Origin of the sequence: Nonomuraea sp. NPDC005501, assembly GCF_040605905.1 — a bacterium.
Classification (GTDB): Bacteria; Actinomycetota; Actinomycetes; order Streptosporangiales; family Streptosporangiaceae; genus Nonomuraea.
Window position 1 is genome coordinate 56,175 of the sequence record NZ_JBEXDT010000016.1, and the last position, 46,743, is coordinate 102,917.

Sequence of the window (46,743 nt, forward strand, 5' to 3'; positions counted from 1 at the left end):
GCGGGGGTGCGGGAGCTGGCCTGGTTCGGGGCGACGGAGCGGGCGATGGCGCGTCGGCTGGCGGCGCTGCTGCTGGAGTCCGGGTGCGAGGAGATCCTCTCGGTGCGCGTCGCGGCGGGCGAGCACACCGCCCGGCCGGCGCACCGGCCCGGCGAGCGGGTGATCAACCCCGGCGACGCGCTGCTGGTGTCGCTGTGCGGGCGGTGGGAGGGGCACTGCGCCGAGGTGGCGCGGGTCTTCGCCGTCGCCGAGCCGCCGGAGGACTTCGAGGCGATGCACTCGGTGGTGCTCGCCGCGCACGCCGCCGCCCAGCGGTCGGTACGGCCCGGCGTCCCGGCCTCGGAAGTGGCGGCCGCGGTGCGCGAGGTGATCGACGGCAGCGGCTACGGCCGGTTCGCCGCCCCGCAGGCCGGGAGGGGGGTCGGCCGGGGCCACCGGGAGGGGCCGTGGCTGCGGGCGGGCGACGACACGCCGCTGGAGACCGGGATGACGCTGTGCGTGGAGCCGGCGATCTACGTGCCGGAGCTGTTCGGGGCACGGGTGGCGGACGTGGTGGTGTGCGGGCCCGGCGGGGCGTCGCCGCTGCATCCGGGCATGGTCCCGGTGACCCTGTGGGTGCTGGACCGCTGAGGCGGCCCGCAAACCCACCCTGTACCTTTTTATGCAACCATGCCGGATAAATCCTCCTTAAGGTTGTTTGCGTGTTGTTTGAGAAGGGATGGGCGACTTCCCCTCTGCGGTGGCTGATGGACACCCTGGGGCACGCCCAGCTGCAACGGATGACGGGCGAGCCCGGCCTCGTGGCCGCGGTGGACCAGCACGCGGCGGCGCTCCGGGACACGATCGCGCTCGACCGGGAGACGCTCGGCGACTACCTCCTGGGCTTCGCCGACGAGCTGCGGCACCGCGGCTGGACCGTCCGCGAGGAGCTGGACGCGGTCGCCCTGCGGCTGACCGCCATCTGCTGGCTCGCCCGCGAGCTGGACCTGCTGGCCGACGAGTCCCCCGCCTGACCTTCCCGGCGACCCTCGCCCGCCTTACCCGGCGCGTTCGCGCCTCCCCCGGCGCGGTCCGGCCCGCCCCTCCCCCTGCGGCACTCCCGCCGTGACGCGTAGCCGGCAGGCGGGGGCCCGGGCGCGTCACGGGTGCACGCGTCCGGGCCTCCAGAGCCGGCGATCAGGCGTCGCGGCCGGGGTCGGGCCCCATGCCGCCCCTCGGGCCCCCCTCCGTCCACGGACGGTCCTCACTCGGACGTCCCGGCTCGGCGGGCCGGCCCATCGTGCCGGGACGGTCCGCGGCGCCGGGCTCCATGCCGCTCCGCCCGGCCTGACCCGGCCCCATCCCGGTCTGGCCGGTCTGGCCCGGCCCCATCCCGGTCTGGCCGGTCTGGCCCGGCTCCGCCGGCCGGCCCGGCTCCATGGGCTGACCGGGCGGCATGGGCTGGGCGGAAGGACGCGCGCCCATCTCGCCCGCCTGCTCCGAGCGCGGCGGAGCGCCGGCGGTCTCCGGCGTCCTCGCGGCCTCTCGCCCGGGAGCCATCTGCTGGGCGTCCTGGCGCCCCCGCTGGTACGCCTCGGCCTGCGCCCGGGCCTGCGGCGCCTGGCTCTCCATGCGGTCGAGCCAGCGATCCCACCGCTGCTGCATCGGCCGCACCATGCCGCCGCCGATCCCGATCGCGATGATGGCGCCCACGGTCGCGAGCACGGTGATCAGCACCGGCGTGGTGACCGTGGTGGCAACGCCGATCTGGTTCAGGGCGGCGATGATGCCCAGCGCCCAGATGAACACGGAGGCGGCCGTCGCGATCCACCGCCCGTACGAGAGTCCGCCCAGCATGCCGTTCACGAGATCTCGGACGGCGGCGGCGATGGCGCCGGCGACCACCACGATGATGATCGCCACGATCGCCTTGGGCAGCCAGGCCACCACACCGGTCAGCAGCGCGGAGATCGGATTGGGCCCGAACACGCTGAAGGCGATCTGCAGGGTGACCAGGATGATCGCGTAGTAGATGATCTTCCCGACCAGGGTGCTGGCGTCGTAGCGGCTGCGCTCCATCACTCGCCCCATGCCGCTGCGCTCCACCGCGCGGTCGAAGCCCACCCGCTCCAGGATCTTGTCGGCGACCTTCGCCAGCAGCTTGGCGATCAGCCAGCCGATGACCAGTATGACGATGAAGGCGACCAGCCTCGGTACGAACGTGGCGATCTGCCGGAAGACGTCCGTCAGGCCTTGGCCGATGTTGATGTCCACGGGTTTCCTCCTTCGAGGATCCAACGCAATCGCGCTACCCCAGACAGGACATTTCACACACTCTCCGCGACGAAGCGGGTGCCCAACGCCATATCGGACATCAAATCCGCAGGTCAAGGGAGATCCACGACCGTCTCACGGAGTGTAATCGCCAATCGCACAGGGTAATGATCAGGTCATGCTGCGGATCGGCGTCTCGGGCGTGCACGGCTCGGCGGACATGGTCATCTGCGGGTGGCGCGACGGCCGGCCGGGCCGGCTTCGCACCGGCGTCAAGCTGATCTTCGAGGCGGGCGGCGTCGTCCCGCGCCTGCCGGGACTGCGGACCGGCAGCCGGGTGGCCCGCGGGCCGGAGGCCATCGCGCGGGCGCTGTGCGAGGGCGTGGACGTGGTGGTCACCGAGCCCGGCGACCCGGCCGCGGTCGTGGTGGCGGCCGGCATGTGGCACTACGGCTGGACGGCCGAGGACGTGGGGGCACTGGCCGGCGCCACGGTCGCGGGCCTCGCCCTGGCCGCGCAGCGGGCGCCGTGCGTGATGGAGATCCGCCGGGACGGCGGCGCGGCACTGGACGGCGAGGTGAAGGCGGATGCGGTGCTGGCCTGCCTGGCCGCCCGCTTCCACTCGGGCCGCTATCCGACGCCCGTGGTGACGGTCCTGCTGGAGTCGGTCCGGCTCAGCCAGGAGGCGCCGTGCCGGGTCCGCATCGCCCCCTGCGCGGGCGAACCCGTCCATGCCCGCTAGCCTGCCCACGCCTCCCGAAGCGCAGCGCCTACCGTAGGACAGAGCGCCCCGTCCGGCGGGCGCTCCGACCATCGCGCAGGGAGTCAGTGTGAAGATCACAGGAGTTGAGCTGCGGCGGATCGCGATGCCGCTGGTGGCGCCGTTCCGCACGTCGTTCGGCACCGAGACGGCCCGTGACGTGCTGCTGGTCAGGGTCGTCACGCCGGATGCCGAGGGGTGGGGCGAGTGCGTGGCGATGTCGGAGCCGCTCTACTCCTCCGAGTACGTGGACGGCGCGGCCGAGGTGATCCGCCGCTTCCTGCTGCCCGCCCTGCCGCCGTCGCCGGACGTCCACGCCGTGGGCCGCGCCCTGGAGCCGGTCAAGGGGCACCGCATGGCCAAGGCCGCCCTGGAGACGGCCGTGCTGGACGCGCAGCTGCGCGCCTCCGGCGAGTCGTTCGGCCGCTTCCTCGGCGCGGCCCGCGACCGGGTGCCCTGCGGCGTGTCGGTCGGCATCATGGACTCGATCCCGCGCCTGCTGGACGCCGTCGAGGGCTACCTCGGCGAGGGGTACGCGCGGATCAAGCTGAAGATCGAGCCCGGCTGGGACGTGGAGCCGGTCCGGGCGGTGCGCGAGCGCTTCGGCGACGACCTGCTGCTCCAGGTCGACGCCAACGCCGCGTACACGCTGGTGGACGCCCCCCGCCTGGCCCAGCTCGACGCGTTCAACCTGCTGCTGATCGAGCAGCCGCTGGCCAACGACGACCTCGTGCAGCACGCCCGCCTGGCGCGGCGGCTGCGCACGCCGATCTGCCTGGACGAGTCGATCGAGTCGGCCGAGCACGCCGCCGCCGCGATCGAGCTGGGCGCCTGCTCGATCGTGAACATCAAGCCGGGCCGGCTGGGCGGCTACCTGGAGGCCCGGCGCGTCCACGACCTGTGCCGGGCGCACGGCGTCGCGGTGTGGTGCGGCGGCATGCTGGAGACCGGCATCGGCCGGGCCGCGAACGTGGCGCTGGCGGCGCTGCCCGGCTTCACGCTGCCGGGCGACACGTCGGCCTCGCGCCGGTACTACGCGACGGACGTCACCGAGCCGTTCGAGCTGAGCGACGGCCACCTGGACGTGCCCACCGGCCCCGGGCTCGGCGTGGACCCGATCCCGTCGATCCTCGACGAGGTCACCACGTCCACGGAGTGGATCCCGCTGTAGGCGGCCGCCCGGAGGCCCCGGAATAATCCGTTGCCGGGCGGCGCTGAGGCTCGGCACCATGGTCATCATGTTCCGGCACGCCACCTTCGCGACGCCCGCCACCGCGGGCGCTTCGCGGCGTGTCCGCGACGGCCTGGAGCGCTGACCTCTTCCCGTGCGTCCGAGTGACCCGGCGGGGGGAGGTCGACGGCCCCACGGGTCACCACCGGGACTCCAGGCTCCAAGGAAGGCATCATGGCCAAGCAGGCCTACGTGCGGAACAAGCCGCACCTCAACATCGGCACGATGGGACACGTCGACCACGGCAAGACCACGCTGACCGCCGCCATCACGAAGGTGCTGGCCGAGCGCGGGCAGGCCACGTACACGCCGTTCGAGCGGATCGACCGCACCCCGGAGGAGCACTCCAGGGGCATCACGATCAACATCTCGCACGTCGAGTACGAGACCGCCAACCGGCACTACGCCCACGTCGACATGCCGGGCCACGCCGACTACGTGAAGAACATGATCACGGGTGCGGCGCAGCTCGACGGCGCCATCCTCGTCGTGTCGGCGCAGGACGGCATCATGCCGCAGACGCGGGAGCACGTGTTGCTCGCCCGGCGCGTCGGCGTCGACCACCTCGTCGTCGCCGTCAACAAGGCCGACGGGGCCGACCCGGAGCTGACCGAGCTCGTCGAGCTGGAGCTGCAGGAGCTCCTCGAGGGCCACGGCTACCGGGACGTCCCGATGGTGCGGGTGTCCGGGCTGCGGGCGCTGGAGGGCGCCGCCGAGTGGACGGCGTCCATCGAGGCGCTGCTGCGGGCCGTGGACGAGCACGTGCCCGTGCCGGTCCGCTACGTGGACGCGCCGTTCCTCATGCCGGTCGAGAACGTGCTCACCGTCACCGGGCGGGGCACGGTCGTCACCGGCGCCATCGAGCGGGGCACCGTCACCGTGGGCGACACGGTGGAGGTGGTCGGTCTCGGCGACGGCCTCACCGCGGTGGTGACCGGGGTGGAGACGTTCGGCCGGACGATGGAGCGGGGCGAGGCCGGGGACAACGCCGCCGTCCTGCTGCGCGGGGTCCGCCGCGACCAGGTGCGGCGTGGCATGGTCCTGGCCGCGCCCGGCAGCCAGCGGGCGCACCGGTCGTTCACGGCCCGGCTCTACCTCCTCACGGCCGAGGAGGGGGGCCGGCGGCGGCCGGTCGCGCCGGGGTACCGGCCGCAGTTCTACCTGCGGACCACGGACGTGCCCGGCGAGCTGGCGCTCGACGGGCCGGCCGAGCCCGGCCAGACCGTGGAGGCGCGGGTCGAGCTGGGCAAGGCCGTCGCGGTCGAGCCGGGGCTCGGCTTCGCGATCCGTGAGGGCGGCCTGACCGTCGGCGCGGGCACGGTCCTCGCCGTCCCCGACTGAGGCACCGGCCTGGCAGGGGAACGCCCGGAAGCGGAGACGCGGCCGCTTCCGGGCGTTCGTCGTGGGTAGGGGAGGCGCATGGCGACGCTCATGGACAAGCTGCGCGCGTACCTGCGCAGCCCTCAGGGACAGCAGACGATCGAGAAGGCCAAGCGGATGGCGAACGATCCGCGCAACCAGGACAAGGCGCGGCGGTTCCTCGACAAGTTCCGCACCAAGCGCCCCTGATCCGGCCGGCCCTGATCCGGCGCTCCGGGCCGCCCGGACCCCGGGCGGGCCGGAGCCCGCCGGGGCCGGGGTCGTGCGCGGCTCAGGCCGGGTCGAAGCGCAGCCGGAAGGAGGCCGGCTCCGGGCGCAGCTCGTAGGCGGGCAGCGTGCCGGGGCCGCAGCTCGCCGTGCCGATGCCGTGCTGGGCGAGGTCCAGGTTGACGTGAACCCGGTCGCCCGGCACGAGGTCGGGCCGGTGGCGGGCGCGTTCGAGGTCGGCCGTGCTCCACCGCCGGGCCGTGAGCCCGAACACGGGATCTCCCGCCACCCGCACGCCGCGCCCGCCGGAGCCGGTCAGCGTGGCCCAGCGGACCTCCGCCCGGTGACCGTTCTCCTGGGGGCGGACGTACGGGGTCTGCAGCTCCTCGACGGTGGCGGACCAGCGGCCGACCCTGGCCGCCATCCCGGTGTCGGGGTACGCCTCGCCCGGACCCCGTCCGAACCAGGTGACGTCCCCGAGGTCGCCGGGGAGCGCCATGACGACGCCGAGCCTCGGGATCGGGCCGGCCCACTCGCCTTCGGGTTCGACCTCGACGGTGAGCGTGAGGCCGTCGCCGGCGGCCGCCCACCGGTAGGTGACGCGCATGCCGGCGTCGGTGGCGGCGGGCGCCACCCGGGTGCGTACGACGAGCCCGTCCGGCTCCGGCACAGCCACCTCGTCCACGCGGTGGGTGAGCCGGTGCAGGCCGGCCTCCCGCCACGCGGCGGCGAGGCCGCCGTACCGGTCGTTGTCGGTGGGCGCCCGCCACAGCTCCAGGCGGGGCCCGTCGACGTCCAGCCCGAACAGCCGGACGAGCCGCCCGCTGCCGGCGTCGAACCGCCCTCCTCCGACGGCGATCTCCCCGGCGACCGTGACCGGCGAGACGCTCGCGCCCGCCCGAGGTGCCGGATCCCCGGCGGCGTTCCCGGCAGGGGCCAGGCGGGTCTGCCCCCACGCGACCTCGTGCCCGGCCTCGGCCCACGGCTCGTCGGCGGCCAGCACGGCGCGCACGGTCAGCCACCGCTCCCCTGCCCCCTCCGGCAGGTCGGGCAGCTTGACCTCGCCGCCCCCGGCGGGGACGTCGAGCGTGAACCGCGTCAGCGGCTCACCGTCCGCCTCCACCGTGGCGTGGAAGTCCAGGTGCGACAGGTCGCGGAAGCCGTACCCACCGCTCACCCGCACGATCCCGTCGCCGAACGCGAAGCGGACCGGCTCGAAGACCTTCTTGAGGTCCAGCAGCCCGGGCGACGGCGTGCGGTCGGGGAAGACCAGCCCGTCGATGACGAAGTTGCCGTCGTGGACCGGCTCGCCGTAGTCGCCGCCGTAGGCGTACTCCAGCTCAGGGTGGGCGAGCCCGTGGTCGATCCACTCCCAGACGAACCCGCCGGCCAGCCGCGGGTACCGCTCGAACAGCTCCTGGTACTCGGCCAGGCCGCCGGGTCCGAGCCCCATGGCGTGGGCGTACTCGCACTGCATGAACGGCATGCGCCGCCGTCGCGCGTCGAGCTCGGGGTCGGGCAGCGGATCCTCGGTGCCGCGCCCGATGGCCTCGACCTCGGCGTGGCCCGCGTACATCCGGGAGTACACGTCGGCGTTCGCGCACGACCAGTCGCCCTCGTAGTGGATCGGCCGGGACGGGTCGCGCTCGCGCGTCCAGTCGGCCATGACGGCGAGGTTGCGGCCGACGCCCGCCTCGTTGCCGAGCGACCACATGATGACGCTCGGGTGGTTCTTGTCGCGCTCGACCGTGCGGCGCATGCGGTCGAGGTACGCCTCGGCCCAGCGCGGGTCGTCGGTGGGGTTGGCGCGCCAGGCGACCTGGCCGAAGCCGTGGGTCTCCAGGTCGCACTCGTCCACGACCCACAGGCCCAGCTCGTCGCACAGGTCGAGGAAGTCGGGGTGCGGCGGGTAGTGGCTGGTGCGCACGGCGTTGACGTTGTGCCGCTTCATCAGCAGGACGTCCTGCCGCATGGTCTCGTACGGCACGGCGCGCCCGTGCTCGGGGTGGAACTCGTGCCGGTTCACGCCCTTGAGCAGCAGCGGCCGGCCGTTGGCGAGCAGGACGCCGTCCTCGATGGAGATCGTCCGGAATCCCACGCGCAGCCGCACGGTCTCCCCGGGGCAGGCCACGGCGGCGTCGTAGAGGCGCGGCGTCTCGGCAGTCCACGGCTCCACGTCCAGGGTGACCGGGGTGCCGGGCTCCAGGCCGTCGACGCCCAGCTCGGGCACGCTGAGCAGGCCGGGGCCGTCGAAGCTCAGCGTTCCCCGGCCGTCCTCGTACGAGGCTCGGACGAACACGTCGGCGGTGGACCGGGTGAGCGTGACGTCCCGGAAGATGCCGGGAAGCCACCACATGTCCTGGTCCTCCAGGTAGCTGGCGGCCGACCACTGGTGGACGCGGACGGCCAGCACGTTGCGGCCCGGCCGCAGGTACGGGCCGGCGTCGAACTCGGCGGCGAGCCGGCTGCCGGTGGTGAAGCCCAGCTCGTGGCCGTTGAGCCAGACCCGGGCGTACGACTCGACGCCCTCGAACCGGAGCCGCCCGCCGCTCCACCCCTCGGGCAGGTCGAAGGCGCGCCGGTAGTCACCGGTGGGGTTCTCGGTCGGAACGTGGGGCGGGTCGATCGGGAACGGGTAGGAGACGTTGGTGTAGGCAGGGGCGCCGTGGCCGTGCAGCGGCCAGTGCGACGGCACGGGCAGCTCGTCCCACGCGGAGTCGTCGTGGCCGGGGTCGGCGAAGTCCTCCGGCACGGCGGCCGTCGGCGACAGGCGGAAGCGCCACGTGCCGTTGAGGTCGAGGGAGGGGGCGTCGGAACGCAGAGCCGCCCGGGGCGCCAGGCGGCCCGAGCCAGGAGTGAAGTGTGCGAGATCCATCGCCGCCTGAGCCTAGAGGTTCCAGCCTGTTTCGTCAGCGATGAGTTCGGCGTCACGGATGTGGCGCCCCTCCGGATTGACGGCCTGCGGGGAACGCAGCGCAAGCGTTGCTTGGGCTTGAGCGGGGATCCGCCGGTCCGCGGGGCTTGGTTTCGGCCCGGCAGCCCCGCAAGGTGAGACGGAAAGATGCGAACGAACAGGGAGCACACGGTGGGCACGCCCGCCGGCACCCGTACGACCGCGCAGGGCGACACCGGGGCCGCCGGTGAGCTCGCGCGGCTCGTGGCGGCGCTGCGCGCGGCGGGGTGCGGCGAGGTGGCGGCCGACGCGGGTCGGCGCGCCCAGTACGCCGCCGACGCCTCCAACTACCGGCGGGTCCCGATGGCCGTGGTGTTCCCCCGCGAGCGGCGGCACGTCATCGAGGCGGTGGCGGTGTGCCGCCGCCTGGGCGTGCCGATCACGTCGCGCGGCGCCGGCACCAGCACCTCCGGGCAGGCCGTCGGCTCGGGCGTGGTCCTCGACTTCTCCCGGTACCTCAACCGCGTCCTCGCGGTGGACCCCGAGGCGCGCACGGCGACCGTCGAGCCGGGAACCGTCCTGGACGACCTCCAGAAGGCCGCCGCCGCGCACGGACTGGTGTTCGGCGCGGACCCGTCCACGCACAGCCGCTGCACGCTCGGCGGCATGATCGGCAACAACGCCTGCGGCTCGCACTCTCTGGCCTGGGGGCGTACCGCCGACAACCTGGTGGCGCTGGAGGTCCTCACCTACTCCGGGACCGTGATGACGGTCGGCGCGATGACGGAGCAGGAGATCCGGGCGGCCGTCGCGGAGGGCGGCGAGCGCGGCCGGCTGGTCGGCGCGCTGGCGGAGCTGGCCCGCCGCAACCTGGCCACGCTGCGGACCGGGCTCGGCCGCTTCCCCCGGCAGGTGTCGGGCTACGCGCTGGAGCACCTGCTGCCCGAGCACGGGTTCCACCTGGCCAGGGCGCTGGCCGGCAGCGAGGGCACGTGCGCGGTGATCCTGTCGGCGACCGTGCGCCTGGTCGCGCCGCCGCCGGCGCGGGCCCTGGTCGTCCTCGGGTTCGCCGGCGCGGGTGAGGCGGCGGACGCGGTCCCCGCGCTGCTGGCGCACCGGCCGCTGGCCCTGGAGGGGCTGGACCGGGCGCTGACCGGCATCGTGACCCGGCCGGCTACCCGGGCCGAGATCGAGGCGCTGCCCGCGGGCCAGGCGTGGCTGTTCGCGGAGCTGGGCGGCGACCCGGCCGAGCTACCGGAGCGGGCGCGGGCGCTGTGCGAGGCGGCCGGGCGGTCGGCCGGGTCCACCGGCGCGCTGACCGTCACCGACCCCGGGCGGGCGCGGCGGCTGTGGCGGATCCGAGAGGACGGGGCCGGCCTGGCGACCCGGCTGCCCGACGGGTCGGAGGCGTGGCCCGGCTGGGAGGACGCCGCGGTGCCGCCCGCGCGGCTCGGCTCGTACCTGCGCGGTTTCACCGCCCTCATGGACCGGTACGGGCTGCGCGGCGCGGTGTACGGCCACTTCGGCGAGGGCTGCCTGCACGTGCGCATCGACTTCGACTTCGGCACCGAGGCCGGCGTGGCCCGGTTCCGGTCCTTCCTCACGGACGCGGCGCGCCTGGTGGCCGAGCACGGCGGCTCGCTGTCCGGCGAGTACGGCGACGGACAGGCCCGCTCCGAGCTGCTGCCGCTCATGTACGGGCCGGAGGTCATGGCGCTGTTCGAGCGGTTCAAGGACCTGTGGGACCCGGGCGGCGGCCTCAACCCCGGCATGATCGTCCGGGCCCGGCCGGTGGACGGCGACCTGCGGGTGGACCCGCGCCGGCCCTCGGTCCCGCTGGCCACCGTGCTGCCGCTCGGCTCCGACGGCGGCGACCTGGCCAGGGCGGCCCGCCGCTGCGTCGGCGTCGGCAAGTGCCGCACCGCCGATCACCGGGGCGAGGTGATGTGCCCCAGCTACCGCGTCACCCTGGACGAGAAGGACTCCACGCGCGGCCGCGCCCGCCTGCTGTACGAGATGACGCAGGGCCAGGTGATCACCACGGGGTGGCGCTCGCCGGAGGTGCTCGACGCGCTCGACCTGTGCCTGTCGTGCAAGGGGTGCAGCGTGGACTGCCCCGTCGGCGTGGACGTGGCCACCTACAAGTCCGAGTTCCTGCACCACCACTACCGCCGCCGGCCGCGGCCCGCCTCGCACTACTCGATGGGCTGGCTGCCGCTGCTCGCCCGGCCCGCCTCACGGATGCCGCGCCTGGTCAACGCCGTGCTGTCCTCGCCTCTGTCCCCGCTGATCAAGCGGCTCGGCGGGGTCGCGCGCGAGCGGGAGCTGCCCCGCTTCGCCGGCGAGACGTTCCTGACGTGGTTCCGGCGGCGGCCGTCCCCCGCCGGCGAGGCGACGCGTGGGCCGGTCATGCTCTGGGTGGACTCCTTCGACAACCACTTCAGCCCGTCGGTGCTGCGCGCCGGCGTGCGGGTGCTGGAGAGCGCCGGGTACGAGGTCCGCGTGCCGCCGGGCACGCAGTGCTGCGGGCTGACCTGGTTCACGACCGGCCAGCTCGGCACGGCCCGCCGCCTCGGCCGCCGGACCCTGGACGCGCTCGGGCCGGCGCTGGAGGAGGGCGTGCCGGTGGTCGGGCTGGAGCCCAGCTGCACCGCGATGCTGAGGACGGACCTGCCGGAGCTGCTCCACGGGGACGGACGGGCCCGCCTGCTCACCGGGGCCACCGTGGGCCTGGCCGAGCTGCTGGTCCGCTCCGGGTGGGAGCCGCCCGGGGCCGGCGGCCGTTCGATCAGCCAGACCCACTGCCACCAGCACGCGACCAGCGGCTTCGACGCCGACGCGGAGCTGCTGCGGCGCATGGGCGTGGACAACACGGCGCTGAGGTCCGGGTGCTGCGGGCTGGCCGGCAACTTCGGCTTCGAGCGGGGCCACTACGAGGTGTCGGTGGCGGCGGGCGAGCAGGTGCTCCTGCCGGCCGTACGGGCCGCCGCGCCGGACACGGCGGTGCTGGCGGACGGCTTCAGCTGCCGCACCCAGATCGCCCAGGGCACCGGCCGCCGGGCCACCCACCTCGCCGAGCTGATCGCCGAAGCACTCTGACCCCTTCGCCCGCCGCGTCGCTCACGTCCCCACCGCGCACCGGCCCCGTCAGGGCCGCCCCCGGGAGTCCCGGTAACGTCCACGGACATGATGCGTTGCCTGATTCTCGATGACTACCAGGGTGTCGCCCTCACCATGGCCGACTGGTCGGCCGTGGAGGCGCGGAGCCTGCGCGAGCACATCACCGACCACGACGACCTGGTCCGGGCCGCCGAGGACTGCGAGATCGTGATGATCATGAGGGAGCGGACGCCCTTTCCCGCCTCGCTGTTCGCCCGGCTGCCCGAGCTGCGTCTGCTGATCACCTCGGGCATGCGCAACGCGGCCGTCGACCTGGAGGCCGCCTCCGCCCACGGCGTCACGGTGTGCGGCACGGCCAGCAGCCCCACCCCGCCCGCCGAGCTCACCTGGGCCCTGATCCTCGGCCTGGCGCGCCGGCTGGTCCCGGAGGCGACGTCGCTGCGCGAGAACGGCCCCTGGCAGCGGAGCGTCGGGCTGGACCTGCACGGGAGCACCCTCGGGCTGCTCGGCCTGGGCAAGATCGGTCGCCAGGTCGCCCGGGTGGGGCAGGCGTTCGGCATGAACGTGGTCGCGTGGAGCCAGAACCTCACCGCGGAACGGACCGACCCTCTCGGTGTGCGGCTCGCGGCCTCCAAGGACGCGCTGATGGCCGGGTCCGACATCGTCTCGGTCCACCTGGTTCTCGGCGAACGCACCCGCGGCCTGGTGGGCCGCCACGAGCTGGGCCTGATGCGCCCGACGGCCTACCTGGTCAACACCTCGCGCGCGGCCATCGTCGACCAGGAAGCCCTCGTGGAGGCTCTCCGCGCCGGCTCCATCGCCGGCGCCGGGCTGGACGTCTTCGACACCGAGCCGCTGCCGGGCGACCACCCGCTGCGCACCCTGCCCGACGTGCTCGCCACGCCGCACCTCGGCTACGTCACCACAGGCAACTACCGGACGTACTACCGGGAGGCGGTCGAGGACATCCACGCCTTCCTCGCCGGTGAGCCGATACGCCTGCTCAACCCCTGAGCCTGTCCCCCTCACGCCGGCCGGAGCGCGCTCGCGACGCGGCGGCGGCGCCGGACAGGCCGTACACGCGGGCGGCGTTCTCGGCGCCCACCAGGGACGCCACCCGCGCCGCCTGGCCGGCCGACCACTCCCCCTCCGCCACGAACCCGCCCAGCACCAGCGCCGTCGCGCGCCGCCACAGCGTCGCGCCCAGGTGGTGCAGCTCGGCCGGCCCCCAGGCGTCGGAGGAGAACAGCAGCTTGGCGAACGGCGCCACCTCCAGGCTCTCCGCCACCAGCGCGGCGGCGCGGGCGCCGGTGTAGGTGACGCCCAGCCCCACGTCGAGGTGGACGTTCGGGTAGGCGTGGGCGAGGTGGCCGGCGTTGCGGTGGTACGGGTAGCAGTGGAGGAGCATCAGCGGGACCCCGGTCGGCTCGGCCCGCTCGATGAGCCCCCGCAGCAGCAGCGGGTCCGCCCGGCGCAGGTCCACGTCGGGATCGCCGAAGCCGGTGTGGAACTGGAGCGGCAGACCGCGTTCCAGACCCGTCCAGATGAGGTGCCGCAGCAGCACGGGATCCGTGACCCTCCACCTCGCCTCGCCCGGGCCGCTCGCCTCCGCCTCCGCCAGCCAGCGGCCGGCCGCCTCGGTGACCTCGGCCGCCGAGGGCGGGGACGGGTCGAACTCCAGGCCGTGCCGGTAGGCCACGACGGTCTTCAGGCCGCGCGCCGTACGGGACCGCTCCCCCAGGGCCTCGGCGAACCGCCGCGCGAACGCGCCCGCCCCGCAGCCGGACGCGGCCACCCGCTCGGCGACCTGCTCCAGGCGCACGACCTCGTCCACGGGCACGCCGGTGACCTCGGCCATGCCGGCCGGCCCCAGGATCTCCTCGCCCCGGTAGCCCGTCTCCAGCAGGTAGTGGCCGACGCCCGCGGCGCCGAGGAGCCGCCGGTTGACCTCACCGGCGCCCAGCCGGGCCCGGCGCGCCAGGTACTCCTCGGGCGAAGGGTGCGGGTCGAGGCCCAGCACGGGGGCGCAGTGCCGGAGGATGGCGTGTCCGAGCTGCGAGTCGAAGGAGGTCATCCAGCCCGGCACCGGCCGGTCCGACTCGGTGATCAGCTCCTCGAACGCGCGGCGGGACAGGTCGTGCGCGGTGGCGCCGTGGACGTGGTGGTCCACCAGGGGCAGGTCGTCGATGATCTCGGTGAGGTCGGCGGCCATCGGCGCTCCTCCGCTGGTTCGGCACCGCTCCGCTCCCGCCGTACCCGCCGTTCACCCGCCCCATGCCACCGGGCGGCCCGCCTGGGCCGCGGGGCGCTACCTGACCTTGATCGTCGTCGCCATCCCGTGCGCGCGGTGCGCGTCGACCGGGCACCACAGGTGGTACATCCCCTTGCGCAGCGTGACCGACAGCGACGTCCGGCCGCCGGGCGGAATGATCGCGGACGTCGCGGCGACATGAGGCCCCTTGATCGACAGACCGTGCGGGACGTGGCCGGCGTTGCGGATCCTGAACGTGTGGGCGCCGGGCCGGAAGTGGGCCGTCGAGAGCGCCAGGTGGAACTCCGTCTCCGTCACCACGACGGTCGTGCTCGCCCGGGCCCGGGCCTGGGCCTGGGGCGCCGCCGCCCCGATCGTCCCCCCGTACGCCGCCAGCGTCACCGCGGCGACGACGAGTCCCGCCGCCGGGCGCCGCGTGCCTCCACGAAGAAGCGCAACAGACATGATCGCCATCCCTTCATCGCGTGGACCGATGACCGCCATGGCCGCCCCCTGCCTGCCCGGCCGCGCGTCACGCTATCCCCACGCGACGCCCATCACTGCGCACGGATCGGGTCGCCACCGGCGCGTCGCCCGCGTCCTGGTTCACCGCGACCCTGCGGGTAGGTAAGTCCTGCACGCCTCAGCTCGGGGGGAGGTGCGGCGGTGCTGACGGAATTCGATACCGCCATGCTGATTCCGATCGGCGTCCTGCTCGTGGTGATCGCGGTCCTCAAGATTGAGAGCGTCATCACCGCCCGGAACGAGCGCCGCAACCGCAGAGATGCCGGCGACTCCTCCGACGAGGGCGGACCGTGACCCCGTCCGGGACCGGTGAGCCCCGCGAGGGCGCCCGCCGGGTGAGGCGAGCGCCCTCGGGGCGTCAGGCGGCTGCCTTGGCCGAGATCGCGACCGTGGCCTGGCGGGTGACCCCGCTGACCGTGACCGCGACCGTCACCTGTCCCGCGCGCCGCGCCGTCAGCGTGCCCGTCTCCGGGTCGAGCACCGCCACGTGCCACGGCTTGGCCGTCCGGGCGGGGCCGACGTGCAGGTTGGGCGAGCCCGACCAGGCGGCCGACACCGGGTAGGAGGCCGGCACGGCCCGCGTCCCCTGCTTGACCTCTGCCGTGACCCGGCCGGTGCCGCCGGGGGCGAGCGTGGCGGGCACCGTGAGCGTGAGCTCGTCCACGTGCGGCCGCACCTGCGTGCCGATCCAGGCCGGCGCGTCCACGAACCAGTTCCGCTTGACCTGCTCGGCCTCCTTCGGCGTCACCGGGTCCACGCCCCACAGCGACCAGCCGGTGAACCCGCCGTCATCGGCGGAGGTGGCGGGGTTCTTGCCGGAGTTGCCGTTGATGAAGTACGGCACCGCGTCCACCCGCGAGGCGTGGAAGGTGCCGACGTGCGCGCCGATGTAGGCGGCGCCCTTGCCGGTGGTCCGCTGGAAGTCGGCGAGCCACTGCTCGACCAGCGCGGCCTCCTTGCGGTCGCCGAGCTGGCTGCCCTTGCCGGGCGTGGGGTCGCGCGGCGGCACGTGGAACAGCACCGCCACCGACCCGACCGAGGCGTCGCGGGCCGCGGCGTCGAGCTGCGAACGCAGCAGCGCCACCTGCTCGAAGCCGCCGCCGCGCAGGTTGAGGCGCGAGGTGTCGAGCGTGACGAACCGGGTGCCCTTGTGGTCGAACGTCCCGTACGTGTCGCCGAACACGGCCTCGAAGTTGTCGATCTTGCCGCCCATGACCTCGTGGTTGCCCGGCACGTAGTGGTACGGCACGGTGCCGCCCAGCTCCTCGTCCAGGATCCGCTTGGCCAGCGCGAAGTCCTCCGGCGACGCCTCGTCGACGAGGTCGCCGTTGATGATCAGGAAGTCGGGCTCGGCCGCCTTGATCTCGCGCAGCGTGCGGCGGGCGTTGCGGACGATGTCGCTGTCGGGGTCGCGGGCGACGAACTGCGCGTCCGACATGACCGCGAACCGCCACGGCATCGCCGCCACGTCCGGCCTGACCACCGGGTCGGCGACCTTGGCGGCGGCCGGGGCCGACACGGACGGCGGCACCTTGGCGACGAGCCCGTCGATGAGGATCTCGTTGGTGTACTTCGTGTCGGCGCGCGTCTCGGCCACATAGAAGCGCCGCAGGCGCAGCGGGTAGTTGACGCCCGCCGGCACGGCGAACTCGACGTACTTCCAGCCGGTCCACGTCATGTACGGCCCGCGCAGGATCTGCGACTGGCCGAGCGCGTCGTAGAACTCCAGGCTGGGCCACTCCCCCTTGCCGGTGGAGTTGATCCACATCCCGAAGCCCTGCGGCTGCCCCGGCACCACGATCTGCTGCGGCGGGCTGGCGTACGCGGCGCGGGTGGCGGTGGACTGGGTGAAGTCGTAGGACAGCTTGAGGCCGCCCCCGCTCTGCCCGGTCGCGGCCGACAGCGAGCCGGTGGCGCGGGCGGCGGCGAACGTCCAGGACGCGGCGTCGTCGAACCCGGCGACCGGCTTGTCCTCGAAGCCGACGGTGACGGGCACGGCGGCGCTGACCTGGCCCACCTTGGCGGTGATGAGCCCGGAGCCGGTCTCCTTCCTGGCCTTGACCGTGAAGTAGCCCTGGTCGGCCGGGGTCACCTCGAACAGGTCCTTGTCGTACGACAGGGACAGGTCGGCGGGCTCGATGGGCGCGGAGTTGCCGTTGCGGTCGTAGCCGACGACGCCGAACGAGGCGGTGCCCGAGGCGCCGGGCAGGCCGACGCGGTCGGTGGTGAGGCCGAGCCGCTGGAGCGGCTGGAGCACGGTCAGCTCCAGCGTGCCCTTGGCGGCGCCGCGGGAGGCGGTGACGGTGGTCTGGCCGGGCACGAGCGCGTGGAATCTGCCGTCGCGGACGACGCCGTGGACGGCCGGCTCGGAGCGCCACGACGGGGTGCCGGCGGCCGGGCCGTACGTCTCGTCGTAGCCGGCGGCGCTCAGCCGCCTGGTGAGGCCGGGGAAGACGCGGTCGGGCCGGCCGCCCGCGACGGGGCCGGTGCCGGGCACGCGCGACGGGTCCCCGGCGGTCTCCAGCCAGAAGCCCTTCAGCTTGCCGCTGCCCTCGGGCGCGAACAGGGCCAGGCCGTTGGGCACGTGCCGCTCGCCGCCGTCGGACGGGCTGTTCTCGACCTGGACGGCGGCCTGGCCGGGCTCGCGGGCCAGCAGCGTGGAGGAGCCGCCGCCGTCCATGTTGAGGGCGTTGGCGGCGCCCAGCTCGGCCATCATGGCGGCCAGCTCGTTCAGGGTGACGCCGCGGCTGTCGGCCTGGCGGCCGTCCACGGTCAGCAGGTACATCTTGCGGCCGTCGGCGGAGAAGCCGACCGCGGTGCGCGGGTGGGCGGCCGGGTCGGACGAGGTCTGCACGACGCCGTCCTTGATCAGCACGTAGTTGCCGCCGACCGCGGCCTTGAGCGTGCTGCCGTCGGACGCCTTGGGCCGGTACGCGACGTCCACGTGGTCGCCGGCCTTGAGCGCGGCCAGCGCGGCGGCGCCGGCGTCGCGGCCGAGCAGGACGGCGGTGCCCGCCGGGATGGCCCCGGTGCCGGCCGCCTGCCGAACCTCGGTGACGACCCCGTCCACCAGCACCACCTCGGTGACGGCGGAGGCGCCCTCGACGGCGCGGGCCCGCGTGTACGAGCCCCACAGCGGCGTGAACAGGCCGACGCCGTCCTTCTGGATGACCTGGTTGAACTGGGTGAGACCGATCGGCGCGCCGCCCGAGGGAGTGGCGGCGCCCTCGAAGTACGCCTTGAGGACGCGGCCGACGCCGTCGCCGGTGATGGCGACCGCGTTCTCGTGGCCGGCCACGGGCGACTGGATCAGGGTGCCGTCCTGGACGCCGACGCCCTGGGCGGCGCCGGAGGCGTTGATGTCGAAGAAGTCGCCGTTGACGGCGGCGACGGCACGGGCCCGCCCGGCCGGGCCGGACAGCGGCTCGGTCTTGGTGACCTCGCCGGAGTACACGTAGTCGGCCTTGGCGCTGCCCAGGTCGGCGGTGAGGGCGTCGCCGCGCAGCCAGCCGAGCGCGTCGTAGCGGTCGAACGAGGTGAGCGAGACGCCGGGGGCGACGGGCCTGGTCCGCTTGTCGGTCTCCAGCCGCTGGGTGGCGGTGGTGGAGGTGGCCGCGGCGTCGGCGAGCAGCGTGGAGGCGGGGGTGTAGGACGACGCCTTGAGCGCGTCCTCGGCGGGAGCTTGGGGGTCGGCCTGCGCCGGGACCGCGACACCTAAGAGGAGCACGGACGCGGCGGCGGCCACGTAACGGAGGGTCTGCACGACCGAACTCAATCGCTCGTGGCTATAACTTTCAAGACTTGGCAATGAACTAAAAGAAAACTTCAGGAGCGAGGGGGGTGGGTGCTCAGGCCGGGGTGGGGGCCGCTCCGCGGCGCTCCACGTCCTGCGCGTCCTCCGCCGCCGCCGCGTCCGCCGGCTTGGCGGCCTCCGGCGAGCGCAGCCCCGCGTACAGGACCAGCGGCACGGCCAAGGACACGGCCATGGACAGCACCGCCGTGCCGGAGTCGTTGACGAGCATGCCCACCACGCCGCTGACCAGCGCGCCCACCAGGCCGGCCCGCAGCATCGGGGCCCGGGCGAACGCCTGCGGCACCAGGCCCGCGCTCACCTTGGCCGGCCGCAGCAGCGCGAACACCAGGAACGCCAACCCGACGATCACGATCGGCATGAGGTTGGGCGACAGCATGGTGTTGAGCATCGCGCCGAGCTTGCGGCCGATCATCGGCAGGAACGTCCCGTCGATCACCTGGCCGACGAACCGGCCGAGGTGGGTCTGCGCCGCGACGGGCCGCGTGTGGTCCAGGATCGCGATGATCGACACCGCCACGCCGCCCAGCACGCAGAACCCGGCCAGCTTGACCACCGACACCCGCTTGCCGGCCACCAGCATCGCCGTCACCGCGATCCCGGGCACGAACGCGATCACGCCGCCGAAGTCGCTGCCCACGCCGGGCCAGCCGGCCAGCAGCATCGCGATCAGGCCGAGCGTGGAGACCAGCGCCACCGCCACCCTCCTGCGCCCGACGCGCACCAGGTGGTCGGCGGCGACGGCGGTCACCATGAGCACGGCGGTGGCCAGCAGCGCGAACGGGATGTTGGCCAGCCCGTAGTAGCGGCCGCCCACCACGGCGGTGTAGCCCATGAGGCTGTTGAACTGCAGGGTCGTACCGCTCAGCAGGTCGCCGACCAGGGCGGCGGCGGTGACGCCGGCGACCACGGCGGGCGGCCCGAGCGGATGACGCCGCCACGGGCCGGCCAGGGCCGCCGCCACGATCAGGGCGGCCAGGCCCAGCACCCCGCCGACGAGCGCCGCGGCCGGCACACCGGCCCGCACCCACGGCAGCAGGTTCACCAGGTACGTGGAGACGGGGATCGAGGCGACGGCGAGGGCCGCGACGCCCACCGCGTAGGGCCGCCTGCGGCGCGTCAGCAGCAGGTAGGCGACGACGTAGAACGACACCTGAACGACGGCGAACCCGGTGAAGAACAGTCCGGTCGTGGAGCGCACCGTGGTGCCGGTCAGGTCGGCCTCGCGCAGGTGGGCGGCGGCCTCGCCGAGCGGCAGCACGCCGCCGGGCCGCCATGGGACGCCGACGACGGTCGGCGGCGCCTCGATGCCGGCGGCGGCCAGCACGGTGGGCGTGATGTCGGGCAGGATGACGATGTCCTCGCGCCTGGTCGAGGTGGTGCCGAGCAGCGCCCCCGGCTCGGCCCCGGCGCCCTTCCACATCGCGACGCGCAGGTGCGGCACGGTGCCGTGGTCGCCGATGCCGGCCAGGACGACGTCGCTGCCGGCGGGCACCTTGGCGAGCGCCTCGCCGACCTTCGCGTCGGCGGCGCGCACCGCCTCCTCGCGCCGTGCCGGGGTGAGCGCCTCGGGCTCGGCGGGCAGCCTGCCGCCGGAGAGGTACGGGGTGATCAGCTCGTCCACGTCCACGGCCGTCACCCGGCAGCGGGACCAGTCGGCCAGCGCGGCGGGCTCGGGCGCGTACACGTCCACCTTGCCCTCCAGGTCGGCCAGGGCGAGCGCCGCTCCCCCGCCGACCGCCGCCGTGCACTGGCCGGCGGCGTGCACGGCCTGGCCGAGCGTGCCCGCGTACGCGCCGTCGCGCAGGCCGCGCAGCTCCCGGTACCCGGGCACGACCGCGCCCTCGCCGCTGACCTGGGGCTCGGGCGGCAGCCCGCAGCCGTGGCCGACCGCGGAGCGGACGCCGGACGACACGGTCAGCCAGCCGTCGTACGGGCAGGCGACGGTGCCGACGGTCTTGACCGACACCGAGCCGAGCGCGCTCTGACCGGCCAGCCGCCACAGGTTGGGCGTGCGGGCCGGGTCGAGGTCGTCCCAGTGCAGGCCGGGCACGCCCACGAACACGACCCGCCCCTCGCCGGCCGTCCCCGCCGGACCCGTGGAGAGCGCCGCCGTCTGCGGCGTCCGCGCCGTGTCCATGACCTCGGCGACCTCGGCCGCGGCGGGCTGTGCCAACCACAGCGTCGTCGCGGCAGCGAGCAGCAGCGCCCACCTCACCGTCGGTGCCCCCATCCGGATGAGGAGCCCCGCGCGGCTGTGGCAACCCCGGCCGCCGCCCGGTGCTCAAGTCGAGAAGTGTCGGCAACCTAGCACGGGCCCGTCCCCGGGCGCTCTCCTTTTCGATCTCTGTGATCGTGCTGTCGGCCTTGGGTTCTCCTGGTGGCGAGGACGCCGCCGCGGACCGTTCACGCCTCGCCGATGACCCGGCGCCCCCTGTCCCGATGTCTCCGACCAGCTACCTACCCGGCGGGCCCACCCGCAGAACCCGCCCGCCCGAGCCGGACAGCGGCGACAAGCCGTCCACCGGCGCCGGGCGCGAAAAGACATACCCATGCGTTCGGGTCGGCGGCCACGGGCGTCACCCGGCTTGCCCGCGAAGGCGAAGGCGACGACGGGAGCCGGGCCAGTGGACGCGAACGGCGGCCTCGGGGGTCCGGGTGCGTACGACGGGAACATCCCATCACTGGCGCTCACGCGATCTGCGGCGCAGACTGGAAAGACGGCGATCCGTCGAGTTGGAGCACCCGTGGACAATCACCTTGATCTCATGCCGGTCCTGTCCCGAGGGAGACATCGCAACCCGAAGCGCGGTGCCTGCTTCATGGAGCTGGCGTCCTATCTCGCCGGCGAGCGGTGGAGCGACCACCCGGCCTGCACGCACCCGCTGCTGGCCGCGCTCGCCCGCCTGGTCAACGACAACACGAGCGACGACAAGCGGGGTGAGCTCATCGGGCTCGTCCCGTCCATCATCGGCCTGGCCAGCGACGACCTGCGCGTCGACGCCCGGATCGCGATCAGGTGCGCGACGACGGCGCTGCCGGTGGCCGCCGCCGAACGGCAACTGGCGCTGGCGGTGTCCGTGCTGGCGGCCGAGGAGATGCTGTGCCGCCTCGACGGGGTCCCGTCGGGCCGGATGGGCGAGCGCAGCGAATGGGCGATGGCCCAGGTGCCGCGCGCGGCCGAGCAGGCGAGGAACTTCAGCCGGGCGGCGCGCATCACGGAGAAGGGCTTCCGCCGCTACGCCGCGCCCAACGCGGTGCAGCTCTCGGTGGTGGGGATCGTGCAGGCGTGCATCCCCGACCCGGACACGCTGCTGCGGGAGCTGCTGACGGGGGCGATCGCCGACTGCTCGGCGCTCATCCACGGCGTCGCCCTGCCCGCGCCCCGGCACGCCGCCGGACCGGGCGCGGGACGAACTGCCGCGGACCGGGCACGGCCGATCCTGCGCGCCGGCCCCTGAGGTCCGGAGGCCGAATCCGCGAAGGCGGGCGCACGAGCACAGGGATCGCTGCGCCCCCCTTCACGGTCACCCGGTGAGCACGTCCAGGGACGCGACCAGGCCCGATCAGGCGTTCGAGTCGCCTCCCGCTCTCCCGGTAACGCCGCAGGTCAGGCAAGCCTCCCCTTCGTTGCGGCTCCTCCGGAACTATGCCTAAATTTCAGGGAGATATAGGCATTTGGAGGCTTTTTCATGACCGTGGAGCTCGCGCAGCCGTACTCCCCCGAACAGCACCACACCCACCGTGACGTGACCGGCGGGTGGCTGCGGCCGGCCGTGTTCGGCGCCATGGACGGACTCGTCTCCAACTTCGCGTTGATCGCCGGTGTGGTCGGCGCCGCGGGCGCGGGCCGCGGGGCGGTGCTGGCCGGGTTCGCCGGGCTGGTGGCGGGCGCGTGCTCGATGGCCGCCGGCGAGTACACGTCCGTGAAGTCGCAGACCGAGCTGATGCGCGCCGAGATCGCCGTGGAGCGCCGCGAGCTGGCCCGCAACCCGGAGGGCGAGCAGGCCGAGCTGGCCGCGCTCTACCGGGCGCGCGGGCTGGACCCCGAGCTGGCACGCAAGGTCGCGGCGGGGCTGTCGGCCGACCCGGAGCAGGCGCTGCGCGTCCACGTGCGCGAGGAGCTGGGCGTGGACCCCGACGACCTGCCCTCGCCGCGGCTGGCCGCCGCGTCGTCGTTCGGGGCGTTCGCCGTGGGGGCGCTGGTGCCGCTGGCGCCGTTCCTGTTCGGGGCGTCGGGGCTGACGGTGGCGGTGGTGCTGAGCGTGCTGGCGCTGTTCGGGTTCGGCGCGGCGGTGGCGCGCATGACGGCCCGGCCGTGGTGGCTGGGCGGCCTGCGCCAGCTCGCCCTGGGCGTCGGCGCCGCGGCCGTGACCTTCGGCCTGGGCCACCTGCTGGGGGTCACGGTCGCTTAGCGGCGCCCTCGCCGGTCAGCCGCAGTTGGCGAAGCGTCCGCGCTTGGCCGAGGCGATGCCGTAGTCCCTGCGGGTGTCGGTGGTGTAGCCCTCGAAGTCGACGCACTGCTTCTTGCCGTACCCGATGGCGGCCGCGAAGTACTTGTACTTCTTGGCGGTCAGGGTGCCGGGGTCGCGGTAGGCGCCGCCGCCCTGGAGCTTGAGGATGGCCTGGGTGTAGGTGGGGGTGCCGGCGTAGGCCGTCTTGATCACCGTGACGCAGTTGGTCAGGTGGCTGTGGTTCCACATCAGGTAGACGTAGCCCCAGACGGAGTTGCCGTTCTTCAGCGTCCGCTTGTTGTCCGAGACGTGGGTCCAGCCGCCGTACCCGGACTGCTTGGCGCAGGCCGCCTCCGGGGTGTAGCCCGCGGCCAGGGCGGGGGCGGGGTTGATGACGATCGTCCCGGCACCGAGCAGTGCAGCCAGACCGAGAGCCTTCATCGTCTTGCGCATCCGTTCAAACCCTTTCGAGACCGGCCGTGACAGCGGCCGTTACAGCGAGTCGGCATGATCGCCGGCCCGCCGGCCATGCTGCCACAAAGGGCCCCGTGAGGGCATGGGACTTTCGCAGCCCGCCGTCGGCCGCGGCCGTACGCGACCTCCGCGAAATAAGCACGCGCCCGCGGTGGTTGCACAGCGTGCGAGGAACCGGACCGCCGGCCCGCATACCACTGGTCGCCCGCGACGAAAGGCTTGACCCCCATGGCTCTTCCACTCTCGATCCTCGATCTCGCCTACATCGGCGACGGGGAGACGGCGCGCGACAGCCTGAACGCCAGCGTGGACCTGGCCCGGCACGCCGAGGAGTGGGGCTATCGGCGGATCTGGTACGCGGAGCACCACAACATGCCCTCCATCGCGTCCTCGGCGACCAGCGTCCTCATCGCCCACGTGGCCGCGCACACCCGGACGATCCGCCTCGGAGCGGGCGGTGTCATGCTGCCCAACCACGCCCCGCTGACCATCGCCGAGCAGTACGGGACCCTGGAGACCCTGCATCCCGGGCGCATCGATCTCGGCCTCGGCCGGGCGCCCGGCAGCGACCAGCAGACCATGCGGGCCCTGCGCCGCACCCCGATGTCCGCCGACGCCTTCCCGGAGGACGTCCTGGAGCTCCAGGGCTACCTGACGGGCCAGTCCCGCATCCCGGGCGTGGACGCGACGCCCGGGAAGGGCACCGACGTGCCGCTGTACATCCTCGGCTCCTCCCTGTTCGGGGCCACGCTCGCCGCCGCGCTGGGCCTCCCGTACGCCTTCGCCTCCCACTTCGCGCCCACCGCGCTGGAGGAGGCCGTCGCCGTGTACCGGCGCGAGTTCAAGCCGTCCGCGCAGCTGGCGCAGCCGTACGTCATCGCCGGCGTCAACGTCATCGCGGCCGACACCACCGAGGAGGCGCAGGAGCAGTTCCTGGCGGCCAAGCGCATGAGGGTCAGCCGGTTCCTCACCCCCGGCCGCACCCTGACGCCGGAGGAGGCCGACAGCATCCTCCTGTCCCCCGCCGGCCGGCAGATCGCGCAGATGACCACGTACTCGGCCGTCGGGAACCCCGCGGAGGTGGAGGAGTACCTCGCCGGCTTCGCCCGGCTCGCCCAGGCGGACGAGCTGATCGTCGTCTCCGCGGCGCCCGACCGGAAGGCGTGGCTCCGCTCCCTGGAGCTCCTGGCGGACGCCCACGGCCTGCTCCCCGCCTGAGAGTCACCGCTCCTCCCGCCGCACGCCCTCCGCGACGTGCGCAAGGAGCGCTGCGGGTCAATACATCTAGCGGCGGCGCTTCTTGAGGATGGAGCGGAGGGTGAGCAGGAGCACGACGGCGACGATCTGGCCGCCGAGCACGATGCGGTTGACGTCCACCGCGGGCTGCCAGCGCACGTCCCCGTCCTTGATCACGAAGGCGCCCGCGGGCGTGGCGGCGTAGCCGTAGCCGCCGCCGCTGCCCTCCTCCCCGTCCTTCCCTTCCCCTCCCCGGCGGCTGCCGCTGCCGCCACCGCCTCCCCCGAAGACGCGGACGACCGGGACCACGGTGACGTCGCCCTGGCGCAGGGGCTCACCGAAGACCCGTTTCACGTTCGCCGCGTCGCGGGACTTCTCGATCAGCTGCATGATGTCCATCTCGTCATGATCTGCCCTCTACGCGCTGCAGCACCAGCATCTCGCTGCGATAGTCGGTCCCGGACAGTGACCAGGACGGCACGACCAGGCCGTGGTGCATGAGCGCGGCCCCGTGCCGGCGCACCCCCGCCTCGTCCTCGTACAGCGCCTCGGGGTCGAGCCCGGCCAGGCGCAGCCGCCGGGGCGGCCGCTCGTCCAGCGTGTACGGGTTGTAGGCGAACACCACCACCCGCTCCCCCAGCGTGTACTGCACGGCCGACGCGCTGGTGCCCGGCGACCCCGTCAGGCGGTGCAGCTCGCCGTGCTGGACGACGGGGCGCACGGCCTTGTACGCGGCGACGAGCTCCCGCGCCTCGGCCAGCTCCTGCTCGCTCCACCTGGCCAGGTCGCCGCCGATGCCGAGCGTGCCGGCCATGGCGACGTGGAAGCGGTAGCGCAGCGGCACCTCCCGCCCGCTGATCGGGTTGGGGCTGTCGGTGACCCAGCACGACATCGCGCTCGCCGGGTACAGGTAGGAGAAGCCCTCCTGGATGGTCTGGCGGTGGCGGGCGTCGGTGTTGTCGGAGGTCCACACCTGGTCGGTGCGCCGCAGGATGCCGAAGTCGGCCCGGCCGCCGCCGCCCGAGCACGACTCGATCCGCAGGCCGGGGTGGCGGGCGCGCACCTCGTCCATGACGGCGTAGACGCCGCGGGTGTGCTCGATCCACAGCAGGTCGCCGCCCTCGGCCCAGCCGGCCTGGCTGAAGCTGCGGTTCATGTCCCACTTGAGGTAGGCCAGGCCGTACTCGGCGACGAGCCCGTCCAGCCAGCCGAGCGCCCAGGCGCGCACGTCGTCGCGGGCGAAGTTGAGGACGAGCTGGTGGCGCATGGTGTCGCGGCGGCGGCCCGGGTAGTGCAGCGTCCAGCCGGGGTGCTCGCGGTAGAGGTCGCTGTCGGGGTTGACCATCTCGGGCTCCACCCAGAGCCCGGCCTGCATGCCCAGCTCGCGGACGCCGTCGAACAGCTTGCCCAGGCCCTGCGGGAAGCGGTCCGGGTTCGGCCACCAGTCGCCGAGGCCGCGTGTGTCGTCGGTGCGCGTGCCGAACCAGCCGTCGTCCACGACGAACAGCTCGACGCCCAGCTCGGCGGCCCGGCGGGCGAGGGCGAGCTGGCCGTCCTCGCTGACGTCGAAGCCGGTGGCCTCCCACGAGTTGTACAGGACGGGCCGCTCCTCGGCAGGAGTGGGCAGGACGTGCCCGCGCGCGTAGGCGTGCCAGGCGCGGCTGGCCGCGCCGTACCCGCCGGTGGTGTGCAGGCCGAGCACGGACGGCGTGCGCAGCGAGCCGCCCGGCGCGAGCGACCAGGTGAGGCCCTCGTGGCCGAACCCGGCGGTGACGGCGAGGTCGCCCTCGGGGCGGCGCTGCGCGGTGAGCCGCCACGAGCCGCTCCACGCCAGCGCGACGCTCCACACCTCGCCGCCCGTCTCGGACGCGTCACCGATCATGATCCACGGGTTGGCCTTGTGCGAGGTCGTGCCGGTCCTGCTGGTGAACGTGGTCTCGCCGGGCGGCAGCTCGCCCCGGTGGAGCTGGGTCTCGCGGGCCCAGCCGCCGGCCACGCCGGCGTAGCCGAACCCGGCCTGCTCGGGCACCGCCCACGCCCCGGAGTCGAGCCGCTGGAGGTGGACGGGCTCGCCGGAGTCGTTGGCCACCTCGGTCCAGCGCTCGATCACGTCGGTGTCGTCGTGGACGCGCACGCGCAGGCCGACGCACAGCCCGTAGACCTGGTCGCGCAGCACCAGCTCCAGCTCGTCCGGGCCGTGCTGGACGGCCCGGTCGAAGGCCAGCTCGACGGAGCGGACGCCACCCGGGTAGACCGCCTGCAGCGACGGCACGCCCCAGCGGCGCCCCCCGTCGACGGGCAGCAGCTCGGCCGCGTCGGCGGGGTCGAGGAAGCCGGTGGCGATCCACGCCGGGACCGCGTCGGCGACCTCACCCAACGCGGCGCCGGGCAGCCTCGGCCCCCAGTAGTGCTGGACGACGCGGGTGTCGTCGCCGCTCTCGACGCCGAAGACGTAGGCGGTGGCGGGGGTGAGGGCGGCCCAGGTGTGGTCGCGCCCGGGAACCGGGATGACAGGCATGAAAAGGATCCTCCGGTCACCCGGCCCGCCCCGTCAATCCGTCAGGCGCGGCGGCCCCTCAGCTCGCGGTAGCGGCGGACGAGCTGCGCGGTGGACGGGTCGGGCAGGCCGGTGGGCGGCTCCTCGCCGGTGAGGGCGGGCGCGAGGTCGAGCGCCATCTTCTTGCCCAGCTCGACGCCCCACTGGTCGAAGGAGTCGACCCCCCAGACGGTGCCCTCGACGAACACGATGTGCTCGTACAGGGCGACGAGCTGTCCCAGCGTGGACGGGGTGAGCTTCGGCGCGAGGATGGTGGAGGTGGGCCGGTTGCCGGGCATCACCTTGTGCGGCACGATCCCGGCCGCGGTGCCCTCGCCGGCGATCTCCTCGGCGGTCTTGCCGAACGCCAGCGCGGAGGTCTGCGCGAACAGGTTGGCCGAGAGCAGGTCGTGCATGCCCTCGCGGTCCTCGAACGGCTCGGCGAACCCGATGAAGTCGGCCGGGACGAGCCGCGTGCCCTGGTGGAGGAGCTGGTAGAAGGCGTGCTGGCCGTTGGTGCCCGGCTCGCCCCAGAAGATCTCGCCGGTGTCGGTGGAGACCGGCTCGCCGTCGGCGCGCACGGACTTGCCGTTGGACTCCATGGTGAGCTGCTGGAGGTAGGCGGGGAAGCGGTGCAGGCGCTGGCTGTAGGGCAGGACGGCGCGGGTCTCGGCGCCGAAGAAGTCCGTGTACCACACCCCGAGCAGGCCGAGCAGGACCGGCATGTTGGCGTGGAACGGAGCGGTGCGGAAGTGCTCGTCGATCGTGTGGAAGCCGGCCAGCATCTCGCGGAACCGCTCCGGCCCGATGGCGACCATCAGGGACAGGCCGATGGCGCCGTCGTAGGAGTAGCGGCCGCCGACCCAGTCCCAGAAGCCGAACATGTTGTCGGTGTCGATGCCGAACTCGGCGACCTTCGCGGCGTTGGTGGAGACCGCCACGAAGTGCTTGGCCACGGCCTCCTCGCCGAGCGCGCCGACCAGCCACTGGCGGGCGACCTTGGCGTTGGTGAGCGTCTCCAGCGTGGTGAACGTCTTGGAGCTGACCACGAACAGGGTGGTGGCCGGGTCGAGGCCGGCGAGGTTGCCGGTGATGTCGGCCGGGTCGATGTTGGAGACGAAGCGGGCCTCGATGCCGGCGTCGGCGTAGTCGCGCAGCGCCTCGTAGGCCATGGCGGGGCCGAGGTCGGAGCCGCCGATGCCGATGTTGACGACGGTGGTGATGGGCTGCCCGGTCGCGCCGCGCCACTCCTGGGAGCGGACCCGCTCGGCGAAGCCGCTCATCTTGTCGAGCACGGCGTGGACGTCGCCGACCACGTCCTGCCCGTCGACGGTCAGCTCCGCGCCGGCGGGCATGCGCAGCGCCACGTGGAGGACGGCGCGGTCCTCGCTGACGTTGATGTGCTCGCCGGAGAACATGGCGTCGATCCGCTCGCGCAGCCCGGCCCGCTCGGCCAGCGCCACGAGCAGGTCGAGGGTCTCGCCGGTGGCGCGCTGCTTGGCGTAGTCGAGGAACAGGTCGCCGGCGGTCAGCGTCATCCGCTCCGCGCGCCCCGGGTCCTCCGCGAACAGCTCGCGCAGGTGCCTGCCGGCCAGCTCCTCGTGGTGCTTGCCCAGCGCCGCCCACTCCTGGCTGTGGGTGATGTCGCCGCTCACGTGTCCTCCTGCGTCGTTAAGGGTGCCGTCAATCCGATCACACGGTTCACATGGTTCCGTAACCCCGTACCCAGGCGAGCCGATTCCGCGCACGGCGCAGCCCACTCTTTGCCGCGGCCGGAACCGGCGCCGCGGGGAGGCGGGGGGTGGTCAGTGGGAGTCGCGGCCCACCCGGTCTCCGCTCGACCCGGCGAGGAAGTCGAGGTCCACGCCCTGGTGGGCCTGGGTGACGTGGTCCACGTAGAGGCGCTCCCAGCCGCGTACGGGCCGGGCGTGGCCGGTCATGACGGGGTCGCGGGCGGCCAGCTCGCCCTCGGGCAGGTCCACGTCGAGCCGCCTGGCCGCCACGTCGAGCACGACGGGGTCGCCGGTGCGGACCCGGGCCAGCGGCCCGCCGGCGGCGGCCTCGGGCGAGGCGTGCAGGACGACCGTGCCGTAGGCGGTGCCGCTCATGCGGGCGTCACTGATCCGCACCATGTCGCGCACGCCCTTGGCGAGCAGCTTGGCGGGCAGCGGCAGGTTGCCGACCTCGGGCATGCCGGGGTAGCCCTTGGGGCCGCAGCCGCGCAGCACGAGGACGGAGGTCTCGTCCACGTCGAGGTCGGGCGAGTCGAGCCGGGCGCGCAGGTCCTCGACGCTGTCGAAGACGACGGCCCGGCCGCGGTGGCGCAGCAGCTCGGGCGAGGCGGCGGCGGGCTTGATGACGGCCCCGTCGGGGGCCAGGTTGCCGCGCAGCACGGCGATGCCCGCGTCGGCCAGCAGCGGGTCGGCGCGGCGCCGGATGACGGTCTCGTCCCAGATCTCGGCCTCGGCGAGGTACGCGGTGAGCGGCCGGCCGGTGACGGTGATCGCGGCCGGGTCGAGCAGGTCCTCGACCTCCCGGAGCAGGGCGAGCAGCCCGCCGGCGCGGAACAGGTCGTCCATGAGGTGGCGCCCGGCCGGCTGGAGGTCGGCCAGCAGGGGGACGCCGGCGCCGGTGCGGTCGAAGTCGTCGAGGTCGAGCGGCACGCCGAGGCGGCCGGCGATGGCCAGCAGGTGGATCACCGCGTTGGTGGAGCCGCCGATGGCGGCCAGGGTGACGATCGCGTTGAGGAACGAGCCGCGGGTCATCACCTGGCTGGGGCGGCGCTCCTGCCGGACGAGCTCGACGGCCAGCTCCCCCGCGGCGTGCGAGAGCTCCAGCAGCCGGCTGTCGGGGGCCGGGGTGCCGGCGGTGCCGGGCAGGGTCATGCCGAGAGCCTCGGCCATGCAGGCCATCGTGGAGGCGGTGCCCATGGTGTTGCAGTGGCCGCGGCTGCGGATCATGGACGACTCGGAGCGCAGGAACGCCTCGCGCGACAGCGTGCCGGCGCGCACCTCCTCGCTGAGCCGCCACACGTCGGTGCCGCAGCCGAGGGGTACGCCGCGGAAGTGGCCGGTCAGCATGGGGCCGCCGGGGACGACGAGGGCGGGCAGGTCGACCGAGGCGGCGGCCATGAGCAGCGACGGGGTCGTCTTGTCGCACCCGCCGAGCAGGACCACGCCGTCGATCGGGTTGGCGCGCAGCATCTCCTCGGTGGCCATGGCGGCCAGGTTGCGCCACAGCATCGCGGTGGGGCGGACGTTGGTCTCGCCGAGGGAGACGACGGGCAGGTCGAGCGGGACGCCGCCGGCGGCCCACACGCCCTGCCGCACGCTCGCTGCCACCTCGTCGAGGTGGGAGTTGCAGGGGGTGAGGTCGGAGGCGGTGTTGGCGATCGCGATGTGCGGCCGGTCGCCGCCGAAGGCGGAGGAGGGCAGGCCGCGGCGCATCCAGGCCCGGTGGATGTAGGAGTTCCGGTCGTCACCCGAGTACCACTGCGCGCTGCGGAGCCCCATGGCCGCAGCCTATCGCCCGGCCCTGTCGGGCGGCCCTGTCAGGCGGCCCTATCCGGTGGTCTTCATCACCATGTGGACGGTCGTCCCGGCGGGGCCGGTGGCGAAGGCGGCGCCGTCGGTCAGGCGGCGGATCAGCCATATGCCGCGCCCGCCCACCTGGGAGGGGGCGGGCAGGCCGGTGTCCTCCAGGTACGACGCCGGGATGCCGGGACCGAAGTCGCGGATCTCGCACAGCAGCCGTTCGCCGTCGCGCCACAGGCGCAGCCTGCCGCGCCCGCCTGCGTGGGTGACGACGTTGACCAGGCACTCGTTGACCGCCATGACGAAGTCGACGAGGCGGGTGGAGATGAGCCCGTTCTCGCCCGCGACCCGTTGTGTCTCGGCGCGCGTGCCGGTCAGGGTGTCCTGCTCGAAGAACGTGTCGAGCAGCGGAGGCGGGTCCGCCTCACCGCGTTCGGAGTTCACGGGGTCGCCTGCCTGAGGTGGTCGGCCTGCCGGTGGTCGGCCGGTCCGAGGTGGTCGGCCGGTCGGTAGTGGACGGCCGGTCGGAGGTGGACGGCCGGTCGGAGGGTGGTGGCGTGCGTGGACGGGCGCGTGCCGTCAGGACGCGTCGTGCCGCCGGTCGCCCAGCGACATCGCGATGCGCACGGCGGTGCCGTCCGGGCCGGTCGTGATGGTGACGTCATCGGCCAGACGCCGCATGAGCCAGATGCCCCAGCCGCCCGCCGAGGTCATGGGCGGCGGATCCACCTTGTCCAGTGTCCGCTCCGCTATCCCGGCTCCGTGGTCGCGGATCTCGCACACCATGTCGTCGCCGTCTCTCCACAGCCGCAGCACCCCCCTTCCCTCGCCGTAGGCGATCGCGTTGACGACCGCCTCGTTGGTGGCCAACACGAGGTCCACGGCGCGCTCCTCCGCCAGGCCGTTTGCCTGCGCGAAGCGCTCCACCGCGCCGCGTGCCCCCGCTACGTCCGCCTCGGTGAATGCCATGGCGAACGCCTGTGTTCTCGATGACCGGATGTCCATGACGCCTCACTCAGCCGGTTGACTCGTCTCCTGCCACAGGAGAGGCGTTCTAATCAAGGCGGTTGAGCCGTCCGTATGAAGGAACCATCATGGGATGGACGATATCGACGCGTACTGGCGGGCGGCGAACTATCTGTCCGTCGGGCAGATCTATTTGCTGGACAACCCCCTTTTGGCGGAGCCGCTCCGGGCCGAGCACGTGAAGCCGCGCCTGCTGGGCCACTGGGGTACCACGCCCGGACTCAACTTCTGCTTCGCCCATCTCAACAGGATCATCAGGCTCCGCGACCAGGACATGATCTATGTCGCGGGGCCCGGCCACGGCGGGCCGGCGGCGGTGGCGCACGCCTGGCTGGAGGGCTCCTACACGGAGCGCTACCCCGACATCGGTCAGGACGTGAAGGGCATGCGGCGGCTGTTCCGCCAGTTCTCCTTCCCCGGCGGGATCCCCAGCCACGTGGCGCCGGAGACGCCCGGCTCCATCCACGAGGGCGGTGAGCTGGGCTACAGCCTGGCGCACGCCTACGGCGCGGCCTTCGACAACCCGGACCTGGTGGTGGCCTGCGTCATCGGCGACGGGGAGGCGGAGACGGGGCCGCTCGCGGCGAGCTGGCACTCCAACAAGCTGCTCGACCGGCGCAAGGACGGTACGGTCCTGCCGATCCTGCACCTCAACGGCTACAAGATCGCCAACCCGACGGTCCTGGCCCGCATCCCCGAGCAGGAGCTGCTCCAGCTCATGCGCGGCTACGGCTACCGGCCGCACGTGGTGGGCCCGGACCACCAGGAGATGGCCGGCACCCTGGACACGGTGTTCGACGAGATCGCCGCGTACCGGGCGGGCGACGCGGAGCGGATGCCCATGATCGTGCTGCGCACCCCCAAGGGGTGGACCGGCCCGCGCGAGGTGGACGGCCTGCCGGTGGAGGGCACGTGGCGCGCGCACCAGGTGCCGCTGGCCGGCGTGCGGGACAACGCCGAGCATCTGGCCATGCTGGAGACCTGGATGCGCTCCTACCGGCCCGAGGAGCTGTTCACGCCGGAGGGCCGGCCGGTGCCCGAGGTCACCGGGTCCGTGCCCGGCGGGCCGCGCCGGATGAGCGCGAACCCGCACACCAACGGCGGCGAGCTGCTGGCGCCGCTGCGGCTGCCGGACTTCCGCGAGCACGCCGTCGAGGTCAAGTCGCCGGCCGCCTCGATCAACGAGCCGACCCGCGTCTTCGGCGGGCTGCTGCGCGACATCATCGCGGCCAACCCGACGACGTTCCGGCTGATGGGGCCGGACGAGACCGCCTCCAACCGGCTGTCGAACGTCTTCGAGGTCACCGACCGGGCCTGGAACGCCGAGCTGAAGCCCACCGACGAGAACCTGGCGCCCGGCGGGCGGGTCATGGAGATCCTTTCGGAGCACCTGTGCCAGGGCTGGCTGGAGGGCTACCTGCTGACCGGCCGGCACGGGCTGTTCAACTGCTACGAGGCGTTCATCCACATCATCGACGCCATGTTCAACCAGCACGCCAAGTGGCTGGAGTCGTCCAAGAAGATCCCGTGGCGGCGGCCCGTGGCCTCGCTGACGTACCTGCTGTCGTCACACGTGTGGCGGCAGGACCACAACGGCTTCAGCCACCAGGACCCGGGCTTCCTCGACGTGGTGGTCAACAAGAAGCCGGCGGTGGTGCGGGTCTACCTGCCGCCGGACGCGAACACGCTGCTGTCGGTCGGCGACCACTGCCTGCGCTCGCGCGACTACGTCAACGTCATCGTGGCCGGCAAGCAGCCGGTCCTGGACCTGTTCACGATCGACGAGGCGATCGCGCACTGCACCCGCGGCCTCGGCATCCTGCCGTGGGCGAGCACCGACGAGGGCGCCGAGCCGGACGTGGTGCTGGCCTGCGCGGGCGACGTGCCCACCCTGGAGACGCTGGCCGCCGCGGCGATGCTGCGCGAGCACCTGCCGCAGCTGAAGGTGCGCGTGATCAACGTCGTGGATCTCATGCGCCTGCAGCCGCGCAGCGAGCACCCGCACGGCATGCCGGACGCCGAGTACGACGCGCTGTTCACCCCGGGCAAGCCGGTGATCTTCAACTTCCACGGGTACCCGCAGCTCATCCACCGGCTGACCTACCGCCGCAGCGGTCACGACCACCTGCACGTGCGCGGCTACAAGGAGGAGGGCACCACCACGACGCCGTTCGACATGGCGATGCTCAACGACATCGACCGCTTCCACCTCGTCATGGACGTCATCGACCGGGTGCCGGGCCTCGGCACCACGCAGGCGCACCTGCGCCAGCGCATGTCGGACGCCCGGCTGCAGGCCCGCGCGTACACGCGGACGCACGGCGAGGACGCTCCCGAGATCAGCGGGTGGACATGGCCGCACGCATTCTCGTCCTGAACACCGGCTCCTCCTCCATCAAGTACGAGCTCATCGACGTGGAGTCCCGCGAGCGGGCGGCGCGCGGCCTGGTCGAGCGGATCGGCGAGGAGGAGGGGCGGCTCACCCACCACGCGGGCGGCGCGGAGAGCCGGCCGTACGAGTGCGAGCGGCGCTTCCCCGGGCACGCCGAGGGGCTGGCGGCGGTGCTGGAGGCGTTCGACAAGGCCGGGCCGCAGCTCGACCCGGTCGCGGTCGGGCACCGGGTCGTGCACGGCGGGACCCGCTTTCGCGAGGCGGTGCTCGTCGACGACGAGGTGATCGCGGCCATCGAGGAGCTGGCGCCGCTCGCCCCGCTGCACAACCCGGTGAACCTGGCCGGCGTGCGCGTGGCGCGTGAGGCCTTCCCGGGCGTGCCGCAGGTCGCCGTGTTCGACACCGCCTTCCACCAGACGCTGCCGCCGGAGGCGTACACGTACGCGGTGCCGCGGGAGTGGGAGGTGCGGCGGTTCGGCTTCCACGGGACCTCGTGCGCGTACGTGTCGGGGCGGGCCGCGGAGCTGCTGGGCCGTTCCCCGGAGGAGACGAACCTGATCGTGCTGCACCTCGGCAACGGCGCGAGCGCCACCGCGATCGAGGGCGGCCGCAGCGTGGACACCTCCATGGGGCTGACGCCGCTGGAGGGCCTGGTCATGGGCACCCGCTCCGGCGACGTGGACCCGGCGCTGCTCGGCTACCTCAAGCGGGCGCGGGGCCTGGACGTGGAGCCGGCCGAGGAGGCGCTGAGCCGTGCGGGCGGCCTGCTCGCCCTGGCCGGGTCGGGCGACATGCGGGAGGTGCGGCGGCGCGCCGCCGGCGGCGACGCCCGCGCCCGGCTGGCCCTGGACGTCTACACGCGGCGGATCCGCAAATACGTCGGCGCCTACTGCGCGGTGCTCGGCCGGGTGGACGCCGTCGTGTTCACCGGCGGCGTCGGCGAGCACGACGCCGCCACGCGGGCCGAGGCGCTGGCCGGGCTGGACCGGTTCGGCCTGGCCGTGGACGCGGAGCGGAACGCGGCCGACGCCTCCGGGGAGCGGCCCGTGTCGCCGGAGGGGGCGCGGACGGCGGTGCTGGTCGTGCCGACGGACGAGGAGTGGGAGATCGCCCGCCAGACGCTCGCCCTCATCTGACCCCGCCTCCTGATTCGCACAACAGGTCCATATGCCGCCAAATGGTACGGTTTGCGGGTCATCAGCGGATCGGGCGAGCGGGGAGACGGTGGAGGTCGAGCAGACTGCGCTGCCGGGCATCGGGCTACGGCACGAGTTCACGACGCAGAGCGGCAGACGGGTGGCGGTGATCTCCCACCGGACCGGACGCCGTGACCTGGTCATCTACGACAAGGGCGACCCCGACCGCGCCTGCGAGACGGTCAAGCTGAACGACGAGGAGGCCGAGGCGCTGGTCGAGCTCCTCGGCGCGCCCCGCATCGTGCAGCGGCTCAACCAGCTCCACCAGCAGGTCGAGGGCCTGGTCAGCCTCCAGCTGCCCATCCCGCCCGGCTCGCCGTACACCGGGCGGCCCATGGGCGACGCGCGCGTGCGGACCCGCACCAACGCCTCCATCGTCGCGGTGGTGCGCGGGCCCCAGGTCTTCACCAGTCCCGGACCGGACTTCGTCTTCGCCGAGAACGACATCGTCGTCGTCGTGGGCGGCGCGGACAGCACCGCCGAGGTGGCCGACATCCTGGCGCACGGGTAGGGCCCTGGGTGCACGACACTGCAATTCTGCTGGTCGAAGTCGGTGCGGTCATTCTGGGCCTCGGCGTGCTCGGCGCCCTCGCCCTACGGGCCGGAATCTCCCCGATCCCCCTCTATCTGATCGCCGGGCTGGCCTTCGGCACCGGCGGCGTGCTGCCCCTGGCCACGAGCGAGGAGTTCATCTCCGCCGGAGCCGAGCTGGGCGTCGTCCTGCTGCTGCTCACGCTCGGCCTGGAGTACAACGCCGGCGAGCTGGTCACCAGCCTCAAGAGTAACGCCCGGGCCGGGCTCGTCGACCTGGTCGCCAACGCCGCTCCCGGCGCGATCTGCGCGCTGCTGCTCGGCTGGGGGCCGGTGGCGGCGGTCGCGATGGCCGGCGTCACCTACGCCACCTCCTCCGGCATCACCGCCAAGGTCCTGTCCGACCTGGGCTGGATCGGTAACCGGGAGACGCCGACGGTGCTGTCGCTGCTGGTGTTCGAGGACCTGACGATGGCCCTCTACCTGCCGGTGCTGACGGCCCTGCTGGCCGGGCTGAGCCTGGTGAGCGGCGCCGTCACCGTGGCCGTCGCGCTGGCCACGGTCAGCGTGGTGCTGCTGGTCGCACTGCGCTACGGCCGCTTCATCGAGGCGTTCGTCTCCAGCCCCAACTCCGAGGTGCTGCTGCTCAAGGTCGTCGGGCTCGCGCTGCTCGTGGCCGGGCTGGCCCAGCAGCTCCAGGTGTCGGCGGCCGTCGGCGCGTTCCTCGTGGGCATCGCCCTGTCCGGGCAGCTCGCCCACGACGCGCGGGCGCTGCTGGAGCCGCTGCGCGACCTGTTCGCCGCGGTGTTCTTCGTCTTCTTCGGCCTCCAGACCGACCCGGCGAAGATCCTGCCCGTGGCGGGCCTGGCGGCGCTGCTGGCCGTGATCAGCATGGCCACCAAGCTGCTGACGGGCATGTACGCGGCCCGCCGGGCCGGCATCGCCCGCGCCGGCCAGGCCCGCGCCGGCATCGCGCTCATCCCCCGGGGCGAGTTCAACATCGTGATCGCCGGGCTCGCCGTGGCGGCCGGAGTCCACCCGGACCTCGGCCCGCTGGCCGCGGCGTACGTCCTGATCCTGGCGGCCTTCGGGCCGCTGGCGGCCAAGCTCGTGCAGCCGCTGATCGACTCCCTGACCCGCCGGGCCGCCGGCGAGACGGGCTGACACACCTCACCGCGAGAAGTGTCGGGGGCGGTCGCTAGCCTGCCGGCCATGGCCGAACGCGCGGACGGGCACCGCCCCCCTCCCACCGACACGACGATCGACTCCGCCGACTGGGACGGGCGCGAGCTGCACCGCGAGGTCCACCGGCGGGTCCTGTTCTCCGGCGTGGACATGACCGAGGCGACCGACCGCGGATCGGTGTTCGAGGAGTGCGTCTTCCGCGACGTCCGCTTCAACGTGTCGCTGCACGAGGACGCCCTGTTCGCGGGCTGCGCGTTCGTCCGCTGCTCCTTCTTCGACGCCACGTTCCGGGACTGCAAGCTGACCGGCGGCAGGTTTGACGGCTGCTCGTACGGACTGCTCAAGGTCGAGGGCGGGGACTGGTCCTTCGCCGGGCTGCCCGGCGCCGACCTGCGGGGCAGCGCCTTCCAGGACGTACGGCTGCGGGAGGCCGACCTGACCGGCGCCCGGCTGGAGGGCGCCTCGCTGCTGCGCTGCGACCTGTCGGGGGCCTGGCTGCGGGGCGCCGACCTGACCCGCTGCGACCTGCGCGGCAGCGACCTCGACGGCCTCGACCCGCTCACGGTCGAGCTCGACAAGGCGATCATCGACGCCCACCAGGCGACGGTGGTCGCCGCCGCGCTCGGCCTCGACGTGCGCTGACGGCCCCACCGACCTTGTGGACCGGGTGCCGCCCCGGCTTCGCCCCGGAGCGGCACCTTCTGAAAGGCTGGTGCCGGTACGCCGGTGAGATGTGGGAGGCAGACGTGGGCGACGAGTTCGACGTGATCGTGATCGGCGGCGGTCCCGCCGGGGAGAACGTGGCGGCGCGGGCCGTGCGGGGCGGGCTCACCGCCGCTGTCGTGGAGAACCGCCTGCTGGGCGGCGAATGCTCCTACTGGGCGTGCATCCCCAGCAAGGCGCTGCTGCGCCCCGTGGAGCTGGCGGCCGAGGTGGCCCGCGTGCCCGGCCTGACGCTCGGCCCCATCGACGCCGGCAAGGTGCTGGCCCGGCGCGACGAGGCGGTGGCGCACTACGACGACTCCGGCCAGGTGGACTGGCTGAACGGGGTGCCGGCCACGATGGTGCGCGGCACGGGCCGGCTCGACGGTCCGCGCCGGGTCCGCGTCACCGAGCCCGACGGCTCCGAGCGCACGCTGACCGCGCGGCACGCGGTGGTGCTCGCCACGGGCAGCACCCCGGCCGTTCCGCCGGTGCCCGGTCTGCGCGAGGCCGCCCCCTGGACCAGCCACGAGGTGACCGCGGCCGCCTCCGTGCCCGAGCGGCTGGCCGTCATCGGGGGCGGCGTGGTCGCCTGCGAGATGGCGCAGGCCATGCACGGCCTCGGCGCGCGGCAGACGACGGTCCTCGTGCGCGGCGACCGGCTGCTGCCCCGGATGGAGCCGTTCGCCGGCGAGCTGCTGGCGGCCTCGTTCGCCGACGCGGGGATCGACGTGCGCTTCCACACCGACGCCGTCGCGGTGGAGCGGCCCGAGCCGGGCGGCAAGGTCACCGTCCGCCTGCCCGACGGGCCGCCGGTGGAGGCCGACGAGCTGCTCGTGGCGACCGGCCGGAAGCCCGCCACGTCCGAGGTCGGCCTGGAGACCGTCGGGCTGACGCCGGGCCGCTACGTCGAGGTCGACGACAGCATGCGCGCCACCGGCGCCGACGGCGGCTGGCTGTACGCGGTCGGCGACGTCAACGGGCGGGCCCTGCTCACCCACATGGGCAAGTACCAGGCGCGGGTGTGCGGCGACGTCATCGCGGCGCGGGCCAAGGGCGAGCCCGACGACCTGCCGGCGCTGCGCGACACGGCCGACGGTCAGGGCGCGCCGCAGGTGGTCTTCACCGACCCGCAGCTCTGCTCGGTGGGCCGCACCGAGCAGGCCGCGCGGGAGGCGGGGTTCCGGGTCCGGGCCGTGGAGTACGACATGGGCGCGGTGTCGGGCGCCTACCTGCTCGGCGACGGCTACCGGGGGCGCGCCAAGGCCGTCGTGGACGAGGACCGGCGGGTGCTGCTCGGGGTGACGTTCGCCGGTCCGGGGGCGGCCGAGCTGCTGCACGGCGCGACGATCGCGGTCACGGGCGAGGTGCCGCTGGAGCGGCTGTGGCACGCCGTCCCGTCGTTCCCGACGGTCAGTGAGATCTGGCTGCGCCTGCTGGAGACGTACGGCCTCTGACCGGGGCGCCGCGGCAGGTGCGGGCGGCTGTGTGCGTGCCGGGGACGGCAGGCATGGACCGGTCCGGCGCGGGAAGATGATCGTCGTGAGCTTCGCACCCCTCGACGCCACCGTCCTGGAGAGCCGGGTACGCCACCGGCTCTCGGAGGCGGGGTTCACCGTGGAGCGTCCCGAGGCCGACGGCGACGGCGGCCTCCGCGTCTGGCACGATCCGGGCCGGGGCGTGGTCGTCTCGTGGGAGCCGGACGCCGCGCCCGGCGAGGAGCACGCGGCCCGCTACCGCCTGATCCGGGGCGCGGTACGGCTCGCGTTACGCACGCTGCTCGCCGACGACGGCTGCCACGTGCGCGAGGACGGAACCCAGATGGTCGTCACCTTCCGCCCCTGATCGTCCGCTCCGCGGTGGGAAGCCGGTGCTGACCGGCTGGGCGCCGCTCGGCGGAGCGGCCTGCGGCCGGCTCGTGTCGCCGGACCGGGCCGTGGACCGGGCCGTGGACCGGGCCGTGGACCGGGCCGTGGACCGGGCCGCCGGGCGGCGGACCCGCCGGAGGCGGTAGGTTGATCCACGGTGTGCCGGGAAGGCTGGTCGGCGGTCCTGTCGTCGTGCCCCCGGGAGTGCCGTTCATGCGTGCCAGCGATCTAGTCGCCGACTTCCCCACCGTGGGTCTCGACACCCCGGTGGCCGACGCCGCCCGCCTGCTGGCCGAGCAGGACCTGCCGGGTCTGATCGTGGTGGACGAGCGCGGGCTGCCGGCCGGCATCCTGCCGGGCACCCAGGTGCTGCGCCTGGCCGTGCCGGGCTACTGCCTGGAGGATCCCGCGCTGGCGCGCGTCGTCGACGAGGCGCACGCCGACACGTTCATGCGCTCCATCGCGGGGCGTACGGTGCGCGAGGCGCTGCCGCCCCGGCCACGCGAGCTGCCCGTGGCCGATCCCGACGCCACGGTGCTGGAGCTGGCCGCGCTCATGGCGCGCACGCACAGTCCGCTCGTGGCCGTGGTGGACGGGAGCGGGCTGCGCGGGGCCGTGACGCTCCAGGCGCTGGTGGACCGGCTGGTCGAGCAGTGACGCTGACGGCCTGGCTGGCGGTCGCCGTCTTCCTCGGCGCGTACACGCTGATCGCCACGGAGAAGGTGCACCGGGTCGCCGCGGCGCTGGGCGGCGCCGGGATCATGCTGGTGATCCACGCCACCGCCGCCGGGCCCGCGTTCTTCTCCGAGAGCACCGGGATCGACTGGAACGTCGTGTTCCTGCTGCTCGGCATGATGATCATCGTGGGGGTGCTGAAGCGCACCGGCGTCTTCGAGTACCTGGCGATCTGGGCGGCCAAGCGCGCCCGCGGGCGGCCGTACCGGCTCATGGTGCTGCTTGTGGTGATCACCGCGTCGGCGTCGGCGCTGCTCGACAACGTCACGACCGTGCTGCTCGTGGCGCCCGTGACGTTCCTGGTGTGCGAGCGGCTGGCGCTGCCGGTCGCGCCGTTCCTCATCGCCGAGGCCATCGCCTCCAACATCGGCGGCACGGCCACGCTCGTCGGCGACCCGCCGAACATCATCATCGCCAGCCGGGCCGGTCTCACCTTCAACGACTTCCTCGTCCACCTGGCGCCGCTGGTCGTGGTGCTGGTGGCGGCGTTCGCGCTGCTGTGCCGGGTGCTGTTCCGCCGCGCGTTCCGCTACGACCCGGCGCGGGCGGCGGAGATCATGGCGCTGAACGAGCGGGAGGCCATCGCCGACCGGCGCCTGCTGTGGCAGAGCCTCGTCGTGCTGGTGCTGGTCATGGCGGCGTTCGTGCTGCACCCGGTGCTGCACTACGAGCCGTCGATCGTGGCCCTGCTCGGCGCCGGGGTGCTGGTCGCCCTCACCGAGGTCACCACCGAGGAGGCCCTGGCCGAGGTGGAGTGGCCGACGCTGGTGTTCTTCGCCGGACTGTTCGTGATGGTGGGCGCGCTCGTCCACACCGGCGTCATCGGTGAGGTCGCGCGAGCCGCCGCCGGAGCGGCCGAGGGACGGCCGGCGGCCACCACCATGGCGCTGCTGTGGGGGTCGGCCGGGCTGTCGGCGATCGTGGACAACATCCCGTACGTGGCCACCATGAGCCCCATCGTGGAGCAGCTCGTGCAGGCGAGCGGCGACCATCAGGGGCAGGTGCTGTGGTGGGCGCTGGCGCTCGGCGCCGACCTGGGCGGCAACGCCACGGCCGTCGGCGCGGCGGCCAACGTCGTGGTGATCGGCATCGCCGCCCGCAACGGCACGCCGATCAGCTTCTGGGGCTTCACCCGGTACGGTCTGGTCGTCATGGTCGTCACGGTCGCGCTGGCGACGCCGTACCTGTGGCTGCGCTACCTTCTCTGACCCCCACCTCCCACACTGAGGAGCTACTCCCCCGTGGCTGACAAGACGCTCGACCCGGTCGTGGTCATCGGGCTCGGCCGGTTCGGCACGTCGCTGGCGCTGGAGCTGGCGCGGCACGGCACCGAGGTGCTCGCCATCGACCGGCGGCCCAAGGTCGTGCAGGCGCTCGCCGGGCAGATCACGCAGATCGCCACGGCCGACGCCACCGACATGGAGGCGCTGCGGCAGCTCGGCGTGCCCGACTTCTACCGGGCGGTCGTCGCCATCGGCGGCGACCTGGAGGCCAGCATCCTGACCGCCTCGCTGCTCGTGGAGCTGGAGATCGACGACATCTGGGCCAAGGCCGTCAGCAAGCAGCACGGCCGCATCCTCAGCCGCATCGGCGCCCACCACGTCGTCCTGCCCGAGCACGACATGGGCGAGCGCGTCGCGCACCTGGTGAGCGGCCGCATGCTGGACTACATGCAGGTGGACGAGGGCTTCGCGCTGGCCAAGACCCTGCCGCCGAAGGAGTACGTGGGCGTGCCCCTGGGCCGCTCCCATCTGCGCCGCAAGTACGGCATCACGATCGTCGCGGTCAAGAGCCCCGGCGAGGAGTTCACGTACGCCACGGCGGAGACGGAGCTGACGTACAACGACGTGATCATCGTCTCGGGCCGGACGGAGGCCGTGGAGCGTTTCGCCGAGCTGTGAGTCGCCATCGCCCGGCGCCCGATATATCCGTAAAAATCATGTAGGAGAAGGGTTGGGTGGTGGACGAGCGGGCATGGCAGGCAATTCCTGCACGTCAACCACGAGGAGGAGCCCTAGTGCTCACCCTGACAGAAAACGCAGCCCAGGCCATCCGCGACCTCACGGCCTCCGCGCCGGAGCCCTCGCAGAGCGGCGTCCGCATCGCGTCGCAGGGGCAGGACACGGGTACGCTCACCCTTTCGCTGGCCCACCAGCCCGAGCCCACGGACGCGGTCGTCGAGACCGAGGGGGCCCGCGTCTACCTCGACCCGGTGGCCGCCACCGTCCTCGACGACAAGGCCCTGGACGCGGGGGCCGACGACAAGGGAGCCGTCTCGTTCCTCGTCACCGACCAGCCCACCTGACATCCCACGCGGCGGCCCCGGCCTGACGGGGGACCCGCGGGCCGCCCCCCGGCCCGGCACGGCGTGTCGTGCCGGGCCGGCGGCGTGCCCGCCGCTTCTCAGACGGCGCCGGACAGGAGCTTGTGCGCGTACCGGAGCTGCTCCTCGCGCTGGAAGCCCTGGCCGCCCTCGTGCCTGTTCCACGGCCAGACCGTGATCTCCTTCGGGCCCTGCCAGTGGTTGTAGGCGGCGAAGACCGTGGACGGCGGGCAGACGTCGTCCATGAGCGCCACCGAGTACAGCGCCGGGGCCTGCCCGCGGGCCGCGAAGTGCAGGCCGTCGAAGTAGGCCAGCGTGCGGAAGACCTGCGCCTCGTCGCCGCGGCGGCTGGCGAGGAAGCGCACGATCTCCTGGTACGGGTCGCGGTCGGTGATCTCGACGGCCCGGCGGAAGTGGGTCAGGAACGGCACGTCGATGAGCGCCCCCGCGACCGACGGGTACAGGGCGGCCGTGGCCTGCGCGATGCCGCCTCCCTGGCTGCCACCCGAGACGATGATCCGGCTCTCGTCCACCGCCGGGTGCCCGGCCGCGGCGTCCACGGCGCGCACCGCGTCGGTGAAGACCCGCCGGTAGTAGTACTCCTCCGGGTCGAGGATGCCCTTGGTCATCATGCCGGGCGCGTGCGGATGCGTGCCGCCGTGGGGATCGCCGGTGGCACCCGGGTGCCCCGTGCTGGCGCCGCCGTGGCCGCGGGTCTCCATGACGAACACCGCGTACCCCGCCGCGGGCCACATCAGGTGGTCGTGCGGGAAGCCGCGCCCGCCGGAGTATCCGATGTAGTGCATCACGCACGGCAGGGGCCCCTCCGCGTCCCGGGGGGCGAGGAACCAGCCGCTGATCCGGTGGCCGCCCCAGCCCGCGAACGACACGTCGTACACGTCCACCGAGGCGAGCGGCAGGTCGTACGGCGTGAACTCGGGGGCGAGGTCGAAGCGCCGGGCCTCCTCCAGTGTGCGCGTCCAGAAGTCCGCGAAGTCGGCTGGCTCGTCGCGCTCGGGGCGGTACGAGCGGAGCTGGTCAAGCGGCAGGTCGAACAGGGCCACGAAGATCTCCCAACCTGTGGAACCCGGGGAACGGTTGAGGACATTTCACCGCATGAATGCAGGTAAGCGCTATCCCGGGGTGCCGCGAGCCCGTCCCGGGGTAGAGGCGGACGAATGAACGATCACCTGGTGAAGATCGCGCACCCCCGCCTCCAGCCCGGCCTCGCCATGGAGGCCCCGGCCGACCCGAGCGACTTCCTGCTGCTGTTCACGGACGAGACCGAGTCGCGGGCCCGGCTCGTCCGCGACGACACGGGGCGGCCGGTGCTGCGGGTCGGGGCGCGGATGCGGCTGGACGGGACGGTCGTGGACGAGCAGGTCTGGACGGTGCGGGAGCTGGTGCGCCGGCCGGGCCTGACGCTCATCCGGCTGGGCGAGGCCCTGACCGCCTGACGCTCATCCGGCCGGGCGAGCCCCTGGCCGCCTGACGGTCGCTCGCGCCGGGGTCACTCGACGACGAGCTCGACCGGGATGTTGCCGCGGGTGGCGTTGGAGTAGGGGCAGACCTGGTGGGCGGCCTCCACCAGGGCGCGTCCCTCCTCGTCCTGCAGGTGGTCGGGCAGCTCGACGCGCAGCGCGACCGAGAGCGCGTAGCCACCGGCGTCGTTCGGTCCGATGCCGACCTCGGCGGTGACGGACGCCTCCGACACGTCGGCCTTGGCGCGCCTGGCGACGACGCCGAGGGCGCTGGCGAAGCAGGCGGCGTAGCCGGCGGCGAAGAGCTGCTCGGGGTTGGTGCCGGCGCCGGTGCCGCCCATCTCCTTCGGCGGGGCCAGGGCCACGTCGAGCCTCCCGTCGGAGGTGACGGCACGGCCCTCGCGGCCGGTGGCGGTGGCGATGGCGGTGTAGAGGACGCTCATGGATTCGCTCCTTATGGTTGGACGCAACTCGATTGTGCACAACTTAATTGGCAACAGTCAAATCGGGTATCATGGTCGTATGGATGCCCTGCGGCTCGACGACCAGGTGTGCTTCGCCGTGCACGCCGCCTCCCGCGCCCTCGACGCGGTCTACCGGCGTGAGCTGGCGGCGCTCGGGCTGACGTACCCGCAGTACCTCGTGATGCTGGTGCTGTGGGAGCGGCGGCAGGCGTCCGTCAAGGACCTCGGAGTGGCGCTGCGGCTCGACTCGGGCACGCTGTCGCCGCTGGTCAAGCGCCTGGAGGCAGCCGGGCTCGTACGCCGGGAGCGCGACGCCGGGGACGAGCGGTCGGTGCTGGTCCGGCTGACCCCGGAGGGGGCGCTGCTGCGGGCGCGGGCCGAGCCGCTGCCCCGGCGGATCGGGGAGGCGTCGGGCATGCGGCCGGAGGAGCTGGCCGACCTGCACCGGACGCTGGACCGGCTGACCCGCTCCCTCACCGAAGCCGCCGCCCGCCCCTGACCCGGCCCGTCCCCGCCAAGCCGCCCGTCCCGCCAAGCCGTCCGTCCCCGCCGAGCCGGGAGCTGGGATCAGCGGGCGGCGGGCCCGGCCGAGGGGACGTCGCAGCGGCCGGCCTTGACGCCGGCGACCTTCCACCCGGCGTCCGGGAACGGCGACATGAAATGCGTGAGCAGGTCCACCACGTAGTCCGGCACCTGGCCGCCCGGGTCGAGCAGCGACACCATCTGCGGCCCGTCCGCGCCCCGCAGCCTGATGGAGCCGCTCGCCCCTCCCTCCGCGAACCCCGGCCGGGCGTCCACGGTCAGGCAGGCCAGCCGCACCCCGGCGGCGCTGATCGCCTGCCGGGCGCCGATGCGCCGCATCCGCTGGTCGTAGCGGCGCAGCGCGAGGGAGGTCGCGCGGCCCATCCGCACCGAGTCGTGGAACACGTCGGCGCCGACCCTGCGGCTCAGCCGCACGTCCAGACGTACGTCGGGCCGCAGGTCCACGCCCTTGGCACCGAGGTCCAGCCGGTCGTACCGGCCCTCGAACCCCGGCGCGAGGTAGCCCAGCGCGGCGGGCGCCCGCAGCCCGAACGGGATCCGGCCCGGCCGCACCCGCAGCCACGACACGCGCCGCACCGCGAGCGAGACGTCCGCGACGGTGCTGCGGCCCAGTGCGAAGTCGCCGCCCACCTGGTACGACAGGAAGCCGGTCGTGTACGGGACGTCCTTGCTCACGGCGACCCGCTGGCGGGCGACCGGGTCCACGGTGAGCCCGGCCCGAACGGCGACCCGGCCGGTGGGCACGGGCCTGGACACCAGGTCCACGCCCTGGCCGCCGGGGCCGGGCCGGATGGTGGTGTCCGCGGCCAGGTCGGTGACGGAGAGCGCCACGCCGCCGAGCCGCCCGGACGGGTCGGCGAGCCGGCCCTCCACGGCCAGCCGGCCGTCGAGCGCGTTCACCCCTTCACCGGCCCGGCCGCGCGTACCCGGGCCGGCCGCGTTCCCCGGTCCCGGCACGGCCTTGTACGTGACGGCCGGGACGCGCAGCGCTCCACCGGAGGCGTCGGCGTCCAGCCCGAAGACGGCCGGGACGTCGCTGAGGCTGAGCTCGCCGCTGCCCGCCCCCGGCACCGTGACCGCGGCGCTGAGCCGGCGGACGGGCGAGGAGCCGGTGACGCGGATACGCGTGCGCGCCCCGTACGTGCCCTGGACGGCCAGCGTCGCGGGCACCGGGTCGACCGCCACCTGCCCGCGCACCCCGCCGGCCTCGGCGTGCAGGGTGAGCGACCCGAGGGTGGCCGCCGGCCGGACGCTGTACGCGGCCCGTACGACCCCGCCGCCGCCCACCTCGAACGGCCCGACCGCCATGCTGGTGACGGTACGCGGCAGCCCCGCGAGCGTGGCCCGCACCTTGACCGGGACGGGGGCGAGGACGGTGCTGGCGAGGTACACCTCCAGGCTCCCGCCCCCGGGCCGGAACCCGTCGAACGTGACCGCCCTCCTGGCCGGGTCCACGGTGACGCGGTCCGGCAGCCCGGTCAGGTCCACGTACGCCTGGACCCCGAAGCAGCCGCGCCCGGCGACGCAGAACGGCCCGTCCGCGCAGCCCGGCGACCCGGGCGGGCAGCCGCCGTCCACCAGCGAGACGCCGCCGGCCACGGCGGGGGCGGCGGCCATGCCGCGCAGGGCGGCC

General features: G+C 73.8%; 41 protein-coding genes and 1 pseudogene (1 of these 42 cut by a window edge). 26 read left to right on the forward strand and 16 right to left on the reverse strand.

What is annotated here, in order from left to right; translation table 11 throughout:
* Positions 1–630 carry the 3' portion of a M24 family metallopeptidase gene (locus ABZS51_RS11670; protein ID WP_355438869.1) on the forward strand. Its footprint begins 414 nt before the window's first position, so only the last 630 of its 1,044 coding nucleotides appear in the window; its start codon lies off the left edge, out of view; the stop codon is at positions 628–630.
* Between the two features lie 71 nt (positions 631–701).
* Positions 702–1,013, forward strand: a complete 312-nt coding sequence (locus tag ABZS51_RS11675; RefSeq protein ID WP_355438871.1) for a DUF6401 family natural product biosynthesis protein — start codon at positions 702–704, stop codon at positions 1,011–1,013.
* A 601-nt stretch (positions 1,014–1,614) separates the two neighbouring features.
* On the opposite strand, the pseudogene ABZS51_RS11680 reads toward ABZS51_RS11675, so the two are convergent.
* Positions 1,615–2,247: pseudogene (locus ABZS51_RS11680) on the reverse strand (hypothetical protein); the annotation flags it as partial.
* Positions 2,248–2,431: 184 nt separating this feature from the next.
* Here ABZS51_RS11680 and ABZS51_RS11685 point away from each other — a divergent pair.
* The 4 genes from ABZS51_RS11685 to ABZS51_RS11700 all read left to right on the forward strand — a co-directional run bounded on the left by ABZS51_RS11685 (position 2,432) and on the right by ABZS51_RS11700 (position 5,813).
* Complete coding sequence (locus ABZS51_RS11685; protein ID WP_355438873.1) at positions 2,432–2,995, forward strand: acyclic terpene utilization AtuA family protein; 564 nt, start codon at positions 2,432–2,434, stop codon at positions 2,993–2,995.
* Positions 2,996–3,083: 88 nt separating this feature from the next.
* A complete protein-coding gene (gene menC / locus ABZS51_RS11690; RefSeq protein WP_355438875.1) occupies positions 3,084–4,184 on the forward strand; it encodes an o-succinylbenzoate synthase in 1,101 nt (366 codons plus the stop codon).
* 234 nt (positions 4,185–4,418) lie between these two features.
* Positions 4,419–5,585, forward strand: a complete 1,167-nt coding sequence (tuf, locus tag ABZS51_RS11695) for an elongation factor Tu (protein ID WP_355438877.1) — start codon at positions 4,419–4,421, stop codon at positions 5,583–5,585.
* A 78-nt stretch (positions 5,586–5,663) separates the two neighbouring features.
* Positions 5,664–5,813 carry a hypothetical protein gene (locus ABZS51_RS11700; RefSeq protein ID WP_355438879.1) on the forward strand — a complete coding sequence of 50 codons (150 nt, stop codon included), beginning with the start codon at positions 5,664–5,666 and terminating at the stop codon, positions 5,811–5,813.
* 82 nt (positions 5,814–5,895) lie between these two features.
* Here ABZS51_RS11700 and ABZS51_RS11705 read toward each other — a convergent pair whose 3' ends face one another.
* The gene (locus ABZS51_RS11705; RefSeq protein ID WP_355438881.1) at positions 5,896–8,706 is read right to left on the reverse strand and encodes a glycoside hydrolase family 2 TIM barrel-domain containing protein; all 2,811 of its coding nucleotides are present in this window, start codon (positions 8,704–8,706) and stop codon (positions 5,896–5,898) included.
* Positions 8,707–8,892: 186 nt separating this feature from the next.
* On the opposite strand from ABZS51_RS11705, the gene ABZS51_RS11710 reads away from it, so the two are divergent.
* Positions 8,893–11,823: an FAD-linked oxidase C-terminal domain-containing protein gene (locus ABZS51_RS11710; protein ID WP_355438883.1), complete on the forward strand. Its 2,931-nt coding sequence runs from the start codon at positions 8,893–8,895 to the stop codon at positions 11,821–11,823.
* Positions 11,824–11,910: 87 nt separating this feature from the next.
* The gene (locus ABZS51_RS11715) at positions 11,911–12,858 is read left to right on the forward strand and encodes a D-2-hydroxyacid dehydrogenase family protein (RefSeq protein ID WP_355438885.1); all 948 of its coding nucleotides are present in this window, start codon (positions 11,911–11,913) and stop codon (positions 12,856–12,858) included.
* Here the strand turns inward: ABZS51_RS11715 and ABZS51_RS11720 are convergent.
* Positions 12,848–14,056 carry an amidohydrolase family protein gene (locus ABZS51_RS11720; protein ID WP_355438888.1) on the reverse strand — a complete coding sequence of 403 codons (1,209 nt, stop codon included), beginning with the start codon at positions 14,054–14,056 and terminating at the stop codon, positions 12,848–12,850. The two genes, ABZS51_RS11715 and ABZS51_RS11720, sit on opposite strands and share 11 nt — an antisense overlap.
* Before the next feature lie 96 nt (positions 14,057–14,152).
* On the reverse strand, positions 14,153–14,560 hold the full coding sequence (locus tag ABZS51_RS11725) for a hypothetical protein (RefSeq protein WP_355438890.1): 408 nt from the start codon (positions 14,558–14,560) through the stop codon (positions 14,153–14,155).
* Between the two features lie 201 nt (positions 14,561–14,761).
* Here ABZS51_RS11725 and ABZS51_RS11730 point away from each other — a divergent pair, with 201 nt between their 5' ends.
* Positions 14,762–14,914 carry a hypothetical protein gene (locus tag ABZS51_RS11730; protein ID WP_355438892.1) on the forward strand — a complete coding sequence of 51 codons (153 nt, stop codon included), beginning with the start codon at positions 14,762–14,764 and terminating at the stop codon, positions 14,912–14,914.
* 64 nt (positions 14,915–14,978) lie between these two features.
* On the opposite strand, the gene ABZS51_RS11735 is transcribed toward ABZS51_RS11730, so the two are convergent.
* Both ABZS51_RS11735 and ABZS51_RS11740 read right to left on the reverse strand, forming a co-directional pair.
* Positions 14,979–18,383, reverse strand: a complete 3,405-nt coding sequence (locus tag ABZS51_RS11735) for a phosphodiester glycosidase family protein (protein WP_355438894.1) — start codon at positions 18,381–18,383, stop codon at positions 14,979–14,981.
* Positions 18,384–18,468: 85 nt separating this feature from the next.
* Positions 18,469–20,664, reverse strand: coding sequence for a hypothetical protein (locus ABZS51_RS11740; RefSeq protein ID WP_355438896.1), 2,196 nt, complete (start codon positions 20,662–20,664; stop codon positions 18,469–18,471).
* Positions 20,665–21,178: 514 nt separating this feature from the next.
* On the opposite strand from ABZS51_RS11740, the gene ABZS51_RS11745 reads away from it, so the two are divergent.
* Both ABZS51_RS11745 and ABZS51_RS11750 read left to right on the forward strand, forming a co-directional pair.
* Positions 21,179–21,892 carry a hypothetical protein gene (locus ABZS51_RS11745; RefSeq protein WP_355438898.1) on the forward strand — a complete coding sequence of 238 codons (714 nt, stop codon included), beginning with the start codon at positions 21,179–21,181 and terminating at the stop codon, positions 21,890–21,892.
* A gap of 231 nt (positions 21,893–22,123) precedes the next feature.
* Positions 22,124–22,846, forward strand: a complete 723-nt coding sequence (locus ABZS51_RS11750; RefSeq protein WP_310710113.1) for a VIT1/CCC1 transporter family protein — start codon at positions 22,124–22,126, stop codon at positions 22,844–22,846.
* A gap of 15 nt (positions 22,847–22,861) precedes the next feature.
* Here ABZS51_RS11750 and ABZS51_RS11755 read toward each other — a convergent pair whose 3' ends face one another.
* A complete protein-coding gene (locus tag ABZS51_RS11755; protein ID WP_310710115.1) occupies positions 22,862–23,338 on the reverse strand; it encodes a hypothetical protein in 477 nt (158 codons plus the stop codon).
* Positions 23,339–23,587: 249 nt separating this feature from the next.
* Here ABZS51_RS11755 and ABZS51_RS11760 point away from each other — a divergent pair, with 249 nt between their 5' ends.
* Positions 23,588–24,577, forward strand: a complete 990-nt coding sequence (locus ABZS51_RS11760; protein ID WP_355438900.1) for an LLM class flavin-dependent oxidoreductase — start codon at positions 23,588–23,590, stop codon at positions 24,575–24,577.
* Between the two features lie 66 nt (positions 24,578–24,643).
* Here the strand turns inward: ABZS51_RS11760 and ABZS51_RS11765 are convergent, their stop codons facing one another.
* From ABZS51_RS11765 to ABZS51_RS11790, 6 genes are all read right to left on the reverse strand, one after another.
* Entirely contained in the window at positions 24,644–24,994 is a 351-nt protein-coding gene (locus ABZS51_RS11765) for a spore germination protein GerW family protein (protein WP_355438902.1), read from the reverse strand.
* A 4-nt stretch (positions 24,995–24,998) separates the two neighbouring features.
* The gene (locus tag ABZS51_RS11770) at positions 24,999–27,113 is read right to left on the reverse strand and encodes an alpha-galactosidase (RefSeq protein WP_355438904.1); all 2,115 of its coding nucleotides are present in this window, start codon (positions 27,111–27,113) and stop codon (positions 24,999–25,001) included.
* A gap of 41 nt (positions 27,114–27,154) precedes the next feature.
* Positions 27,155–28,786 (reverse strand): glucose-6-phosphate isomerase, encoded by a 1,632-nt coding sequence (pgi, locus tag ABZS51_RS11775; RefSeq protein WP_310710123.1) that lies wholly within the window; start codon positions 28,784–28,786, stop codon positions 27,155–27,157.
* 150 nt (positions 28,787–28,936) lie between these two features.
* Positions 28,937–30,643 (reverse strand): IlvD/Edd family dehydratase, encoded by a 1,707-nt coding sequence (locus tag ABZS51_RS11780; RefSeq protein ID WP_355438907.1) that lies wholly within the window; start codon positions 30,641–30,643, stop codon positions 28,937–28,939.
* A gap of 48 nt (positions 30,644–30,691) precedes the next feature.
* On the reverse strand, positions 30,692–31,108 hold the full coding sequence (locus tag ABZS51_RS11785; protein WP_355438909.1) for an ATP-binding protein: 417 nt from the start codon (positions 31,106–31,108) through the stop codon (positions 30,692–30,694).
* A 135-nt stretch (positions 31,109–31,243) separates the two neighbouring features.
* Positions 31,244–31,669 (reverse strand): ATP-binding protein, encoded by a 426-nt coding sequence (locus ABZS51_RS11790; protein WP_355438911.1) that lies wholly within the window; start codon positions 31,667–31,669, stop codon positions 31,244–31,246.
* Between the two features lie 94 nt (positions 31,670–31,763).
* On the opposite strand from ABZS51_RS11790, the gene ABZS51_RS11795 reads away from it, so the two are divergent.
* The 12 genes from ABZS51_RS11795 (at position 31,764) to ABZS51_RS11850 (ending at position 42,604) form a co-directional block, all read left to right on the forward strand.
* On the forward strand, positions 31,764–34,067 hold the full coding sequence (locus ABZS51_RS11795; RefSeq protein ID WP_355438913.1) for a phosphoketolase family protein: 2,304 nt from the start codon (positions 31,764–31,766) through the stop codon (positions 34,065–34,067).
* Positions 34,043–35,218 carry an acetate kinase gene (locus tag ABZS51_RS11800; protein WP_355438915.1) on the forward strand — a complete coding sequence of 392 codons (1,176 nt, stop codon included), beginning with the start codon at positions 34,043–34,045 and terminating at the stop codon, positions 35,216–35,218. The genes ABZS51_RS11795 and ABZS51_RS11800 overlap by 25 nt, the downstream gene beginning before the upstream one ends.
* Positions 35,219–35,306: 88 nt before the next feature.
* Positions 35,307–35,789 (forward strand): cation:proton antiporter regulatory subunit, encoded by a 483-nt coding sequence (locus ABZS51_RS11805; RefSeq protein WP_310710133.1) that lies wholly within the window; start codon positions 35,307–35,309, stop codon positions 35,787–35,789.
* 8 nt (positions 35,790–35,797) lie between these two features.
* On the forward strand, positions 35,798–36,973 hold the full coding sequence (locus ABZS51_RS11810) for a cation:proton antiporter (protein WP_310710134.1): 1,176 nt from the start codon (positions 35,798–35,800) through the stop codon (positions 36,971–36,973).
* Positions 36,974–37,021: 48 nt separating this feature from the next.
* Positions 37,022–37,636 (forward strand): pentapeptide repeat-containing protein, encoded by a 615-nt coding sequence (locus ABZS51_RS11815; protein WP_355438917.1) that lies wholly within the window; start codon positions 37,022–37,024, stop codon positions 37,634–37,636.
* 89 nt (positions 37,637–37,725) lie between these two features.
* Entirely contained in the window at positions 37,726–39,153 is a 1,428-nt protein-coding gene (locus ABZS51_RS11820; RefSeq protein WP_310710135.1) for an NAD(P)/FAD-dependent oxidoreductase, read from the forward strand.
* 85 nt (positions 39,154–39,238) lie between these two features.
* Positions 39,239–39,541 carry a hypothetical protein gene (locus ABZS51_RS11825; RefSeq protein ID WP_355438919.1) on the forward strand — a complete coding sequence of 101 codons (303 nt, stop codon included), beginning with the start codon at positions 39,239–39,241 and terminating at the stop codon, positions 39,539–39,541.
* Between the two features lie 25 nt (positions 39,542–39,566).
* Entirely contained in the window at positions 39,567–39,710 is a 144-nt protein-coding gene (locus ABZS51_RS11830) for a hypothetical protein (protein ID WP_355438921.1), read from the forward strand.
* 67 nt (positions 39,711–39,777) lie between these two features.
* Positions 39,778–40,221, forward strand: coding sequence for a CBS domain-containing protein (locus tag ABZS51_RS11835; protein WP_355438923.1), 444 nt, complete (start codon positions 39,778–39,780; stop codon positions 40,219–40,221).
* Positions 40,218–41,507: an ArsB/NhaD family transporter gene (locus ABZS51_RS11840; RefSeq protein WP_355438925.1), complete on the forward strand. Its 1,290-nt coding sequence runs from the start codon at positions 40,218–40,220 to the stop codon at positions 41,505–41,507. The genes ABZS51_RS11835 and ABZS51_RS11840 overlap by 4 nt, the downstream gene beginning before the upstream one ends.
* Before the next feature lie 33 nt (positions 41,508–41,540).
* Complete coding sequence (locus ABZS51_RS11845; RefSeq protein WP_355438927.1) at positions 41,541–42,200, forward strand: TrkA family potassium uptake protein; 660 nt, start codon at positions 41,541–41,543, stop codon at positions 42,198–42,200.
* Between the two features lie 116 nt (positions 42,201–42,316).
* Positions 42,317–42,604, forward strand: coding sequence for a Fe-S cluster assembly protein HesB (locus tag ABZS51_RS11850; protein WP_310710149.1), 288 nt, complete (start codon positions 42,317–42,319; stop codon positions 42,602–42,604).
* A 98-nt stretch (positions 42,605–42,702) separates the two neighbouring features.
* On the opposite strand, the gene ABZS51_RS11855 is transcribed toward ABZS51_RS11850, so the two are convergent.
* Positions 42,703–43,686: an acetylxylan esterase gene (locus ABZS51_RS11855; RefSeq protein WP_355438929.1), complete on the reverse strand. Its 984-nt coding sequence runs from the start codon at positions 43,684–43,686 to the stop codon at positions 42,703–42,705.
* A gap of 114 nt (positions 43,687–43,800) precedes the next feature.
* On the opposite strand from ABZS51_RS11855, the gene ABZS51_RS11860 reads away from it, so the two are divergent.
* Positions 43,801–44,079, forward strand: coding sequence for a hypothetical protein (locus ABZS51_RS11860; RefSeq protein WP_310710153.1), 279 nt, complete (start codon positions 43,801–43,803; stop codon positions 44,077–44,079).
* Between the two features lie 53 nt (positions 44,080–44,132).
* On the opposite strand, the gene ABZS51_RS11865 is transcribed toward ABZS51_RS11860, so the two are convergent.
* Positions 44,133–44,546 carry an organic hydroperoxide resistance protein gene (locus ABZS51_RS11865; RefSeq protein ID WP_355438931.1) on the reverse strand — a complete coding sequence of 138 codons (414 nt, stop codon included), beginning with the start codon at positions 44,544–44,546 and terminating at the stop codon, positions 44,133–44,135.
* A 79-nt stretch (positions 44,547–44,625) separates the two neighbouring features.
* On the opposite strand from ABZS51_RS11865, the gene ABZS51_RS11870 reads away from it, so the two are divergent.
* Positions 44,626–45,066, forward strand: coding sequence for a MarR family transcriptional regulator (locus ABZS51_RS11870; protein WP_355438933.1), 441 nt, complete (start codon positions 44,626–44,628; stop codon positions 45,064–45,066).
* A gap of 68 nt (positions 45,067–45,134) precedes the next feature.
* Here the strand turns inward: ABZS51_RS11870 and ABZS51_RS11875 are convergent.
* Positions 45,135–46,743 (reverse strand): hypothetical protein (locus tag ABZS51_RS11875; RefSeq protein WP_355438935.1); only part of this gene is annotated, 1,609 nt, incomplete at its 5' end.

Excerpts from the sequence above, each read along its gene's own strand:
- ABZS51_RS11835 (WP_355438923.1), top strand. The coding sequence starts at position 39,778 with ATGCGTGCCAGCGATCTAGTCGCCGACTTCCCCACCGTGGGTCTCGAC.
- ABZS51_RS11795 (WP_355438913.1), top strand. The coding sequence starts at position 31,764 with ATGGACGATATCGACGCGTACTGGCGGGCGGCGAACTATCTGTCCGTC.
- ABZS51_RS11790 (WP_355438911.1), bottom strand. The coding sequence starts at position 31,669 with ATGGACATCCGGTCATCGAGAACACAGGCGTTCGCCATGGCATTCACC.
- ABZS51_RS11705 (WP_355438881.1), bottom strand. The coding sequence starts at position 8,706 with ATGGATCTCGCACACTTCACTCCTGGCTCGGGCCGCCTGGCGCCCCGG.
- ABZS51_RS11765 (WP_355438902.1), bottom strand. The coding sequence starts at position 24,994 with ATGGACATCATGCAGCTGATCGAGAAGTCCCGCGACGCGGCGAACGTG.
- ABZS51_RS11870 (WP_355438933.1), top strand. The coding sequence starts at position 44,626 with ATGGATGCCCTGCGGCTCGACGACCAGGTGTGCTTCGCCGTGCACGCC.
- ABZS51_RS11715 (WP_355438885.1), top strand. The coding sequence starts at position 11,911 with ATGATGCGTTGCCTGATTCTCGATGACTACCAGGGTGTCGCCCTCACC.
- ABZS51_RS11860 (WP_310710153.1), top strand. The coding sequence starts at position 43,801 with ATGAACGATCACCTGGTGAAGATCGCGCACCCCCGCCTCCAGCCCGGC.
- ABZS51_RS11740 (WP_355438896.1), bottom strand. The coding sequence starts at position 20,664 with ATGGGGGCACCGACGGTGAGGTGGGCGCTGCTGCTCGCTGCCGCGACG.
- ABZS51_RS11725 (WP_355438890.1), bottom strand. The coding sequence starts at position 14,560 with ATGTCTGTTGCGCTTCTTCGTGGAGGCACGCGGCGCCCGGCGGCGGGA.
- ABZS51_RS11720 (WP_355438888.1), bottom strand. The coding sequence starts at position 14,056 with ATGGCCGCCGACCTCACCGAGATCATCGACGACCTGCCCCTGGTGGAC.
- ABZS51_RS11770 (WP_355438904.1), bottom strand. The coding sequence starts at position 27,113 with ATGCCTGTCATCCCGGTTCCCGGGCGCGACCACACCTGGGCCGCCCTC.
- ABZS51_RS11755 (WP_310710115.1), bottom strand. The coding sequence starts at position 23,338 with ATGCGCAAGACGATGAAGGCTCTCGGTCTGGCTGCACTGCTCGGTGCC.
- ABZS51_RS11815 (WP_355438917.1), top strand. The coding sequence starts at position 37,022 with ATGGCCGAACGCGCGGACGGGCACCGCCCCCCTCCCACCGACACGACG.
- tuf (WP_355438877.1), top strand. The coding sequence starts at position 4,419 with ATGGCCAAGCAGGCCTACGTGCGGAACAAGCCGCACCTCAACATCGGC.
- ABZS51_RS11820 (WP_310710135.1), top strand. The coding sequence starts at position 37,726 with ATGTGGGAGGCAGACGTGGGCGACGAGTTCGACGTGATCGTGATCGGC.
- ABZS51_RS11865 (WP_355438931.1), bottom strand. The coding sequence starts at position 44,546 with ATGAGCGTCCTCTACACCGCCATCGCCACCGCCACCGGCCGCGAGGGC.
- ABZS51_RS11780 (WP_355438907.1), bottom strand. The coding sequence starts at position 30,643 with ATGGGGCTCCGCAGCGCGCAGTGGTACTCGGGTGACGACCGGAACTCC.
- ABZS51_RS11800 (WP_355438915.1), top strand. The coding sequence starts at position 34,043 with ATGGCCGCACGCATTCTCGTCCTGAACACCGGCTCCTCCTCCATCAAG.
- ABZS51_RS11710 (WP_355438883.1), top strand. The coding sequence starts at position 8,893 with ATGCGAACGAACAGGGAGCACACGGTGGGCACGCCCGCCGGCACCCGT.
- ABZS51_RS11760 (WP_355438900.1), top strand. The coding sequence starts at position 23,588 with ATGGCTCTTCCACTCTCGATCCTCGATCTCGCCTACATCGGCGACGGG.
- ABZS51_RS11685 (WP_355438873.1), top strand. The coding sequence starts at position 2,432 with ATGCTGCGGATCGGCGTCTCGGGCGTGCACGGCTCGGCGGACATGGTC.
- ABZS51_RS11700 (WP_355438879.1), top strand. The coding sequence starts at position 5,664 with ATGGCGACGCTCATGGACAAGCTGCGCGCGTACCTGCGCAGCCCTCAG.
- ABZS51_RS11750 (WP_310710113.1), top strand. The coding sequence starts at position 22,124 with ATGACCGTGGAGCTCGCGCAGCCGTACTCCCCCGAACAGCACCACACC.